This is a genomic window from Streptomyces synnematoformans, assembly GCF_039531005.1.
In the GTDB taxonomy this organism is placed as follows: Bacteria; Actinomycetota; Actinomycetes; order Streptomycetales; family Streptomycetaceae; genus Streptomyces; species Streptomyces synnematoformans.
Genome location: NZ_BAAAPF010000009.1, coordinates 1 through 55646, shown reverse-complemented (window position 1 = coordinate 55646; position 55646 = coordinate 1). Strand labels below are relative to the sequence as shown.

51 protein-coding genes and 2 pseudogenes are annotated in these 55646 nt (G+C 72.2%); 24 read left to right on the top strand and 29 right to left on the bottom strand.

Annotated elements, in window-relative coordinates:
• The first annotated feature begins 394 nt into the window (after positions 1-394).
• From ABD317_RS04010 to ABD317_RS03980, 7 genes are all read left to right on the top strand, one after another.
• Positions 395-778 carry a hypothetical protein gene (locus tag ABD317_RS04010; protein ID WP_344287882.1) on the top strand — a complete coding sequence of 128 codons (384 nt, stop codon included), beginning with the start codon at positions 395-397 and terminating at the stop codon, positions 776-778.
• 198 nt (positions 779-976) lie between these two features.
• Positions 977-2713, top strand: coding sequence for an ABC transporter ATP-binding protein (locus tag ABD317_RS04005; RefSeq protein WP_344287880.1), 1737 nt, complete (start codon positions 977-979; stop codon positions 2711-2713).
• A gap of 101 nt (positions 2714-2814) precedes the next feature.
• Entirely contained in the window at positions 2815-4536 is a 1722-nt protein-coding gene (locus ABD317_RS04000) for an ABC transporter ATP-binding protein (protein ID WP_344287878.1), read from the top strand.
• A 152-nt stretch (positions 4537-4688) separates the two neighbouring features.
• Positions 4689-5576, top strand: a complete 888-nt coding sequence (locus ABD317_RS03995; protein ID WP_344287876.1) for an ABC transporter substrate-binding protein — start codon at positions 4689-4691, stop codon at positions 5574-5576.
• Between the two features lie 103 nt (positions 5577-5679).
• On the top strand, positions 5680-6687 hold the full coding sequence (locus ABD317_RS03990; protein WP_344287874.1) for a FecCD family ABC transporter permease: 1008 nt from the start codon (positions 5680-5682) through the stop codon (positions 6685-6687).
• Positions 6687-7502, top strand: coding sequence for an ABC transporter ATP-binding protein (locus ABD317_RS03985; protein WP_344287872.1), 816 nt, complete (start codon positions 6687-6689; stop codon positions 7500-7502). The genes ABD317_RS03990 and ABD317_RS03985 overlap by 1 nt, the downstream gene beginning before the upstream one ends.
• A 336-nt stretch (positions 7503-7838) precedes the next feature.
• Positions 7839-8642, top strand: a complete 804-nt coding sequence (locus tag ABD317_RS03980; protein WP_344287869.1) for an alpha/beta hydrolase fold domain-containing protein — start codon at positions 7839-7841, stop codon at positions 8640-8642.
• 130 nt (positions 8643-8772) lie between these two features.
• Here ABD317_RS03980 and ABD317_RS03975 read toward each other — a convergent pair whose 3' ends face one another.
• The 3 genes and pseudogenes from ABD317_RS03975 to ABD317_RS03970 all read right to left on the bottom strand — a co-directional run bounded on the left by ABD317_RS03975 (position 8773) and on the right by ABD317_RS03970 (position 9798).
• Positions 8773-8979, bottom strand: coding sequence for a hypothetical protein (locus ABD317_RS03975; RefSeq protein WP_344287867.1), 207 nt, complete (start codon positions 8977-8979; stop codon positions 8773-8775).
• 180 nt (positions 8980-9159) lie between these two features.
• Positions 9160-9285 (bottom strand): annotated as a pseudogene (locus ABD317_RS37735) (helix-turn-helix domain-containing protein); the annotation flags it as partial.
• An 81-nt stretch (positions 9286-9366) separates the two neighbouring features.
• Entirely contained in the window at positions 9367-9798 is a 432-nt protein-coding gene (locus tag ABD317_RS03970) for a MerR family transcriptional regulator (RefSeq protein WP_344287865.1), read from the bottom strand.
• Between the two features lie 64 nt (positions 9799-9862).
• On the opposite strand from ABD317_RS03970, the gene ABD317_RS03965 reads away from it, so the two are divergent.
• From ABD317_RS03965 to ABD317_RS03940, 6 genes are all read left to right on the top strand, one after another.
• Positions 9863-11290, top strand: a complete 1428-nt coding sequence (locus ABD317_RS03965) for an MFS transporter (protein ID WP_344287863.1) — start codon at positions 9863-9865, stop codon at positions 11288-11290.
• A 217-nt stretch (positions 11291-11507) separates the two neighbouring features.
• Positions 11508-11900 (top strand): hypothetical protein, encoded by a 393-nt coding sequence (locus ABD317_RS03960; RefSeq protein ID WP_344287890.1) that lies wholly within the window; start codon positions 11508-11510, stop codon positions 11898-11900.
• 327 nt (positions 11901-12227) lie between these two features.
• Positions 12228-12524 carry a hypothetical protein gene (locus ABD317_RS03955; protein WP_344287861.1) on the top strand — a complete coding sequence of 99 codons (297 nt, stop codon included), beginning with the start codon at positions 12228-12230 and terminating at the stop codon, positions 12522-12524.
• A 134-nt stretch (positions 12525-12658) separates the two neighbouring features.
• Entirely contained in the window at positions 12659-14050 is a 1392-nt protein-coding gene (locus ABD317_RS03950; RefSeq protein ID WP_344287858.1) for an IS4 family transposase, read from the top strand.
• Between the two features lie 67 nt (positions 14051-14117).
• Entirely contained in the window at positions 14118-14417 is a 300-nt protein-coding gene (locus tag ABD317_RS03945) for a transposase (protein WP_344287856.1), read from the top strand.
• On the top strand, positions 14311-15288 hold the full coding sequence (locus ABD317_RS03940; protein ID WP_344287854.1) for an IS3 family transposase: 978 nt from the start codon (positions 14311-14313) through the stop codon (positions 15286-15288). The genes ABD317_RS03945 and ABD317_RS03940 overlap by 107 nt, the downstream gene beginning before the upstream one ends.
• A 59-nt stretch (positions 15289-15347) precedes the next feature.
• Here the strand turns inward: ABD317_RS03940 and ABD317_RS03935 are convergent, their stop codons facing one another.
• Positions 15348-15824 carry a nitroreductase/quinone reductase family protein gene (locus ABD317_RS03935; RefSeq protein ID WP_344287852.1) on the bottom strand — a complete coding sequence of 159 codons (477 nt, stop codon included), beginning with the start codon at positions 15822-15824 and terminating at the stop codon, positions 15348-15350.
• Complete coding sequence (locus tag ABD317_RS03930; protein WP_344287850.1) at positions 15821-16600, bottom strand: glucose 1-dehydrogenase; 780 nt, start codon at positions 16598-16600, stop codon at positions 15821-15823. Before ABD317_RS03930 ends, ABD317_RS03935 begins: the two co-directional genes overlap by 4 nt.
• Positions 16601-16745: 145 nt before the next feature.
• On the opposite strand from ABD317_RS03930, the gene ABD317_RS03925 reads away from it, so the two are divergent.
• On the top strand, positions 16746-17390 hold the full coding sequence (locus ABD317_RS03925; protein ID WP_344287848.1) for a TetR/AcrR family transcriptional regulator: 645 nt from the start codon (positions 16746-16748) through the stop codon (positions 17388-17390).
• A gap of 286 nt (positions 17391-17676) precedes the next feature.
• Positions 17677-17868 (top strand): annotated as a pseudogene (locus ABD317_RS03920) (nitroreductase family protein); the annotation flags it as partial.
• Between the two features lie 322 nt (positions 17869-18190).
• Here the strand turns inward: ABD317_RS03920 and ABD317_RS03915 are convergent.
• The 4 genes from ABD317_RS03915 to ABD317_RS03900 all read right to left on the bottom strand — a co-directional run bounded on the left by ABD317_RS03915 (position 18191) and on the right by ABD317_RS03900 (position 23055).
• A complete protein-coding gene (locus ABD317_RS03915) occupies positions 18191-19441 on the bottom strand; it encodes a tetratricopeptide repeat protein (protein WP_344287846.1) in 1251 nt (416 codons plus the stop codon).
• Between the two features lie 5 nt (positions 19442-19446).
• Positions 19447-19752 (bottom strand): trypco2 family protein, encoded by a 306-nt coding sequence (locus ABD317_RS03910; protein WP_344287844.1) that lies wholly within the window; start codon positions 19750-19752, stop codon positions 19447-19449.
• Positions 19753-20419: 667 nt separating this feature from the next.
• The gene (locus ABD317_RS03905) at positions 20420-21679 is read right to left on the bottom strand and encodes an MFS transporter (RefSeq protein ID WP_344287842.1); all 1260 of its coding nucleotides are present in this window, start codon (positions 21677-21679) and stop codon (positions 20420-20422) included.
• Entirely contained in the window at positions 21676-23055 is a 1380-nt protein-coding gene (locus ABD317_RS03900; RefSeq protein WP_344287840.1) for an MBL fold metallo-hydrolase, read from the bottom strand. The genes ABD317_RS03905 and ABD317_RS03900 overlap by 4 nt, the downstream gene beginning before the upstream one ends.
• A gap of 88 nt (positions 23056-23143) precedes the next feature.
• On the opposite strand from ABD317_RS03900, the gene ABD317_RS03895 reads away from it, so the two are divergent.
• On the top strand, positions 23144-23830 hold the full coding sequence (locus ABD317_RS03895; RefSeq protein WP_344287838.1) for an ArsR/SmtB family transcription factor: 687 nt from the start codon (positions 23144-23146) through the stop codon (positions 23828-23830).
• A gap of 283 nt (positions 23831-24113) precedes the next feature.
• On the opposite strand, the gene ABD317_RS03890 is transcribed toward ABD317_RS03895, so the two are convergent.
• Complete coding sequence (locus tag ABD317_RS03890) at positions 24114-24734, bottom strand: hypothetical protein (RefSeq protein WP_344287835.1); 621 nt, start codon at positions 24732-24734, stop codon at positions 24114-24116.
• A 350-nt stretch (positions 24735-25084) separates the two neighbouring features.
• On the opposite strand from ABD317_RS03890, the gene ABD317_RS03885 reads away from it, so the two are divergent.
• On the top strand, positions 25085-26230 hold the full coding sequence (locus ABD317_RS03885) for a substrate-binding domain-containing protein (protein ID WP_344287833.1): 1146 nt from the start codon (positions 25085-25087) through the stop codon (positions 26228-26230).
• Positions 26231-26456: 226 nt separating this feature from the next.
• Here the strand turns inward: ABD317_RS03885 and ABD317_RS03880 are convergent, their stop codons facing one another.
• From ABD317_RS03880 to ABD317_RS03855, 6 genes are all read right to left on the bottom strand, one after another.
• On the bottom strand, positions 26457-27191 hold the full coding sequence (locus ABD317_RS03880; protein WP_344287832.1) for a YesL family protein: 735 nt from the start codon (positions 27189-27191) through the stop codon (positions 26457-26459).
• Positions 27192-27196: 5 nt separating this feature from the next.
• Entirely contained in the window at positions 27197-28099 is a 903-nt protein-coding gene (locus ABD317_RS03875; RefSeq protein WP_344287830.1) for a carbohydrate ABC transporter permease, read from the bottom strand.
• The gene (locus tag ABD317_RS03870) at positions 28096-29037 is read right to left on the bottom strand and encodes a carbohydrate ABC transporter permease (RefSeq protein ID WP_344287829.1); all 942 of its coding nucleotides are present in this window, start codon (positions 29035-29037) and stop codon (positions 28096-28098) included. Before ABD317_RS03870 ends, ABD317_RS03875 begins: the two co-directional genes overlap by 4 nt.
• 64 nt (positions 29038-29101) lie before the next feature.
• Positions 29102-30403 (bottom strand): ABC transporter substrate-binding protein, encoded by a 1302-nt coding sequence (locus ABD317_RS03865; RefSeq protein WP_344287827.1) that lies wholly within the window; start codon positions 30401-30403, stop codon positions 29102-29104.
• On the bottom strand, positions 30400-32454 hold the full coding sequence (locus tag ABD317_RS03860) for a DUF2264 domain-containing protein (protein ID WP_344287825.1): 2055 nt from the start codon (positions 32452-32454) through the stop codon (positions 30400-30402). Before ABD317_RS03860 ends, ABD317_RS03865 begins: the two co-directional genes overlap by 4 nt.
• Positions 32451-33464 carry a hydroxyacid dehydrogenase gene (locus ABD317_RS03855; protein ID WP_234020250.1) on the bottom strand — a complete coding sequence of 338 codons (1014 nt, stop codon included), beginning with the start codon at positions 33462-33464 and terminating at the stop codon, positions 32451-32453. The genes ABD317_RS03860 and ABD317_RS03855 overlap by 4 nt, the downstream gene beginning before the upstream one ends.
• Before the next feature lie 182 nt (positions 33465-33646).
• On the opposite strand from ABD317_RS03855, the gene ABD317_RS03850 reads away from it, so the two are divergent.
• Positions 33647-34285 carry a LysE family transporter gene (locus ABD317_RS03850; RefSeq protein ID WP_027757057.1) on the top strand — a complete coding sequence of 213 codons (639 nt, stop codon included), beginning with the start codon at positions 33647-33649 and terminating at the stop codon, positions 34283-34285.
• Positions 34286-34343: 58 nt separating this feature from the next.
• Here the strand turns inward: ABD317_RS03850 and ABD317_RS03845 are convergent, their stop codons facing one another.
• Entirely contained in the window at positions 34344-34976 is a 633-nt protein-coding gene (locus ABD317_RS03845) for a GNAT family N-acetyltransferase (protein WP_344287821.1), read from the bottom strand.
• A 50-nt stretch (positions 34977-35026) separates the two neighbouring features.
• Positions 35027-35701, bottom strand: a complete 675-nt coding sequence (locus ABD317_RS03840; RefSeq protein WP_027757055.1) for a response regulator — start codon at positions 35699-35701, stop codon at positions 35027-35029.
• Between the two features lie 378 nt (positions 35702-36079).
• Between ABD317_RS03840 and ABD317_RS03835 the strand changes: the two genes are divergently transcribed.
• Together ABD317_RS03835 and ABD317_RS03830 are read left to right on the top strand one after the other, a co-directional pair.
• Entirely contained in the window at positions 36080-37552 is a 1473-nt protein-coding gene (locus tag ABD317_RS03835; RefSeq protein ID WP_344287819.1) for an MMPL family transporter, read from the top strand.
• On the top strand, positions 37477-38304 hold the full coding sequence (locus ABD317_RS03830; RefSeq protein WP_344287817.1) for an MMPL family transporter: 828 nt from the start codon (positions 37477-37479) through the stop codon (positions 38302-38304). Before ABD317_RS03835 ends, ABD317_RS03830 begins: the two co-directional genes overlap by 76 nt.
• An 89-nt stretch (positions 38305-38393) precedes the next feature.
• Here ABD317_RS03830 and ABD317_RS03825 read toward each other — a convergent pair whose 3' ends face one another.
• Positions 38394-39626, bottom strand: a complete 1233-nt coding sequence (locus ABD317_RS03825) for a sensor histidine kinase (RefSeq protein WP_344287815.1) — start codon at positions 39624-39626, stop codon at positions 38394-38396.
• Positions 39627-39825: 199 nt separating this feature from the next.
• Here ABD317_RS03825 and ABD317_RS03820 point away from each other — a divergent pair, with 199 nt between their 5' ends.
• Positions 39826-40407: a M23 family metallopeptidase gene (locus ABD317_RS03820; RefSeq protein WP_344287813.1), complete on the top strand. Its 582-nt coding sequence runs from the start codon at positions 39826-39828 to the stop codon at positions 40405-40407.
• 59 nt (positions 40408-40466) lie between these two features.
• Here ABD317_RS03820 and ABD317_RS03815 read toward each other — a convergent pair whose 3' ends face one another.
• The 6 genes from ABD317_RS03815 to ABD317_RS03790 all read right to left on the bottom strand — a co-directional run bounded on the left by ABD317_RS03815 (position 40467) and on the right by ABD317_RS03790 (position 47658).
• Positions 40467-43445: an AfsR/SARP family transcriptional regulator gene (locus ABD317_RS03815; protein ID WP_344287810.1), complete on the bottom strand. Its 2979-nt coding sequence runs from the start codon at positions 43443-43445 to the stop codon at positions 40467-40469.
• A gap of 169 nt (positions 43446-43614) precedes the next feature.
• The gene (locus ABD317_RS03810) at positions 43615-43977 is read right to left on the bottom strand and encodes a nuclear transport factor 2 family protein (RefSeq protein WP_344287808.1); all 363 of its coding nucleotides are present in this window, start codon (positions 43975-43977) and stop codon (positions 43615-43617) included.
• A gap of 30 nt (positions 43978-44007) precedes the next feature.
• Positions 44008-45138, bottom strand: a complete 1131-nt coding sequence (locus ABD317_RS03805; RefSeq protein ID WP_344287806.1) for a hypothetical protein — start codon at positions 45136-45138, stop codon at positions 44008-44010.
• A gap of 109 nt (positions 45139-45247) precedes the next feature.
• A complete protein-coding gene (locus ABD317_RS03800; RefSeq protein ID WP_344287804.1) occupies positions 45248-46117 on the bottom strand; it encodes an RNA polymerase sigma-70 factor in 870 nt (289 codons plus the stop codon).
• Positions 46114-46701: a carboxymuconolactone decarboxylase family protein gene (locus tag ABD317_RS03795; protein ID WP_344287802.1), complete on the bottom strand. Its 588-nt coding sequence runs from the start codon at positions 46699-46701 to the stop codon at positions 46114-46116. The genes ABD317_RS03800 and ABD317_RS03795 overlap by 4 nt, the downstream gene beginning before the upstream one ends.
• Positions 46702-46785: 84 nt before the next feature.
• On the bottom strand, positions 46786-47658 hold the full coding sequence (locus ABD317_RS03790) for a hypothetical protein (RefSeq protein ID WP_344287800.1): 873 nt from the start codon (positions 47656-47658) through the stop codon (positions 46786-46788).
• Positions 47659-47957: 299 nt separating this feature from the next.
• Between ABD317_RS03790 and ABD317_RS03785 the strand changes: the two genes are divergently transcribed.
• Positions 47958-48686, top strand: coding sequence for a class I SAM-dependent methyltransferase (locus ABD317_RS03785; protein WP_344287798.1), 729 nt, complete (start codon positions 47958-47960; stop codon positions 48684-48686).
• Positions 48687-48827: 141 nt separating this feature from the next.
• Complete coding sequence (locus ABD317_RS03780; protein WP_027757046.1) at positions 48828-49712, top strand: Scr1 family TA system antitoxin-like transcriptional regulator; 885 nt, start codon at positions 48828-48830, stop codon at positions 49710-49712.
• Positions 49713-49727: 15 nt separating this feature from the next.
• Here the strand turns inward: ABD317_RS03780 and ABD317_RS03775 are convergent.
• The 4 genes from ABD317_RS03775 to ABD317_RS03760 form a co-directional block, all read right to left on the bottom strand.
• A protein-coding gene (locus tag ABD317_RS03775; RefSeq protein WP_425582263.1) for an IS5 family transposase occupies positions 49728-50581 on the bottom strand; the annotation gives its coding sequence in 2 pieces (ribosomal slippage) (positions 49728-50242 and positions 50242-50581; 855 coding nt in all).
• Positions 50582-50607: 26 nt separating this feature from the next.
• Entirely contained in the window at positions 50608-52077 is a 1470-nt protein-coding gene (rox, locus tag ABD317_RS03770) for a rifampin monooxygenase (RefSeq protein ID WP_344287793.1), read from the bottom strand.
• 143 nt (positions 52078-52220) lie between these two features.
• On the bottom strand, positions 52221-53249 hold the full coding sequence (locus tag ABD317_RS03765; RefSeq protein ID WP_344287791.1) for an Acg family FMN-binding oxidoreductase: 1029 nt from the start codon (positions 53247-53249) through the stop codon (positions 52221-52223).
• A 69-nt stretch (positions 53250-53318) separates the two neighbouring features.
• Positions 53319-53957, bottom strand: coding sequence for a TetR family transcriptional regulator (locus tag ABD317_RS03760; protein WP_199789093.1), 639 nt, complete (start codon positions 53955-53957; stop codon positions 53319-53321).
• Positions 53958-54034: 77 nt separating this feature from the next.
• Between ABD317_RS03760 and ABD317_RS03755 the strand changes: the two genes are divergently transcribed.
• A complete protein-coding gene (locus ABD317_RS03755) occupies positions 54035-55543 on the top strand; it encodes a cytochrome P450 (RefSeq protein WP_344287789.1) in 1509 nt (502 codons plus the stop codon).
• Positions 55544-55646 lie beyond the last annotated feature (103 nt).

The following is a 55646-nucleotide window of genomic DNA, read 5'->3' as shown; positions in this document are numbered from 1 at the left end:
ATCTGCTCGATGGTCGACTCCAGATGCCCGGGGTCGAAGGCTCGGGTGAGCCATCCGTCGAGCGGGATGAGCACGGTAGCTTCGTTGAGGTATACGTTCGGCGGGTGGTCGACGGTGTTGGCCAGGGCGTATTCGCTGGGGAAGCGGCAGCGGCAGTAGAGCCGCTGGCTGCTTTGCTGGCCCTGCATCCGGCGCCCGCAGATGCCGCAGTGCAGCAACCCCCCGCAGGACGTAGCGATGCCGGGCAGCTCGCCGTTCCCGGTGACTGCGTGTCGCCCCTTCTGCTGACCTGCCTGGAAGGTGTCCATGTCGGTCAAGGGCTCATGTTTGATGTCGTGCGACCGCACCCAGTTGGATGCACCGCTGCGGGATGGCGAGGGGGGAAGGTGGCCGGGTGCTGCTGGTGTCGGCGTGGTCTGACGGGAACGCGCCAGATGTCACCGCCCAGGTCGGTGGTCGGCGAGATCGCCGTGCTCTCGGTGCGGGATCCGGCGGAGGTGCGCAGGGCGGCGTCTTCGCCGGTGGTCGAGCAGGGCGGATGGAATTCGAAGTAGTGGTGGGTCTGCTTGACCAGCAGGAACACGGTTTCGGGGTGGTCGCGAAGGACGCGCCAGAAGGTGATCACCGCTGGTCGAGCACGAGGCCGCCTTCGACGCAGTTGGACGGGAGTTACGCCGAGGACGTCCTGATCCGTCGTGCCGACTGTCACGGCGAGCTGAGTCAGCTCGACGTGGCCCGGCGCGACCTGGACGAGCACGCCAAGCTGAACACGGTCTGACCGCGCTCCGCTCGGCCGGTGGCGCCCCATGCCACCGCCCAAGCCGTACCGTCGATAATGACAACGGTTTTCATTGTATTGTAAGGTCGGCATGTCGAGATCGACTGATCGATCGAGTCGGATGGTCGGTGCCCTCCGACCCGTTCCGACGGGATCACCGATTCCGCGGGCGAGCGGTACTTTCGTGGAGGTGCGGCCGTGCGGTCGACGATCAAGCTGTTCCTGGCACTGCAACCGCGGGCCTGGGTGGAGATAGTCGGTCTCGTCGGCCTGATGCTGCTCGTCACGGCGACCTATGTCGGCCAAGGGCTGCTGATCGCGGACCTGTTGTCCAGGGTGTTCTCCTCGAACGAGATCGACGGGCTGCTGGCGCCTCTGGCCACGATCGGAGTGCTGCAGTTAGCTCGGATCGTGCTGATCGTCGCGAAGGACTCGTGGGCACCGCGGGTGTCCGCACGGGTCAAGGAGGCGGTGCGCGAACGCCTCACGCTCAAGCTCATGGAGATCGGGCCCGGCCAGGCGCAGCGGATGCGCACCGGCGATCTGCAGTCGACGCTGGTGGACTACGTTGAACCGCTCGACCCGCTGGTGGGCCGGTTCGTGCCCACAGTGGTGGCCTCCGTCATGGGGTCCTGTCTCGCTTCGGTGTACGTGGTAGCGGTCGACCCGGCGGTGGGCCTCGTCGTGCTCGCGTGCGCCCTCCTGGCGCCTCTGTCCAAGGCGGCCGGGGAAAGGTGGATCAAGGAACGCGGTAACCGCTGGATGGTGTCCTACCGGGGCATGTACGCGGAGAGCCTGGACGCCGTGCAGGGGATGGCGACACTCAAGGCGTTCAACGCCAGTGGCAGGCGCGGCCGGGAGCTGGCCGCGCGTGGTGAGGCGTTCTGCCGGGACTCCATCCGGCTGATGGTGGCGTGGTGCGGCACCTCAAGCATCGGCGCACTGATGGTGCCGATCGGCACGACGGCCGCGGTGGGCCTGGGCGCATGGCACGCGGCCACCGGCTCGGTGAGTGTCGCGGGGTTGTTCACGATCCTGATGCTGTCCCGCGAGACCTTCCGTCCCATGCACGAGCTGGAATCGGCCTACCACGCGGCGTACCAAGCCATCCCGGCAGGCCGCGCGGTCGCCGACGTCCTGCGCATCGAACCGCATGTGCAGGATACGGCGACAACGGCCCCGGCCTTGCGGCAGACCCCTCCCGGGCTGGAGTTCCGCGATCTCCGGTTCTGCTATCCGACCCGGCGTGCACCGGCACTGGACGGGTTCAGCCTGGTGGTCGCGCCGGGCGAGCGGGTGGCCATCGTGGGCCGCTCCGGAGCGGGCAAGAGCACCGTGCTCGGCCTGCTGATGCGCTACTTCGACGCCGACGCGGGCTCCATCCGCATCGACGGCCGCGACATCCGCGAGTTCCCGTTGGCCGGCCTGCGGTCACTGGTCGGTGTCGTGGCGCAGGATACCTACTTGTTCCACGGCACGGTTCGCGAGAACCTGCTGCTCGCCAGACCGGATGCCACCGACGAGGAGATCCGTCGTGCGGTGGCCGCGGCGCAGGCGGTCGATTTCATCTCTCGCCTGCCCCAGGGCTTCGAGACGGTCGTCGGCGAACGTGGTCTGAAACTGTCCGGTGGTGAGCGCCAGCGCATTGCGATCGCGCGTGCGCTGCTCAAGGACGCTCCCGTGCTCGTCCTCGACGAGCCGACGTCGAGCATCGACGCCGCGAACGAGGCGGAGATCACCCAGGCTCTCGGCGACCTGACCCGCGGTCGGACGACGGTCGTCATCGCACACCGGCTGTCCACGGTGCGCGACGCCGATCGGATCGTGGTGATGGACTCCGGCCGGGTGGTCGAGCTCGGCAGCCACCCGGACCTCCTGGCACGCAAGGGCTTCTACGCCGAACTCGTCGCGACCCAGACCGGAACGCCCGCATGACCTCGACCACCCACACCCACGAGCACGGCGCAGGACACGGACACGGTCACAGTGACGCGCCGGTGTCCGGCCGGACGCTGGCCACCAGGCTGAGGAGCCTGATGCCTCTGCTGGGCGAGCACCGCCGACTCATCGGGGTGGCCTACCTGGCCGGTGTGCTGCACCAACTGCTCCTGCTCGCCTCGTCCGGGACCGGCGCGCACGTGGTGGCCCGGGCGGCCGAGGGCGCCTCGGCGGACCAGCTCACCTGCTGGCTGATCGTACTCGGCTGCCTGATCCTGCCGCTGGTCGTCCTGAGCATCGCCGACAGCACCTACGCCCACGTCGCCGCCTTCCGTGCGCTGGCCGACACCCGGGCCAGGGTGTTCGCCGCCTTCGAGCGGCTCTCGCCTGGTTACATGCTCGAACGGCGCTCCGGCGACCTCGGCTCCGCCGCCGTTGCCGACGTGGAGCAGATCGAGCTGTTCTTCGCCCACACGCTCAGCCCGCTGGCCGTCGCGTTGACCGTTCCGGTGGCCACCACCGTCGCGCTGGGCTGGTTCCACTGGTCGCTGGCCTGCGTTCTGGTGCCGGTCCTGCTGCTGCTCGCCTCGGTCCCGGCGTGGTTGCGGCGCCAGGCCGAACTGCACGGACACGAGCTCCGCGACTCTCTCGGCCAGATGAGCGCCGACAGCACCGACACCTTCCAGGGGCTGCGCGAGCTGGTGAACTTCGGCGCCCACTCCCAGCGACTCGGGCTGCTGCGCAAGCAGGGCGCCCGGCTGGCCACGGCGAAGTCCGCGCACGGCCGCCGAAGCGGCATCGAGTACGCCGCCACGGACACCATCGCCCTCCTGGGAATACTCGCGGTGCTCGTCCTGGGCGCGCAGCTCGTCGTCGCGGGCGACCTCGACCGCTCCCTCTTCCCGGTCGCTGTCGTGCTTGCCGCGATGGCGATGCTGCCGGTGCTGAAGGTCACCGAGGTCGCACGCGAGTTGTCCACGGTCGCGTCATCAGCTGACCGCATCAACACGCTGCTCGACGCGCCGGCCCCGGTCTCGGACCTGGTCAGCCGGGCGCCGGCGGGCCAGGTCGTGCCGCATGTCCGCTTCGACACCGTCACCTTCACCTACCGCAGCGACCTGCGGCCCGCCGTGCGGGACGTCAGCTTCGACATCCGTCCCGGCGAGACCGTCGCGCTGGTGGGGCACTCCGGCGCGGGCAAGTCGACCTGCGCCAACCTGCTGCTGAGGTTCTGGGACGTCACCGCCGGGTCGGTTTCCGTAGGTGGGCACGACGTCCGCGACTTCCCGCAGGAAGACCTGCGCCGCCTCATGACACTGGTGCCGCAGGACACCTTCCTGTTCAACACCAGCCTGCGCGACAACATCCGACTTGGCCGCGCCGACGCCTCCGACGACGAGGTCGAGGCCGCCGCGCGGGCCGCCCAGGCCCACGAGTTCATCACGACGCTGCCGCACGGATACGACACTGTCGCGGGCGAGCTCGGCGCGCTCATGTCCGGCGGGCAGCGGCAACGGATCGCGATCGCCCGGGCTCTCCTGAAGGACGCACCGATCCTCGTCATGGACGAGGCGGTGTCAAACCTCGACGCCGCGAGCGAGCAGGCCGTCACCCGGGCGATGGACGAGGCCCGGCACGGCCGCACCACCCTGGTCATCGCCCACCGCCTGTCCACCATCAGGACCGCCGACCGGGTCGTCGTTCTCTCAGACGGACGCGTGGCCGAGACCGGAACCCACGAGGAGCTTCTCGCCGCCGGCGGCGCGTACGTCGCCCTGCTCGCCTCACAGCTCGACGGATTCACGGAACAGGACTCCTGAAGGGTCGGCTCATGAAATCGAAAACGATCATTGCGATGCTTCTCTCCGTCACAATGTTCGTGCTCGCGGGTTGCGCTGACGGCGGGCCTTCCACCGACGCGGACAGGCAGGAAACAGCGGCGGGTGAGGGCACGACGGCCTACCCGTTGACCATGAAGAACTGCGGCACCGACGTGACCTTCGAGGCGGCGCCGCAGCGAGTCGTCGCGGCGAGCCAGCCCGCCGCCGAGATCCTCATCCGTCTGGGAGTGGGCGACCGGATCGTCGGATCGGGATACGAGATCGACAAGGTGCCGGCGGACATCGCCGAGCAGTACGAGAAGATCCCGATCCTCTCCGCGCCCCGCGCGGAGATCAAACAGGAGAAGCTGCTGGAAGCACAGCCGGACTTCGTCTACACCACCTTCGGGGACTTCCTGACCGCGGGGCGGACCGGTGACCGGGAGCACCTGTACGAGCTGGGCGTGCCGTCCTACGTGAGCGAGTTCGACTGCGTGATGCACCAGAGCGTGGCGGGCGCGAACTTCGAGATGATGTACGAGGAGTTCCGCGCTCTGGCCAAGATCCTCGACGTACCGGCCGCGGGCGAGAGACTGGTGGCCGAGCAGAAGGCCGTGGTGGACAAGGCGCTGAGCGCCATCGAGAACAAGGACACCCCGCTGAAGGTGATGTGGTTCTACTCCACCTACGGCGGCACCCCGTGGGTAGCGGGCCCCGGCGGTCTCCCGCAGCACATCTCCGACCTCGTCGGGGTCGAGAACATCTTCGACGACGCGTCGGCCAGGTGGGCAGAGGTGAGCTGGGACGAGGTTGCCGCCCGGAATCCCGACGTCATCATCCTGGCCGACCTGACCCGCGGCGAGCCCAACGACACCGAGCGGGAGAAGATCGACCTGCTCAAGAAGGACCCCCTCACCAGCAAGCTCGACGCGGTGGCCAACGACAGGTTCATCACCGTCCCCGGCCGCTACATGGATCACAGCTGCTGCACCGCGAACGCGGTTCCCGCGCTCGTCGAAGACCTGAACAAGTTCCGGTGAGCAGCCGACCACTATGACAACGAGTTCACATAAGACCGCCGGGCGCGCCAAGAACCCGATCACAAGCCGTGAGACGGTTCCGGCGCGCCCGCGGCGCGCCTCGATGGTGGCGCTCTTCTTCCTGGCCGCGGCCGGGCTGCTGGTGTCGCTCGTCGCGGCGACCCTGTTCGGGAGCGCGAACATCGGCCCCCTCGATGTCGTCTCCACGATCCTGCGGCATGTCGGCTTGGGCGGGATCGCGCCCACCCCGCCACTGCCGGGGCTGCTGGACGCCCTGATCTGGGAGTCACGCTTCCCGCGGGTGTTGCTGGCCGCCGCCGTCGGCGCGGCCCTGGCGGTCTCGGGCGCGGTCCTGCAAGCGGTCACCAGGAACCCCCTGGCCGACCCCTACCTGCTGGGAGTCTCCTCCGGCGCCTCCACGGGCGCGGTGGCCGTTCTCCTGCTGGGCATCGCCGGCGGCGTCTCCCTCTCGACCGGAGCCTTCGTCGGCGGCCTGGTCGCCTTCGGCCTGCTGCTGGTCCTGCTCGGCGGGGGACGCGTCGCCAGCCCTTCCCGCGTGGTGCTCACCGGCATGCTCGTGTACTGGTTCTTCTCCGCCGTCACCTCGCTTATCCTCATGATCAGCGGGGACGCGAACTCCACCCGCGGCTTCACCTACTGGCTGCTCGGCACCCTCGCGGGAGCCCGGTGGGAGGGGGTGACCGTCACCGTCCTGATCATCCTGGTCGGGGTGCTCGCCATCCAGTTCTTCGCGCCGGCCCTCGACGCCTTCACGTTCGGCTGGGACGCCGCCGCCGCCCTGGGCATCAACGTCACCGCCGCCCGCATCTGGCTGATGGTGCTGACCTCTCTCATCACGGCGGCCTCCGTGGCGGCTTCCGGCGCGATCGGCTTCATCGGGCTGCTCATCCCACACGCCGTCCGCATCCTGACAGGCCCGATGCACCGCTCCCTGCTTCCCCTGTCCGCGATCGTCGGCGCCATCTTCCTCATCTGGGTGGACACGTTCGCACGCACCGCGTTCATGCCCCACGAACTGCCCGCCGGCGTCGTCACCGCATTGCTCGGCGCGCCCGCCTTCGCGCTGATCCTGAAGCGTCTGGAGTACTGATGGGCCGCATCACCGCCACCGAACTCTCCTGGTCGGTCAAGGGCCACCGGTTGCTCGACAACATCGAGATGACGGCCCACGACGGGAAGATCGTCGGGCTCCTCGGCCCCAACGGCTCGGGCAAGACGACACTGCTGCGCCTGCTCGCCGGACTACGCCGCCCCGACACCGGAACCGTCCGCTACGACGACACCAGCCTGCACGACCTCAAACGCCGGATGCTCGCCCGGCGGCTCGCCGTCGTCGAACAGGACGTGACCGCCCACAACCACGTCAGCGTCCGCCAGGTCGTGGAACTCGGCCGCACCCCGTTTCGGGGTCACTTCGACGCCCTGACCGAGCACGATCAGCGGATCATCGACGCGGCACTGGAACGGGTCGACGTCACCGACAAACAGCACCGGAGTTGGCACACCCTCTCCGGAGGGGAGAAACAGCGCACCCAACTCGCCCGTGCCCTCGCCCAGGAGCCCCGGGAGATCCTCCTCGACGAACCCACCAACCACCTCGACATCCGGCACCAGCTCGAACTCCTCGACCTGCTGAGCAAACTGGATGTCACCTGCATCGTCGCCCTGCACGACCTCAACCTCGCCGCCCGCTACTGCGACCACATCGTCATCCTCGATCACGGGCGGGTGGTCGACGCAGGCACCCCTGAGACCGTACTGACCTCCGACCTGATCGAGTCGGTCTACGGCGTCAACGTGCTCATCGACCGCGAACCCACCACGGGCGTTCTCCGAGTCACCTACCTGGCTGCCACCCCGTCGGGAACGACCGCCAGGCAAGCGATGCAACTCGATGCTCAGTAGGCGACGACCGTTCGGCGACCCGGAGATGCGCCCCTGACCGTGCTGACCGCGGCAATGGCCATCGGCGCCGCGGCCGCAGCAGGAGCCGGCACGCTGGGCCGGCCCACCCGCGCGTACCTCGACTGCGCAGTTCCTGTCCCGCGACTAAGCGAAGGGCCCGGTGCCGGGCTTGTGATGGACGAATGATTGTCCCGGCTGGGTTCGGGGAGCCGCTCGCCACCGGTTCGGCGTCCATCTCGTCGCCAAGGTGTGGAAGGACGGACATCGATGGGACCAGACCAAGGACCGCCGCCCCGCATTATTGGAATCGATAATCATTTTCGATATGGTGAGGTTATGACCAGCTCTGACGTGATGAAGGTGCACCCCGATCTTGAGTACGCGGTCGCTGCCGGCCAGCCGCTGTTGCTCGACTTGTACGTGCCCGGTGATTCCGACGCCGCACCAGTGTGCATATGGCTGCATGGTGGCGCCTGGTTGGTCGGTGATCGCGTTACCGAGGTCGAACGACTTGCCCAGGGGATGGTCGAGCGTGGGATCGCCTTCGCCAGCTTGGACTACCGACTGGGCCCAGCCGGGGCGTTTCCCGCGTCCATCAATGACGTCCGAGCCGCAGTCCGGTGGTTGCGTCAACATGGCGACGAGTACTCCCTGGCGACCGATCGAATGGCGGCATGGGGAGCGTCGGCGGGCGGGCATCTCGCGCTCATGGCCGCGCTGGCCACCGAAGAGAAGGCTGAGGATTGGCTGAGTGCAGTGATCGCGTGCTTCGCGCCGACCGACTTGCCTGCCAGGCTCTCGCGTACTCCGCTGGAACGCCAGATACTGCGTGACCCACCGGATATTGCATATCTGGCGACCGATCCGGCCGCTCCCGATCTGACCAAGGCGCGTCAAGCCAGTCCGCTGTACCAGCGCCTCGACCATGCACCGCCGGTGTTGCTCGTGCACGGTGACCGCGACCAACAGATGGCTCTCGACCAGAGTGAGCGCATGCACCAGGCGTTGGTGGCGGCGGGACGGGACAGCACGCTGCTCGTCCTGGGTGGAGTTGGCCACGAGGATCCTCGGTTCCGGGATCCGTGGCTGCTCGACGTGGTCGCCGCGTTCGTCCACCGGCACCTCAGCGGCGAGCTCTAGAACTGACGGACGTTGTCGACAGGTGGGTCTCTCGTGTCCAGGAGACCTGCATGACTGAACGTGAGCGGGAACGACGCGCCCGGCACCGGCTGGCGGTGCTGCGGCGCGCGGAGGACTGACCCGGGGGGCCTTACTCGTCTCCGCCGCCGTCTCCGCCGCCGTCGCCGCCGCGCTCGGCCTGGCCGCGGTCCCGGCGCTCGCCGAGCCGGTCACCCTGTCCGAAGGACACGTCGACGTCGTCGACATCGGATACGAGGCTTGCGCGCTCGAACTCGGCCTGCACGGCGAGACCACGGGCACCCCCGTCGAGCGCGATCCGGCCGAGGTCACCCTGCACGTCAAGCCGGAGGCCGAGGCCGCGGTGCCGAGCAACTCCGCTTACGCCTTCCTCGGCGATCCCGGCGCCCCGGTGCGCCACGTCGTGGGAGCGCTGCAGGGTACATGGCGATCTTCGCGGGGCCGAAGTGGTACTGCCGCCGCAGCCAGAGGATCTTCTCCACCACCTCGGCTGGCGTGGCCGTGGCATGTGATGCGGTGCACTGGAACGGTCCTTGAGCCCCTCCAGGCCCTCGGCCTCGTAGCGCTGGAGCAACTTGCAACAGCAACTCCGGCTGATGCCGTAGGAGCGGCATGTGGCGGCCACGCTGCCACTGACCGGTGGTGGACATCGAACCTCCGGTCAGGAGAATAAACCGGGAATGTTCACCGCGCCCTCGGCGCGGCCTCAGCGCTCCGGCATGGCCTCCAGGTAGGCGTGGATCTCCTCTGCCAGGTAGGTGCACTCGTCCACCGGGTGGTCGCTCGGGCAGGTGAGCATGTGAGCCAGGTGGGCGCGGGCGGAGGTGAGCCGGGCCAGCTGCTCGTCGCACGTGGCCAGCCGGTCGCCCACCGCGGTGCGCCAGTCGCGGTCGGCCGTGCTGCTCGCGAGCAGCACGGCGATCTCGGGCAGGCTCATCATCGCCGTGCCCTGCATGAGCTGGATCAGCGCGATGCGCCGGAGGTCGGCGTCGCCGTACACCCGCCGCCCCGCCCGGCGCGCGGGCGCGAGAAGCCCCTGCTTCTCCCACCAGTGGAGCGTGGAGACGGCGACCCCGAAGCGGGCCGCGACCTCACCCACGCGGTACGACGGTGCTTCGCCGCTGCTGTCGTTTGACATCAAGCCGACTTTAGGGCGCACCGTGGTCCCGCCGCAATGAAAACCATTGTCGAGAGGACCGTCCATGCCCGCACGCCCCGGTTGGCGGCTGCCCGTCGGACTCATGCTCGGCGCGTTCATCGCGCTGCTCGACGTCTCGATCGTCACCGTCGCCCTGCCCGACATCGGCGATGACCTGAACACCGGGACGTCGGGCATGCAGTGGATCGTCGACGCCTACACCCTGCTGCTGTCCGCGTTGCTGCTGTCCAGCGGCGCGCTCGGCGACCGCTGGGGCCGCAAGCGGGCCTACCTCGCGGGCGTGACCGTCTTCACCCTCGCCTCGCTCGCCTGCGCCGCGGCACCCACCGTCGGAGCGCTGATCGCCGCGCGGGCGGTGCAGGGAGCGGGTGCAGCCCTGGTGTTCACCGGAACGCTGTCGAACCTCGTCCAGGCGTACCCGGAGCCGCGCGAGCGGGCCCGGATGCTCGGGCTCAACGGCGCGGTCGCCGGGCTCGCGATCGTAGCGGGGCCGCTGCTCGGCGGCGTGCTGGTGGACACGCTGGGCTGGCGCGGCATCTTCGTCATCAACCTGCCGGTGGGCCTGGCCGCGCTGTGGCTCGGCGCGCGCGCCATCCCCGAGACCTCCGACCCGGAGCACGCCGCCTTTGATCCGGCGGGGCAGGTCCTGGGGCTGGTGATGCTGGGCACGCTCACCTACGGGCTGATCGAGAGCCATGAGTACGGCTGGTCCTCGGTGCAGACCCGCACCGCGCTGGCCGTGGCGGCGGCCGCTGCCGCCGGCTTCGTGCTGGCCGAACGGCGCGGCGCCCGGCCGATGCTGCCGCTGCACCTCTTCCGCGACTCCCGGTTCACGGTGCCCAACGTCGCCTCGTTCGTCCTGGGCTTCGGCACCAGCGCCGTGTTCTTCCTGCTCTCGCTCTACCTCCAGCAGGTCCAGGACCACTCCGCCCTGTCCACCGGGCTGCGCTTCCTGCCGCTGACCCTCAGCCTCAGCGCCGTCTCCCCGTTCGCCACCAGGCTGTGCGCCCGCTTCCGCACGTCGACCGTGATGACGGCCGGCTACGCGGTCTCCGGCGCTGCGCTCTTCGGCCTAGCCCTGCTCGCCACGGACACCGGCTTCTGGCCGTTCGCCGCCCTGTCCGTCCTGCTCGGCGTCGGCATGGGCGCGTCCATCGGCCCCACCCAGCTGGCCGGGGTGGCGGCGCTGCCGGTGCAGCGCTCCGGCCTCGCCGCGGCCTGCATCAGCACCACGCGTCAGGTCGGCACGGCGCTGGGCGTCGCCGTACTCGGCCTGATCGTCGCCTCCCACGCCGGCTCCGACCTGGGCAGTGAGCAGTACGCGCACGGCTTCGTCCGCGGTCTGCACATCGCCGGTCTGGCCACCGGAGTGGCGTCCCTCGCCGCCGCCGGGCTGATCGCCGCCTCGGCCCGCCACCACCGTCCGGCGGCGGACCGCGCCGCCACCTCCACCAGCGCGGCCAGCGTGTGACCAGCCTGCGGACCGCGTCCGACTGATCGCTCACCGGGCCGGGCGACGGCGGGCGAGCCGGGTTCGGTCGCGGTCGGCGCCCGGGCGCCGGGGTCGGCGGGCTGGCTGAGGCATCCGGTGTTCCGCGCTCGGCAGAGGGTCTGCGTGGCCGTCGCGGTGGAGGCGCCACCGTCCCTTGTCCTCGCCCTCTTTGGTCTCCGGTGCGGTCAACGCCTTCGTGCCGGCGCACGTCTTCACCCACGTGCTGCCGCGCAGACCAGCGCTCGCCTTGTCCGTGGCCAGCGCCGTGGGCGTGGTGCCGGCCGGGTGCCAGTGCGCGTCGGTGCCCGTTGCGGGGAGTCCGATCAGGCGTGGGGTGAACCCGGTGGTGTGCGTCAGCAGGCTCCGGACAGGGCGCCCGAGGTGCGGCGCCGCCCGCGTGTCCGACACCTCGTACAGCGACACCAGATCCGTGCCCGGGCCAAGCGACCGGCTTATCCAGCGCCCCCGAAGCTGGCTTCAGCGCACTGCCGCGACTCACGTGCGATGCTGCCGCTGCGCGGGAATGGGAAGATGCACAGGTTCGAACCGCGGAACGAGGTCGCCCGTGAAGCACAGCCCGCAATCCTGAGGTGGCCGCGGTCGCGCGCACTTGGGAGGGCCGGGCCACGCGCTACGACCACCACACCGAGCCGCTCGGAGACCAGCTGAGCTTGAACCTTTGGCGGAGTCTCGGTGACACCGGTAGGTTCTCCGCGGTGACCTCGATGGAGATGCAGGGCCTCGCGTTGATGACCGACGCGGCGCAGTTGCGCTGGGTGGTACTGGGGAACTCGACGCGGCAGCCGCCTGTGGTCATGCTCCATGGCGGTCCGGGCCTGCCGGACTATCTGGGCGCTGTCGCCCTCATGCGTTGGTGGATTGGCGTACCCGGGAACGAGCCGAGCGAGGCCGCCGCATGTCCGCACCGCAACAGGAGCGGCTCCGCGAACTGGAGGAGTTGCCGCACCGCACAGAGGAGCAGGAAGTCGAGCTGCTCACGCTGGCCTGGTTCACCGACCACGCCGATCCCGAACGTGGGTGGCACTGGGCAGCCCAGGGTGCCCGGCAGCGTCGCCCGATCAACTGGGCTATGAATGGCGAACTTGGCAAGGAAGGACACGCGGACCCGCTCGATGAGCACCTTGCCGAGCTGCGCGCGTGCCTGCCCGCGCGAGCGGAACTCCTCGGTGGGTGCGATGACCCCTGGGCTTGATCCGCTTTGACGGACATCCGCAACGCCGCTGCGTTAGCACTGTGGGGCTGTTCGTCAAGAGGGGTTGAACGGCGCAACGGGATCCCGATAGATCAACGATCGGTGAAGAAAGTCGATCAAGGGACGGGATCCCGTTGCAGGAGAAGTCTGTCATCAGCCGGGTAGCCACAGCAGCATCCGGGGTGTTCGCGCCCGGCCACCTGGGCGAGTTAACCCAGGTCGTGGACTGCACGCTTGTGGATGCGGTACTGGCGGAGACCGGCGCGGTCGAGCGGCGGGTGCGGTTGCTCCCGGCACGAGTGGTGGTGTACTTCGTCCTTGCATTGGCGCTGTTCGAAGACTGCGGTTATCGAGCGGTGTGGGGCAAGCTGACCGCCGGCCTGGTCGGACGGGGGTCCTCGTATCCGCACTCCTCGTCGCTGTCGCGGGCCCGCCGTCGGCTGGGAGCTGGTCCGCTGCGCGCCCTGTTTGAGTCGCTGGCCGGTGCCGTGGCTTGGCGATCCACCCCGGGGGCTCACTGGCGGGGCATGCGCACGGTGGCGGTGGACGGCACGACCTTGCAGGTCCCGGACCGTGCCCGGGTGACCCAGTGCTTCCCGAAGCATCGCAGCCGCCTGCGCGAGACCGGCTATCCCCTGTTGCGTCTGGTGACCTTGGTGGAGACCGGCACCCGGGCGATCCTCGCCGCCGCGTTCGGTCCGGACACCACCAGCGAGATCTCCTATGCGCGGCAAATGCTGGACAACCTCGGGCCACGGATGTTGGTGCTACTGGACGCCGGCTTCGATACCTGGGAGTTCTTGCGGGATGTCCACGACTACGGCGCCCAGTTCCTGGCCCGTTCTTCCGCCCGCCGGTGTCCGACCATCCAGCGCCGCCTGCCGGACGGCTCCTACCTGGCCCGGCTTGGCCACGGCAAGCTGCCCGTGCGCATCATCGAGGCACGGATCACCATCATCCTCCAGGACGGCACCGAACAGCACGAGCAGTGGCGCCTTACCACCAGCCTGCTCGACCATGCCGGCTTCCCCGCCCAGGAACTCGTAACGCTCTACCACGAGAGGTGGCAGGCGGAGACGACGTACGCCAGCTTGAAGGCCACGCTCCTCGATGGCCGCGTACTGCGTTCACAGCACCCGCACGATCTCGAGCAGGAGGTCTGGGGCATCCTTGCCGTCTACCAGGCGCTCATCCGCGTGGCCTCCGACGCCGCCGCCAGCCGTCCGGACCTGGACATGGACCGCCTCAGCTTCACCGTGGCCCTGCACACCGCGCGTGACCAGGTCACCTGCGCCGCCAGCGCGCTCTTCACAAAACCAGCCTGCCTGATCGGCCCTATCGGCCAGGCGCTACTGGCGAACCTCCTGCCCGCCCACCGTCGCCGCCGCATCAAGGCCCGCAGCCTGAAGACCACCAGCAAGTACGCCAAGAACTTCGGGAAACACCCACGCGTGACCCAAAAGTACTCGTTCCATGCTCACGTCATGGTGATGGAACGGGGCTTGCCAGCTCGACCTCGGCCTTAACGCAGCGGCGTTGCGGACATCCGAGATCAGGGGTTACGGCCCCGGAAGGATGTCCACCATGGAGAGCATGGGGAAGAAGAAGCCGCGTCCCAGGCGCTCGTTCACGCCGGAGTTCAAGGCGGAGATCGTTGAGCTGTGCCGCCGCGGCGATCGCTCGGTCGGCCAGGTGGCCAAGGACTTTGACCTGACCGAGACCGCGGTGCGGCTGTGGGTCAGCCAGGCCGAGGCCGATGCCGGTGAGGAGCCGGGGCTGACCACCGGTGAGCGGGCCGAGCTGGTCCGGCTTCGGCAGGAGAACCACCGGCTGCGGCAGGACGTGGACGTTCTCAAGCGGGCCACGGCTTTCTTCGCGAACGAGACCCGATGACGGTGGATCTGTTCACGAGGCGGAGAAGCAGGCAGGCCACAGCGTCAAACGGGCGTGTGAACTGCTGAAGGTCTCGCGTGCCGCCTTCTATGCCCGCCGCGCCGGTGTCCCTTCGCCGCGCCGGCAGCAGGACGCCGAGCTGACCAAGCGGATCCAAGCGGTGCATGCCCGCTCGCACGGCGCCTACGGTGCCCCACGCGTCCATGCCGTGCTGCGGCGCGAGGGGAGAGGGTGCGGGCGACGCCGTATCGCACGGCTGATGCGCCAGGCGAAGCTCTCCGGCCGGTGTCACCGACGCCGCACTCGTACCACCATCGCCGATCCGCACGCGGGAAGGCGGCCGGACCTGCTGCAGCGCACCTTCACCCCGTCGGCCGGGCTGAATGCCCGCTGGTGCGGCGACATCACCTACATCGCGACCGGGGAGGGCTGGCTCTATCTGGCCACGGTGATCGACATCGCCTCCCGCAAGGTGGTGGGCTGGGCCACCGCCGATCACCTACGCACCTCGCTGGTGGTCGACGCACTGACAACGGCCTGCCGCAGCCGCCGCCCAGGCCGAGGGCTGATCTTTCACGCGGACCGCGGCTGCCAGTACACCAGCCGCGAGTTCGCCCAGGTGGCCGCCTCATTCGGTGTCCGGTTGTCCACCGGACGAACCGGGGTGTGCTGGGACAATGCCCTCGCGGAGTCGTTCTTCGCTACCCTCAAGCGCGAGCTGGGCGCCGGCCGCCAGCACGTGTGGCCCAGCCGGGCCGTCGCTCACTCGGCGATCTTCGAGTTCATCGAGGGCTGGTTCAACGTCCACCGGCTGCACAGCAGCCTGGGCTACCGCAGTCCCACCGAGTACGAGGCCGCCCTCACGGCCTGACCGACACAACAACCGTGTCCGTCAAACCGGAGCAAGCTCACCTGTCGAGGGATCCGCGATCACGGCTGATGGCGGAAGCTGATGCGCATCAGCCGGCTGTCAGCCCAGTCTTCGAGCAGAGTCGGCCGGATGGTGCCGGGGTCATGGGGCTGATTGAGATCCGCGACGATCTCCGCCAGCACGGCCTGACGTTCAGCTGGGTCGGTGACAGGCGTGGCCCGTGCAGCCAGATCTGCGCGGATCCCGTTCTTGAGGTGGAAGGTGAAGTCGGGATTGGCGAGAAGGTTCGCATGCCAGTCGGTCGCGGCACCGCCGGCGCCGCTACACAGGTAGGTGGTGCCCGCAGCCCGGTAGAAGAAGATCTCGATGCGGCGTGGCCGGCCGGTGCGGCGCCCCAGCGTCGTGATGTCGATGATCCGTTCTCTGGTGCCTGCGGCGGGGGTGATCTCGATGGCTCGCCGGATGTGGTTCGGCAGGTGCGACAAAGACGCGTCCCGTGCGGAGTCGTTCCATCCGGTCGCGTCCGGAGTGCTCATGCGGTCTCGGCTTGAAGGGCGGGGCCGAGGAGGAGTCCACCGTCGATGACGTACTCCGACCCCGTGATGAACGATGCGTCGGATGACGTGAGGAACAGGAGAAGCCGGGTGACGTCGGTCGGCTCCCCGAGCCGGGGTATGGCGAACGGCTCGGGTGAGTAGAAGTCGGCGATTGCCGCGGTGGCTCCTGCTGCTGGTTCGTGGATGAAAGGGGTCGCGATCACGCCGGGGTGGATGGTGTTCACGCGGATGTGGTCCCGGCCGAGCTCGAGCGCTGCCGTTTGGGTGAGGCCTCGCACGGCCCACTTGCTGGCGACGTACGGCCCGTAGTGAGCCGTGCCGCCCAGGCCCATGGTCGAGGCGATGTTGACGATGGCTCCCCCTGCTGCGCGGCGCAGAGCGGGGGCTGCGGCCTTGATGCCGAGGAAGGTCCCGGTGAGGTTGATGTCGAGGATGCGCGACCACGTAGCCTGGTCTGTGTTCTCCATCGGTGCCGGCGGGTTCTGGACGCCCGCGTTGTTGACGAGCACGTTCAGGGCGCCGAAGGCGCTCTCGGCGGCCAGCACGGCGGCGGACCACGAACTCTCGTCGGTGACGTCGAGGCGGGTGAAGTGAGCGCGGGTCCCCAGCTCGGCGGCGAGAGCGGTGCCGCGTTCGGTGTCGATGTCGCCGATCACTACGTTCGCTCCCTCCGCGTGAAAGGCGCGCACGTGGCTTGAGCCCTGGCCGCCGGTCCCACCGGTTACGAGCACGGTCTGGTCGTCGAAGCGGTTCATCGGATGTTCCTTCGGTACGTGGGCGACCGGCCGGGATCATCGGCGATGAACGGCCGGCCGATGGTGAGCCGAGTGACTCACCGCTGCTTTGAGCCTAAGACGGCGTCGATGGCGAGTCAAGCCACTCACCTCGTATACTCGGTCCATGAGCAGGGACGTACCGACGTACCACCAGCGCGTCGCCCAGGAAAAGCGCGCGCTGATCGTGGCGGCCGCGACCGCACTGTTCCTCGAGTTGGGCTACGACCGGACGTCGCTGGCGCGGATCGCGGAGCGCTCGGGTGTCTCGCGGGCCACCTTGTTCAAGCAATTTCCGAGCAAGGCCGCCCTGTTCAACGCCATCGTCACCGAGTCCTGGTCAACCGCCGACGAGGCGGATCCTCCACCGGCAGGCAACATCGTTGACGGGCTCAGCGCCATCGGTCGCCGTTACGCCGAGCTGTTGAGCCGGCCCCAGATGACCGACCTGTTCCGGATCGTCATCGCCGAGCTGCCGCGGTTCCCGGAGCTGGCCCATGCGCAGTTCTCACACGGGAAGATGCCCTACTTCGAGTCCGTACGCAGCTACCTCCTGGCTGAGCACGAGGCGGGAACGGTGCGGGTCGAGGACGTGGACCTCGCAGCCACCCAGTTCCTGGGCATGATCTCCAACTACGTCTTCTGGCCAACACTCCTGGTGCCGGGCTGGGAGATGAGCACCGAACGCGTCGCTCAGGTAGTCGACGAGGCCGTCCGCACCACCGCCGCCCGGTACGCCACAACGGGAACAGGGGCGTCCACCAACGACTGAGTCCAGGGACCGCGACAGGGTCCCGCCGCCACCCAGGGGAGCCGATGCCTCAAGCAATCGAGGCCGTCGGCGCCATGGGCGTTCGCGGGGCATCCGGAGCGGACGCCGCAGGAGGAAATGTCGATGTGTTGACCCCAGCCCGATCAACCTGGCATCAGTGCGGCCCGGCAAGAGGTCTCAGCAAGCCCAGCGCCGCAACTCCTACACCCTCAACTGTGAAGAGCCTCTAAAACCGGACTGCCCGCGGCTGACCTGGGGATTTGCTATTTCGACAGAGCCACGGTAGGCGGAGGGGCTGCACAGCTGCCCCCAGGTGATGTGGACGATGTATCGCAGGACTGTCGGCCACGTGGTCGGAGCCGGTAACGAACTCGCGCTGTTCTGCGGTGTCTCGCTGGGATACGAGAAGGAGGACGTGCCACGGCTGCGTACCGTGCGCGCGGACATGGCAGAGACGGTGAGCTTCGTCGGGGTGTGACCGTCGGATCCTCCCCGCGGCCGGGCCGCCGCCTTCGGACCGTGGAGCTGGTCCGTCACCCTGCCGCCGGGCACCGATGGTGGGTCAGCCGTCCCCGCCCGGCAGCCGTCGCATCTTCTCCCGGCAGTCGGCGGCGGATGTCGTGGCGTCGACTGCCTCGTAGCGCGCCAGGGCCTGGGCGTACAGCTCCCGTGCGCCGGCGGTGTCGCCGGTGGCGAGGGCCAGTTCGGCGGTGCCGACCAGGACACTGGCCGCTCCGGAGGTGTTTCTGTTGCGTTCGAACTGTTCCCCGGGCGGCCGCGTAGGCGATCCGGGCCTCCTCCTAGCGGCCGTCGAGGCGTTCGGTGTCGCCGTGGCCGAGCAGCGCGTAGGCACGGCCGCGGGTGATGCCCCGGCTGTCGTACATGGCGAGGGCCTCGGTGAACGCTTTCCGGGCGGCCTGGAAGCGGCCGTCGAGGCATTCGATGTCGCCGAGGCCGCGCAGCAGGTCGGCCTGGCTGCGGGGATCGGCGATCTCCTGGCAGATTCGGTGGCCGCGGCTGAGCGCTTCGCGGGCCTGGGGGTAGTCTCCGGCGAGACGGTGCAGGTGTCCGAGGCCCCGCAGGCACTGGGCCTGGCCCTGGCGGTCCCCGATCTCCTCGTAGAGTGCCAGAGCCTGCTGGTAGTGGTCGCGGGCGTCGGAGGCGGGCCGTTCCGCCATGCGTTCCACGTCGGCCAGGCCGCGGAGGGCCTGGGCCCGGCCCAGCGGTCGTCCAGGTCGGTGGAGAGCCGGGCGGCGCGTTCGAAGGTGTCGTACGCCTGGGGGTAACGGGCCGTGGCCAGCTGGACGTTGCCCTCGCCCCGCAGGGCCCGGGAGATCCCCTCGGGGCTGCCCGCCTGCTCGTACAGTGCGCGGGCTCTGGCGAACGTGTCGCCTGCCTCCGCCGTGGTCGGCGAGCAGGGCCCGTACGGGTACGGCGGTGAGCCGGCCCTCGTAGAGCAGGTCGCTCCAGGCCACCACGCCGATGAGGGTGCCCGCGTCGTCAAGGAGGGCCGCGCCGGACATGCCGGACCAGTCGTGTGCATCGGCGGGCCGGCCGCTGTGCACGTCGACGGCGTAGCGGTCGCTGCCCGTGTAGGTGAGGGGGTCGAGGCTGCCGCGGACCGTGTCGGTCTCGGTGGTGAGACCGGTGCCGCGGGCGGCCGCGGCGGACATGCCGGTCGCCTGCACGGGCACGGGGCGGTTCCCTGCGGGTTCGGCCCAGTCCGGGTCGACGGGCGGCAGGAAACCGGGCGGCCAGGGGGCGCCCGCGGTGTCGTGCACGTCGAGCAGGGCGGCGTCCAGGTCTCCGGCGCCCTGCCAAAGCACGTCGGCGGCGACGGGTTCGCCCGGCCGTACGGCGCCCCGGGGGCCCAGCAGCGGCTTGACCTCGATCTGCGGGCGAGGTGTGCCGTCGGGCCGGGTGACGCCGTGGCGTGAGGTGAGGACGAGGCCGGATACGAGCAGCCGTCCGGTGCCGAACTCGCTCCGGCCCCGGTCGTCCCGCGGTCCTGCCGTGACGGCGACCAGGCCCGGGTGGAGGTGGGCGGTCACGCGGGTCAGCGCCGGTCGGACACGGTGGCCGACTCCCCGGTGCGGACGTCCTGGACGTCCAGCACGACCCGCAGGCGGTGGCTCGCGCCCTGAGTGGCCCGGCCGTCGCCGCCCAGGCGCACCACGCCGAGCTTGAGCCCGCCCGAGGCACCCGCCTCGGTGCGGGCCTCGACGAGGAACTCCATCTCCACCTCGGTGATCCGGAACCGGAGCCGGGAGCCCTCGCTGCCCTCCTGCGCAGCGGCGAGCTGTGTTCTCAACTGCTCCAGTGCTTCCGTGATCTCCCCGTGGCCCTGCTGTCCGTCACCCACTGTTTCCCCCTCGCGCCGGAGCGATACGCGTTGCATCGGGCCGCATGGTGTGGGGCGGGGCCAAGCCGCCTTCTGGGCAACGGACTTGACCGGACCCCGGATTCGCCGGTACGCAGGGAGGCTGCCTGCTCCGGAAAAGGGGGACGATGACCCGCCCGGGTGCACTCGCCGTTCCGCGGGTGGCGGTGGCTGGTGGCCGCCGAAGAACTGCCATGTGTTGCTGCAGACGTTCGCGCCCCGGGCGCCCGGGGTCGTGGTGTCCCCCTCCGTCTCGCACACACGCCCTTCCTCCGGCCGAAAGAGAGGCATCCGGCTCTTTGCCCACGTGTCAACCATCAGAAACGGTTCCCTGCGGCGTGTGCGGCGAGTGCGGCGGACCCGCCGTGTCCCGACCCGGGGCGGTTCAGTCGTGCACCGTTGGCACCTGCCCTCCGGGGCGGCGTACGGAGGTTCGAATGCACGTATCAGTCAAGCCCCCGGCAGCTTGAGGGTCGTCCGCGCCAGCGGCGTGTACGTATGGGTCGCGTCGCCCCCTGGACACAGGTCTTGTCCCCGACTGGTGCGGGTCGAGCCTGGCCTCGCCAGCCTGCTCGTCGGGTGTTCTCCGGAAGTCCGGCTGCTCTGCGCCACCGCCTCCGCATCCCGGGTCGGCTCGTCAGCGTAGCGATCAGGGCCGGGGCCGTTCGGTGATCCAGTGGGCGGCGAGCAGGCCGGAGCCGGCGGTCAGGACGGCCGCGGCGATGACCGTGGCGTTCAGGCCGAGGGTGTCGGCGAGGATGCCGGCGACGAGGGCGCCGGCGGCGTAGCCGACGTCGCGCCAGAAGCGGTACGTGCCCAGTGCGCCGACGCGCCAGGCGGGGTGGGCGTGGTCGGAGACCGAGGCGATGAGGGCGGGGTAGACCATCGCGGTGCCGATGCCGAGGGCGACGGCGGAGAGGACCCCCGCCAGCAGCGGCCGGTCGAGCAGGGCGAGGGCGAGTACGAATCCGCCGGCCTGGGTGAGCATGCCGTAGACGATGAGGGGTTTGCGGCCGATGCGGTCGGCGAGGTGCCCGGTGGGGATCTGGCCGACGCCCCAGAGCAGCGGGTAGAGGCCCTTGATCAGGCCGACGGCGGCCAGGCCGAGACCGTGGTCGGTGAACAGCAGGGGGAAGACGCCCCAGGTGAGGCCGTCGTTGAGGTTGTTGACCAGGCCGGCTTGGCTGGCGCCGCGCAGCGAGCGGTCGCGCCAGGAGGTGCGGGCGAAGATGTGCGCCAGCCCGTTGGACTCGCCGGTGGGGGCGGGGCCGGAGTGCTGGGCGAGTTCGAGGGCGACGTGGGCGGCGGTGTCCCGGACGATGAGGGAGAGGGCGAGCCCGGCGGCGACGAAGACGACGCCGATCAGCTCGGGCGCGGGGCGCAGGCCGTATGCGGTGGCAAGGTAGCCGGTGAGCAGGGCGGTGCCGCCGACGGCGACGTACCCGGCGGCCTCGTTCAGCCCGGTGGCCAGGCCCCGGCGGGCCGGGCCGACCAGGTCGATCTTCATGTTGACGGTCATCGACCAGGTCAGGCCCTGGTTGACACCCAGCAGCACGTTGGCCGCCACGATCCATCCCCAGGAGGGCGCCCAGGCCAGGGCGAACGGGACGGGGATGCCGATCAGCCACCCGGTCACCAGGATGTGCTTGCGGCGGAAGCGGGTGGTCAGCGGCCCGACGGCCAGGTTGGTCAGGGCCTTGGTGACGCCGAAGGCGATGATGAAGGAGAAGACGGCCAGGTCGCTGGTCAGGCCGAACACGTCGGTGCCGATCAGCGGGACGGTGGTGCGCTCCAGGCCGACCAGGGCGCCGACGCAGACGTTGACGACGATCAGGAGGGTGAACTGCGGCCAGTTCTCCCGCAGGCCCAGCCGCACCGGCCGGCCGGAGTCGGCGGGGGCGGTGTTCACGAGCCGGTGTCCTCCGTGCCCTCGGCGAGGCGGAGGCCGTGGGCGGCGGCGTAGTCGGCCGGGCCGCCGTCCAGGACGGCGACGTCGGTGTGGCCGGCGCGTTCCAGGATGCTGGCGGCGGTCATGGCGCGCTCGCCGTGGCCGCAGGCCACGACCGCGCCGGTGGGGGCGTCGGCGACATGGGAGGAGAGGCTGCCGAGTTCGACGTGGACGGCGCCGGGGACGTGACCGGCCGCGTACTCGGCGCGCTGGCGCACGTCGACGTACGGACGCCGGCCGATGCGGTCGGCCCTCACGAAGTCGGTGGTGGCCTGCGCGTATCTGGCGGCGCGCCAGGCGTCCATGCCGCCGGCGAGGCGTCCGGCCAGTCGCTCGTAGCCGATCTTGTACGCCTGCCAGACGACCTCGCCCGGGTCCTGGCCGTCGTCGGCGACGAAGGCGAGCGGGGCGTCGTCGGGCAGCAGCCAGCCGAGCCAGGTGGCGAACTGATCGCGCAGCGGGATGGAGATCGCGCCGGGGACGTGTCCGGCCGCGTAGGCGGCTGCCGGGCGGATGTCGACGACGTGACCGCCGTCGGCGAGCAGGTCCTTCACCTGCGCCGCGGCGAGTGCGGGCAAGGCGGGGGCGGCGGTCAGGACGGCCGGGCCGCGGCGGTTGCGCTCGGTGAGGCGGTCGAAGTAGGCGGGGTAGCTGCCCAGGCTGCCGGTCAGCTGTCGTACGAAGGCGTCCTCGTCCGGCGCGGCCAGCAGCGGGTTCGCCCGCTTCTGGGCGCCGATGGTGGTGGTGCGCTCGGCGCCGGGCGGGGCGGAGCAGAACGAGCCGGCGCCGTGGGTGGGCCACACCGCGGTGCCGTCGTCCAGAGCGGTCAGCCGCTTCAGCGAGCGGTGCTGGGCGCGGGCCAGTTGCTCGGTGCGGTCGGTGCCGAGCAGGTCGGTGCGGGCGGCCGAGTTCACGATCAGCGAGCCGCCGGTGAACACCCCCAGCTCGCGGTCGCCGTCGAGGAGGAGGTACGCCAGGTGCTCGTCGGTGTGGCCGGGCGTGGCCAGCGCCCGCAGGGTGAGCCCGCCCAGGTCCACCTCGTCGCCGTCGGCGAGCGCCGTGTGCGGGAAGGCCCGCCGCCCGCCGGCGGAGGCGAGCACGGTGGCGCCGGTGTCGTGGCCGAGCTGGACGGCGCCGGAGAGGAAGTCGGCGTGCAGGTGCGTGTCGGCCGCGTACGCCACGGCCAGGCCGCGCCGCCCGGCGGCGGCGTGCAGCACGCGCAGGTCGCGGGCGGCGTCCACGGCCAGGGCCCGGCCGTCGCCCAGGTCGACGAGGTAGGCACTGTTGCCCAGCCCGTCGTCGACCAGCGGGATGAGGTGCTCCTCGGCGAAGCCCATGGTGTTCCTCCAACGGTCCGGTGCATGAGGCGTCTGGTCGCGGCCTTCCTTACCGTCTACAATATTCCATGGATTAATGGAGGATGCCATGCCGGAAACCACGAGGGCCCGCTCCAAGGCGGAGCTGTACGAGGCGTTCGCGGCCAGTGGAAAGGCGCTGGCCAGCGGAAAGCGCCTGGAGCTGGTCGATCTGCTGGCCCAGGGCGAGCGCACCGTCGAGGCCCTGGCCAAGACCGCGGGGCTGAACCTGACGACCGCCTCGGCGCATCTGCAGACGCTCAAGCAGGCCGGGCTGGTCGCCACCCGTCGCGAGGGCGTACGCATCCACTACCGGCTCGCCGGAGACGACGTCGCCCGGCTGCTCGCCCTGCTGCGCAAGGTCGCCGAGCACCGCCAGGCCGCGGTGCCGCCGGCCCTGGACGCCTACCTCGGCGATCTGCCTCCGAACGCCGGGCAGGAGGTCACCCGCGAGGAGCTGCGCGCCCGCGTCGCCGCCGGGGACGTGGTGGTCCTGGATGTCCGCCCGGTGGCGGAGTACCGGGCCGGGCACATCCCCGGCGCCCTCTCCATACCGGTCGAGGAGCTGGCCGACCGCATCGGTGAGCTGCCCGGGGACGCCGACGTCGTCGTGTACTGCCGCGGTGAGTACTGCGTGCTCGCCTACGACGCGGTCCGGCTGCTCGTCGACCGCGGCCGGCGGGCCATCCGCCTCCACGACGGCATGCTCGAATGGCGCCTGGCCGAGCTGCCCGTCGACACCGAGGAGCTGCTCTGACCGGCGGCGTTCCACCGCCCGTACCCGGGCCGCCCCCACCATGCTGGTCGCCCCCCCTCGGCGGCGTGATCGGCCGGCCCCAACCTCGCCTCCCCCACCGGCCACCTCGGCCCCGATCCCAGACACGAGCCGCCCAGCGCCGGCTGCCGTGCCGCGCTTTCGCCGCGTGCACTTCCTCGTCCCCGACACCGCTGCCGCGTTCACCCCTGCGGATGCCGGGGCTGCCGGCCCCCGGGGCGGCACCCCGGCCACGTGGCGGAGGCCGGGGTGCCGGTGGGGAGGTTCAGCCGCCGAGGCCCCAGGCGTGGTGGAGGCGGTCGACCATGCTCTCGTTGCGCAGGGTAAGGGACAGGTCGGTGCCGCTACCTTCCAGCGCGAAGAGGGAGTACCAGTCGTAGTCGGGGCGCTGGGTGTGCTTGCCGCCCAGTGCCGGCCAGTAGACCGAGCCCATGCCGTGCTCGCGTGCGGTGTCGGTGCCGGCCTGGATGTGGCGGACGAAGTCGTCGTCGCTGTCCGCCTCGTTGTAGTCCCTGCCGTCGTCCATGGGGGCGCCGAACTCGTCCAGCACGGTGCGGGCGCCGCAGTCACCGATCTTCGATGCGAACTCGGCCTTCCACTCCTCGTTGCTCTTCTCGCCGGGGTAGAAGAACGCGTACAGGTGCAGCGAGAGGTACGTGCCGTCGAAGCGGTCGCCTTCGCGTAGACGGTGTCGCAGTCGTCGGACCGGCTCAGCCCTTCGGGGACGACGGGGCCGTCGGTGAAGTTGTCGCCGGGCATGGCCGAGTTCACGCCCTTGAAGTCGGCGGCGGCCAGCGCGGTGGCGCCCGTGGTCCGGCGGCGGGGGCCGGGCCGCGTGCGGGGCCGGGGCGGGCACGACCGGCCGGTCGGCCCTGCCGACGACCACCCTGCCGCGCCCGAGACACGGCCGATCAATTACGATCAGACCTATCACGTCAGAATTTGCTCGACTCATATACGATCGTAACTGATCGGCCCGACGACACCGAGCGGCAAGGAGAACCGTGATCGACTCTGCGGCCCAGGCCTCCTCCGTACGACGGTGGCGGCCCGGCCGACCGCCGGCTGCGCGCTAGGCTCCCGTGTGGAACCCGGGCGGTGCGTCGGCCTGTTCACCCTGCTCACGTCGGATGATCCGCTGCTGACGGCGGTGTGGGGCAGCAGCTTGACCACGAGGGGGGTTCGCCTCCCCGGTACTGCCAGCGGCACTCTTGCGATCAGGACGGACATGCACGAATGACGACTTCCGGCACTTCGGCCCCGCTGCCAGACGAACGTCGTACCCGCGTACTCGATCTCCTGCAGCGGCGCGGCACGGTGCGCGTCAACGACCTGGCGGCCGAGTTGGACGTCTCGGTGATCACCATCCGTCGTGACATCTCCATGCTGGCCGAGCAGGGGCTCGTCCGCAGGGTGCGGGGCGGTGCCACGCTGCTCGGTGCCGCCCCGGCCACCGCCGGGCCGCCGGTCGACGGCGAGCGTGCCCGCGCGCCGGAGACTGCTGCGGCCCCGGTCGAGCGGCGGTCCGTGCAGCCGAGGACGATCGGCATGGTGGTCCCGTCGCTTGACTACTACTGGCCCGACATCATCCGCGGCGTCCGCGAGGCCGCCGCGGGCGAGGGCGCACGCATCGTCCTGCGGGGGGCCACCTACGAGGCCGCCGACGAGCGTCGGCAGCTGAACTGGCTGGTCGAGTCGGGGAACGTGGACGGGCTGCTGGTGGCACCGACGACGACGAGCGGCGAGGGCGCGGAACTGGTGCGGTGGCTGCAGGCCACCGAGGTGCCCGTGGTCCTGGTCGAGCGCACCGCGACCCTGGAGCCGTACCAGGAGGTCATGGAGTCCGTCGTCAGCGATCACGTGCTCGGTGCCGCGATGGCCGTCCGGCATCTGGCTTCACTCGGTCACCGCCGCGTCGGGCTCCTCACCACCGTGGACAGCCCCACCGGCCCGCATGTGCGGCGCGGCTGGCGGCAGGCCTGCGCGGAACTCGACCTGCGGCTCGACGGCACACCGGACATGGAGACGGTCGACCAGGCACAGCCCGGCTGGTTGCAGGCGCGCGAGGATCTGATCGACCGGTGCGTGGCCTCGCGGACGACCGCGTTGCTCGTGCACTCCGACCCCGAGGCGATCTCGCTGGTGGAACGGTGCCAGGAGCGCGGTATCGACATCCCCGGCGACCTCGCCTGCGTCAGTTACGACGACGAGGTCGCCGAGTTGTGCGACCCGCCGCTCACCGCGGTCCGCCCGCCGAAGGCGGCCGTCGGCCGGGCGGCGTTCAGGCTGCTGGCCGAGCGCCTCCGTGATCGCGACCCGGAGCGGCCCGCGCACCGCATCGCCATCGCGCCGCGGCTGATCGTGCGCGCGTCGTCCCGCTGAGTGCGCCTGCTCCCGCGGATCGCGCCGCATGCGGTTCGGCGGTTCCGGCTCCGTTCCGGCCCCGTTGCGGGCGCCGCCTGAAAGCCCTCGGAGGCGCTGTGCCTCCGAGGGCTTCCGGCGGATACGTGAAGGGGGCAGTCGGACCTCACGCATCCACGACCGGCGGCTGTTCCGCCGGCCGGGCCCGTCCTCCTCCGCGCGGCCCGTGCTCCGCGCGGAGGAGGGGTCAGACGTGCGAGTCCTCCGGCTGGTCGGCGTCGTGGAGGGGCGAAACGGCGTACCGCGTGTTGGCCCACACCACGTAGAGCAGCGGGGCGCACGCGACAAGCAGGCCGACGAGCGGTTGCAGCAGCACGACGGTGGCCGCGAGGCCCAGCAGTGCCACGTTGGCGACGGCGAGGAACCAGCGCCGCGTCGTGAGGACGAGGCAGGGCCACAGCAGCCGGCGCAGCCGGGTGTCTCCCGCCGCCCGGGGGGCCGCGAGCACCGTGATGACGGAGATCACGGTGGCGCTCACCAGCACCGCGAGAGTCAGGAAGAGCGGTACCAGCGCCGGTCCCCAGGCGGTTCGGGCGAGGGCCACGGCGTCCGCGACGAGCACCCCGACCAGCCCGGCGCCGAGGGCCCAGACGGCGAGCGCGCGCCCGGCGGCGCGGCGGTACGCGCCCCAGAACGGGCGCAGCACCACCGGGGATCCGTCCTCGTCCAGGGCGGTGAAGCAGCCGAAGACACCGGCCAGCGCCGGCGCGCACAGGCAGGAGAGCACGGCGAAGAACGGCCAGGACGCCAACGGGTCCCGTACGACCGCGAGCGCGCCCAGCAGCGGCGCGGTCGCCAGCGCGAACTGGACGTTGGCCATCAGGCCGACGTAGACGACGCCGAAGATCCGGTCGTACGTGGCCTGTGCGGCCGGGCGGAAGATGTTGAGGCGCGTGCCGGAACGTGCGGTGGACTCGCTCATCGTGCTCACCCCTTCAGTCCGGTGGTGGCGATGCCGCGGATGAAGTACCGCTGGCCGAGCAGGAAGATGACGACGACGGGCAGCACGGAGAGCACGGCGCCGGTCATGATCATCGCGTATCGGGCGTCGTACAGGCCGATGAAGGAGCGCAGGCCGAGCTGGACCGTCCACAGGTCGTTGCTGGAGAGGTAGATGAACGGGCCCATGTAGTCGTTCCAGGTGTTCACGAACGTGAGCAGGGCCAGGCTCGCCAGCGCGGGCTTCGACAGCGGCAGCATGATCCGCCAGTAGATGCGGTATTCGCTGAGCCCGTCGATGCGGGCCGCCTCCACCAGTTCGTCCGGGATCGACATGTAGTACTGCCGCATCAGGAACACTCCGAAGGCGCTGAACGCCTGGATCAGGATGATCGCCCAGAACGTGTTCGTCAGCCCGGCGTCGTCCATCATGATGTATTGCGGCACCATGTACGCCTGCCAGGGCACCGCGATGGTGCCGATGTAGCCGAGGAAGAGCGCGTCGCGCCCCGGGAACCTGATCTTGGCGAAGCCGTACGCGGCGAAGCTGCCGGTGAGCACCTGCAGAAAGGTGACCACGACGGCCAGGTACGCGGAGTTCTTCAGGTACTGCAGCATCGGGATCTCGTCCCAGATCTCCGAGTAGTTCGACCAGCGGAACTCCTCGGGTATCCATTGGATGGGGACCGTGAGGACCTGGTTGTCGCGCTTGAGCGACGAGGAGATCATCCAGATGAACGGGATCAGCACCACCGCGGCCACGGCGAGCAGGCCGGCGTAGGCGGCGGCCGTGCGGAGCACCCGGCCCGCGAAGCGGCCGCGGCGCGGTGGTGCGGCGGGGGCGGGAGGAGCGGCACCGGGCGACGCCGTGGTGCCCAGCAGAGCGGTCATCGGGCGTCCCTCCGTTCGTTGAGCCGGAACTGGACGACGGTGATGGTCAGGACGATGGCGAACAGCACCAGCGCGATGGCCGAGGAGTAGCCGTAGTCGCCGTCCCTGATGCCCTCGCGGTAGATGAGCTGCGCGAGGACCAGGGTGCTGCGCCCCGGTCCGCCGTCGGTCATCACCACGATGAGGTCGAGGATCTTGAAGCTCTGGACCGTCAGCATGACGAGGACGAAGAAGGTGGTCGGGCGCAGGCCGGGCAGCGTGACGTGCCAGAAGCGCTGCCAGGCGTTGGCGCCGTCCACCCGGGCGGCTTCGTAGTACTCGGCGGGGATGGTCTGCAGGCCGGCGAGGTAGAGCACCATGTAGTAGCCCATGTCGCGCCAGACGCTGGTGATGATGACGGCCGGCATCGCCCAGTCGGTGTCGGTCGTCCAGCCCGGGGTGCTGGAGACGCCCAGCGCTTCCAGCCCTTGGTTGACGGGTCCGCTGGTGGGGTTGAAGAGCATGTTCCACACCACCGCGACGGCCACCAGCGAGGTGATGTAGGGGAAGAACGCCACGGTGCGGAAGAACTTCACGCCGCGGATCTTCCGGTTGAGCACGAGAGCGAGCGCCAGCGAGGCGACGAGCGTCAGCGGGATGTGGCCGCCGGCGTAGAACAGGGTGTTGGTGAGCGCGACCTGGAAGTTCTCGTCGTCGAGCATGCGCTCGAAGTTGTCCAGGCCGACCCACTCCGGTGAGCTGGCGGCGTCCCACTCCAGGAACGCCAGCGCGAAGGCCGCACCCACCGGCACCAGCGTGAACAGCGCGAACCCGATGAAGTTGGGCAGGATGAAGCTCCACCCGATCAGCGTGTTCCGCCGTACGCGGCGCCGCTGCACACTGCGGCTGGACCGGCCCGGCGGGGCCGGTGTCGTCTTCTGCGGGGAAGCAAGAGCCATGTTCGTGGTCCTCGTCTGGGAGCCGCGGGCCCGGACCGGCCGGGCCCCGCGTGTCTCGTACCGTCTAGTCGAGGACCTCGTCGTGGACGCGGTCGCTCATCGAGCTGATCCCGTCCTCGATCGACTTCTCGCCCACCATGATCAGTTCGTGTTCCTCCTCAAGGATCGTGTCGACGTCGGAGGTGTTCTCGCTGACCGGCATCTCCAGGGCGATCTCGTCGGGCTCGAACGCCTTGGCCGACAGCTTGTCGGTGGGCATGCCGTCGAGGCTCAGGTACTTCTGGATCAGCTCGCTGGACTGCAGCGCCGGCACCACACCGATCTCGGTGATCGCCTCGGCGCCCTGCTCGCCGGCGGCGAACTCGACGAACTCCTTGGCCAGGTCGGGGTTCGCCGCCTTCTTGTTGACGCCGAACGAGGTCGGTGAGCCGAACGTCGTCGTCGAGGTGGCGTCCGCGCGCTGCGGCAGCGGGGCCATGCCCCACTCGACGTCGGTGTCGCCGTTCTGCGTGGCCTCGATGAGGCGCGCGGCGTACCAGGTTCCCATGGGGACCATGGCGGCCTTGCCGGACTCGAACAGCGTGCCGTAGTCGGCCTGCTGGGCGGTGGCCGTGCCGAAGTCGAGGGTGGATCCGGAGTCCTGCAGCTCCAGGGCGGTCTCGTACTGCTCGGCGAAGAAGTCGTAGTCGCCGCTGAGTTGGTCCCCGCCGTTCTGGGCGGCGGCCACGGCGTGGACCACGGAGCGCCAGACGTGCTGGTAGGCGCCGTAGACCTGGTCGCCGCCGTCCTCGGTGAGCTGCTCGGCCACGTCGACGTACTCGTCCCAGGTGAGGTCCTCCGGGTAGTCCACCCCGGCCTGGTCGAAGAGCGTCTTGTTGTAGAACAGCAGCCAGAAGTCCTGCCGGTAGGGCAGCGCGTAGTACGAGCCGTCGCTGTCGAACGCCTCCAGGCCGGCGAGGTCCTTCTCGCCGCCGGCCGGCATGGCGTCGGTGACGTCCGCCAGCTGGCCGCGGCTGGACCAGCGGGAGTAGTCGGTCACGTTCTTGACGGTGATCACGTCGGTGTCGTCACCGCCCGCGAGCATGGTGGTCACCTTGTCGGGATAGTCGTCCGCCAGGATGTCCACCGGTTCGATCGTGACCTTGGGGTGGCTCTTCTCGAAGGCGTCGAACAGCGCCTGGAACTCCGGGGTCTCCGCCATGCTCCACACCGACACGCGCAGCCTGGTCTTGCCGTCCCCGTCGCCGGAGTCGCCGCCGGAGCCGCAGCCGGTCAGGGCCAGGGACAGCGCGGTCAGCACGCCCAGGCCCCTGATCAGGTGTCGCGGCCCGCCGGCCGCCTTCCCCCGCGTCCTTGGAATCCTCATCGATCCGTTTCCTCTCCACAGGTCCCGTCCCCGAGGCCCGCCCCCGAGGTTCCGAGTCTTGGTGCGGTGTCCTGCCGCGACGGCCCTTCGGGGGCCGGCAGGTCGACGGTGGTCCGGCTGCCGTCGGGCCAGCCGATGTGCACGGCGCCGGCGGTCAGCCGGACGTGCGGCGCCGCGGCCTCGCCGGTGCCGGTGCCGGTCGCCCCGTACAGCCCGATCGCCGCGGCGTACCAGCGCCCCGGCGCCACCGGGCCGGAGAGCCAGGGCGTCAGGCTGTGGCCGCCCAGGGGGCTCGCGCCGTCGTCGGAGCGGGTGCCCGCGTCGTCGAAGCCCTCGACCGCCACGGCCACGGACGCCAGCCGTGCGGTACGCGCCAGGGCCCAGCCGCCCGGCTGCACGCGCCCGTCGACCGCCTCGCCGGCCAGCGGCCAGCCGCCGACGCGCAGCCGGGCGGCGGCGCCCAGCGCGTCCGGGGCGCCGGGCAGCGGATCGACACGTACGCAGCGCACCTCCCAGGCGCCGCGCAGCGCCGAGACCGTCGTGACGGCCGCCGCGTCGGTCGCCTTCCCGGGCCGGCCGGAGCCGTGGTCGCGGCCGCCGGGCTCGGGGTCGAGCCAGTGCGCCCGGGCCACCGAGGCGCCGGTCACGACGTCGCCGGCCCGGCCGGTGTGCAGCTTCCGCATGCCCGTTCTGTGCGTGGCCCGGCCGTCGGCGTCCAGCAGGACGGCCGACTGGTCGACGGGCGACGTCCACGCCTCCGCGGACAGCAGCGGCGCCGTCGCCGTCGAGTAGCCGAGCCGGGCGTAGAGCGGTGAGTCGCCGTCCGGGGAGCCGGGGAGTGCGTGGTCCGTGCCGTGGTTGACCACGCGCACGAGACCGTCCCGCCACGTGCTGCTGACCAGCCAGCCCGGGGCACGTACGACGCGCGCGTGGTCGTCCCGCTCCGCCGGCAGCGGCTCCTCGGCGGCGCACCACACCGGGTGGTCGGGGCCGAGGGCGATGCCGAGCATGCCTTTGGCGGCCCAGTACGGCGAGGACGGGCCGGAGTAGCTCTGCGCCAGCTGCCGCCACTCGTGGTGCCAGCCGAGGGTGAGCAGCCCGCGTTCGCCGGGGACGTGGTGGGCGTCGAAGTACGCCATGATTCCGGAGGCGGCGCGGCGCAACTGACCGGGGCGTACCGTCTTCACCCCGGCGAGCGCCCCCGCCCAGAGCGGGGCGGCTGCGGCGAACCGGTAGATGAGGCTGCGGCCCTGGACGAGCGGGGCGCCGTCGCCGCCGATGAGGTGCAGACAGTCCTGGAGGTACCGCTCCAGCCGCAGCCGGTCGGTCTCCCCCCGCGCGGCGGCCGGTTCGGCGGCGCCCGCCATGCGCGCCCAGAGCACCGGGTAGAGGTGCAGCGCCCAGCCGCCGTAGTGGTCGAAACTGCGCTCGTCGCCGTCGGCGAACCAGCCGTTGCCGCGGTAGAAGGAGTCGTGCGCGGCGAGGTCGGCCTCGATGTCGGCGGCGGACCAGGGGCCGCCGACGGAGCGCAGGAAGGTCTCGACCACGATGCGGAACCAGACCCAGTTGCAGCGCGGGTAGCTGTCGTCCCCGACGACGGGCGCGAGGTAGTCCACGATCCGCTCCTGGACGCCGGCCGCGAGCCGGTCCCAGAGCCACGGCCGGGTCATGTCGAGGATCAGGGCGAGGGAGGCGGCCTCGACCTTGGCCTGCGGGTGCTCGTCCGGCCGGGGCCAGCGCTCCGCGGCGCCGGGGTCGGTCCCGGTGTCGAGGCCGCGGGCGTACCACGCCGCCAGCCCGTCCGGGTCGCGGCCCTGCTCCCCCGCCAGCCGGAAGCCGGCCAGCAGGAAGGTGCGGGCGAAGCCCTCCAGCCCGTCGACGGCGGTGCCGTAGCCGCCCGGGGGTCCGGGCAGCGTGACGCGGGCGTGCCCCGGTGAGGCATAGGGGCGTACGGCGCGCAGCATGCCGTCGGCGAGCGACGTCCACCGCTCGCGGGTCCAGCCCGTGATCGGGGCGAGCGGTGCGGCGTGGGCCCGGTCCGGGGTGCTCATGCGCTGGCCGCGAACTCGTCGGGGGTGACGGCCGCGTGCGGCGGCTGTCCGGACAGGAAGCGCTCCAACTCGTCGAGCGCGCTCTCGCTCATCCGCCGGGTCTCCGCGCCGAGCGAGCCGGCGATATGCGGCGTGATCATGACATTGGGCAGCTCGTACAGGACCGAGTCGGCCGGCAGCGGCTCCGGGTCGGTGACGTCGAGGATGGCGTCCAGCCGGCCGGCGGCGCACTCGCGCTCCAGCGCGGCGGTGTCGAGCACGGCCCCGCGAGCGGTGTTGATGACGGTCGCCCCGTCGCGCAGCAGGGCGAGTTCGGCGGCCCCGATCAGGTGCCGGGTGGCGGGCAGCGACGGCACGTGCAGGGTGAGGACGTCGCAGCTGCGCAGCAGGTGCGGCAGGGCCACCAGGGTGGCGCCGGCCGCGGCGACCTCGGCGGCGTCGGCGTACGGGTCCGCGACCAGGACGTCGACGTCGAGGTCGCGCAGCCGCTCCAGCACGCGGCGGCCGACGCGGGAGAGGCCGACGACGCCGATCGTGCGGCCGCGGTTCGACAGTTCGCCGCGACGCACGCTGTACGACCAGTCGTCCCGGTGCGTACGGGCGTCCTGGGCCAGGAACGGCGCCTTCTTCCCGGCGAAGACGACGGCCGCCAGGGTGAACTCCGCCACCGGTATGGCGTTGTAGTCGGCGGCGTTCGTCACGAGCAGCCCGCGCCGCCAGACCTCGTCGGTCACGATCTCCCGCACGCTGCCCGCGCAGTGGAAGACGGCCCGCAGCGACGGCGCCGCGGCCAGTCGCTCGGCCGTCAGCCCCGGGGCGCCCCAGGAGGTCAGCAGGACCTCGACGTCGCCGAGCCGCTGCCGCGTCGGCCGGGCGTCGAGATCGTCGGTGCAGACCGGTTCGCCGAGTTGCACGAGGGAGCGAAGGCGCCGCAGTTGCGGCTCCTGGAACTGCACGGCGAACGTCGCAGGATCCATGAGCAGCAGGGCGGGTGGTCGGTTGATCGTCACGGCGGTCCTTACTCGCAGGCGTAGAAAGCGCTTCACAAGTGCCGACGATCATGTCCGATCAAAGTTTTCACGTCAAGAGCCGCGCACACTCACGTACGATCATCTTTGATCGATGCGTTCCCCCTACACGGGGTCAGGAAAAAGGCTGGAGGGCGCGCGCTGCCCGTGCTTGCATGAGCTTCATGGTGCCCACCGATCGTTTGCTCGCCTTCGCGGCCATGTCGTTCCTGCTGATCGTGATTCCCGGTCCCAGCGTGCTGTTCGTGATCGGGCGTGCGCTCGCGCAGGGGCGCCGTGCCGCACTGACCACGGTCCTGGGGAACACGACCGGCGCCTATGTGCTCATCGTGGCCGTGGCGTTGGGGGTCGGGTCGGTGGTGGAGCGCTCGGTGCTCGTCTTCACGGTGCTCAAGCTGGTCGGTGCCGCCTACCTGGTGTATCTCGGCGTCAAGGCATGGCGCGAGCGTGGTTCGCTGCAGGCCGCGGTCACGGGTGTGGAGGCGGGGCAGGGCGCTCGGCGCACGTTCTGGGAGGGGTTCGCGGTCGGCGTGACCAACCCCAAGACCATCGTGTTCTTCGCCGCCGTGCTGCCGCAGTTCGTCGACCGCGGGCAGGGGCACGTCGCGGTGCAGATGCTGGTGCTCGGCCTGGTCTTCACCCTCATTGCCGTTGCTTGCGACACGGTGTGGGGGCTCGTCGCGTCCGCCGCCCGGAACTGGTTCGCCCGTTCTTCGCAGCGGCTGTCCCTGGTCGGCGGGATCGGCGGGCTCACGATGATCGGCCTCGGTGTCACCGTCGCCGCGACCGGCCGCAAGGAATGACCGGCGCAACCCGTCGCGGACGACCCGGCCCCGTTGACGTATGCCGTACGCCGCGCCCTCAGGCGGTACGCGCTTCACCCGTTGCCGGGCCGAGGTACGTGACCGGGCCCGGGGCGGGAACGTCGATCTCGTGGAAGCCCAGCCGGTCGTAGAAGGCGCGCGCCGCGGTGTTGGCCGTGACCATCGTCAGGTGGACGGCGGGGACGCCGCGCCCGGACAGCGCGCGCAGGAAGGTGTCCATCAACGTGCGGCCGTGACCGCGGCGCTGCCAGTCGGGCAGCAGGTCGATGTGCAGGTGGGCCGGGTAGGCGGCGAGTTCGGGAACGATCATGCGCTCCGGCGTGTGCAGCAGCCCCGCGATCCCCTCATCCGGTGTGCGCGGCTCGCCGTCGGGCCGCGGGTAGCGGTCGGCGACCAGCGGTAGCCATATCGAGCGGAAACGCTCCACGAAGGCGGGTGTGTCGGCGGTGCCGAGGACATATCCGACAGCCTGCCCCCGGCCGTCGTCCAGCACGAAGGCGAGGTCCGGTTCGAGGTGGACGTACGGGCCGGCGAAGGTGGCGGGGAAGATTCCGGGGTCGGCGTAGTGGGGGCGGGTGTCGCCGCCCTCGTGGCCGGTGCGGATGCAGATGTCCGCAAGGGCGTCCTGATCACCGGGACGGTAGGGGCGCACGGCGGGAGTCGTGGTCATCCCGCCATGATCCTTGTTTGGGAGCGTTCCCACCACTCCCGGCGGCCGGCCTATCGCCGCCGGGCCCGCTCGACGAGGCCGGTCTCGTAGGCGATCACGACGAGCTGGGCGCGGTCGTGTGCCTGCAGCTTGCTGAACAGGCGGCTGACGTGGGTCTTGACGGTGGCGACGCTGATGTGGAGCTGTGCGCTGATCTCGGTGTTCGAGTGTCCTGCGGCCACGTGGACGAGGACCTCCCTCTCGCGCTCCGTGAGCGGGGCGAGCAGGGCGGGCGAGACGCCGGAGTCGAGGGCGGGGCGGTTGACGAAGTCACGGATGAGACGCCGGGTCACGCTCGGGGCGAGGAGAGCGTCGCCGGCGGCGACGGTGCGGATTCCGGCGAGCAGTTGCTCGGGCGGGGTGTCCTTGAGGAGGAAGCCGCTGGCGCCGGCCTTGAGAGCGGCGAACACGTACTCGTCGAGGTCGAAGGTGGTGAGGATGACGATCCGGATGGCCGCGGTGGCCGGGTCGCCGAGCAGCTGCCGGGTGGCCTCGATGCCGTCCATGTCGGGCATCCGCACGTCCATCAGGATGACGTCGGGCAGGTGCCGGCGGCCGGCGGCCACGGTGTCGCGGCCGGTGCTGGTCTCGGCGACGACCTCCATCTCCGCCGCGGCGTTCACGAGCACGCTGAAGCCGGCCCGTACGAGGATGTGGTCGTCGGCCACGACCACCCGAATCGTCATTCGCCGGCCTCCGGATGCGGACGTCGGTAGGGCACCGCAGGCAGCCACCGTACAAGGCCGTACGCCCGGGCCCGTGCGCGCCGACCCGTCCGGCGGCCGCACGACGGCGCATGGCCCTCGGGTCGCGGTCGCACCGGCGCGTACATCCGGGACTGTATGCCGACGGCCGCTACCCCTGTGGCCGGACGTCCGCGCCAGACCGCAGCCTGACGACACCGGGGTGTCCGCGGCGGCAGGCTTGTGAGCTGCGGGAAGGCCCGCGTGACAGGGATGGGCGGGCCATGCGGCGCGGAGTGGCGCCGAGCCCGACCTACGTCACGAAAGCAGAGTCGTGCTTTGTTTCGACAACCGTCAGCTCCGGCTCCCGGGCGGAAACCTGTGAGCGGGATCGCGCGGTGGTGCTTCCGGCACCGGTTCATCGTCATCGGCGGGTGGCTGCTGCTCCTCGCGGTCCTGGTGGGCGGCGTGCGCGCCGCGGGCGGCGCCGCCTTCTCGGAGGAGTACAGCCTGCCCGGCACCGAATCCACCAGGGCCGCGGAGCTGATGGCGGCACAGTCCGAGCGCGCCTCCGGCGACACGGGCACCATCGTGCTGCACGCGACCGGCGGCCAGGTGACCGACCCGGCCGTCCGGGCCGACGTGCAGGCCATGCTGGCCGATGTGGCCGAGGTGCCCCAGGTCGGCGCGGTGGCCGGCCCGTTCGGCCCGGAAGGGGCGGCGCAGGTCAGCGACGGCGGCGAGACCGCCTACGCGACGGTCACCTTCACCGAGCCGAGGCAGAGCCTGGACACCGGGAACATCCGGCGGGTCGTGGACCTGGGCTCGGAGCTGCGCGGCGACGGCCTGCGGGTGGAGTTCGGCGGGGCGGTGATCGGGGAGCTGGAGAGCCCTTCGACGTCGAGCAGCGAACTGATCGGCCTCCTGGCCGCGGCGATCGTCATGCTGTACGCGTTCGGGTCCCTGGTGGCGATGGCCGTCCCGATCATCGCCGCGATCCTCGCGCTCGGCGGCGCGATTCTCTCGATCGACCTCCTCACCCAGGTGATGAGCGTCCCCGGCACCGCCCCGATCATCGCCGCGTTCATCGGTCTCGGCGTCGGCATCGACTATGCGCTGTTCATCGTCGCCCGCTACCGCAACGGCCTCCGGTCCGGGCTCAGTCCGCAGGAAGCGACCGTGGCGGCCATGAACACCTCCGGCCGGGCGGTCGTCTTCGCCGGCGGCACGGTCGCGGTCGCGATGCTCGGCCTGCTCATGCTCGGGTTCAGCATCCTGTCCGGGATCGGACTGGCGGCGGCGATCATGGTGGCGTTCGCCGTCGCGGTCGCCGTGACCCTGCTGCCGGCCCTGTTCGCGGTGCTCGGAACGCGGGTGCTCAGCCGCCGCCAACGCGCCCGGCTCAAGCGTGCGGGGCCGACGGAGGCCCAGGTCTCCCACGGGTGGGCCCGATGGGCCGGATTCGTACAGAAGCGGCCGGTGCCGCTGACGATCATGGCGACCGTGCTCATGGTGGCGCTGGTGATCCCGTTCTTCTCGATGCGGCTGGGGTCCTCCGACGCCGGCAACAACCCTGCCGACACCACCACACGTCAGGCCTACGACCTGCTCGCCGACGGCTTCGGCCCCGGGCACAACGGCCCGCTGCTGCTCGTGGCGGAGGTCCGTCCCCGCAGGCCGCGACCTCCTTCACCCGGCTGGGACAGGAGATCGGGACCGTTCCGGGGGTGGCGTCCGTGCAGATCACCCCGGCCGCACCCGACGCGCCGGCGCGGACCATGCGGGTCATCCCCACGACATCCCCGCAGTCGGAACAGACGTCGGACCTCATCGACACGCTGCGCGACCGCGTGATCCCCGATCACGAGGAGGACGGACTCACCGTCCACGTCGGCGGGCAGACCGCGGTGCACAAGGACTTCGCGTCCGTGCTGAGCGGCAAGATGCCGCTCTTCGTCACCATCGTCGTCGCCCTGGGATGCCTGCTGCTGATGCTCGCGTTCCGCAGCGTGGTCATCCCGCTCACCGCGGCGGTGATGAACCTGCTCTCGGCCGGCGCCGGGTTCGGCGTCGTGGTCGCGGTCTTCCAGTGGGGCTGGGGCTCGTCCGCCCTGGGCGCGGGCCCGGCCGGGCCGGTGGAGTCGTTCCTGCCGCCGATGATGCTGGCCGTCCTGTTCGGGCTGTCGATGGACTACGAGGTGTTCCTGGTCAGCCGTATCCACGAGGAATGGCTCCACACGGGCGACAACAACCTCGCCGTGCGGCGCGGCCAGGCCGCCACGGGGCAGATCATCACGGCTGTCGCGATCATCATGATCTGCGTGTTCGTGGCCTTCGTGTTCGTCGGCATGCGCATCATCGCCGAGTTCGGGCTCGGCCTGGCCGTGGCCATCCTGCTCGACGCCCTGGTGGTGCGCACGATCCTCGTACCGGCGGCCATGCAGTTGTTCGGGAAGTGGAACTGGTATCTGCCCACGTCGATCGACCGCATCCTCCCACACGTCTCCGTCGAGGGACCCGCGGAGGCGCCGGCCGGCGGCGCACGGGCCGCCTCTCCCCCGGCCGACGACCCGGGCCCGGTCCTCACCGACGGGCGCGGTGCGTGACGCCGTTGCCCTCTCCGATGCGCCCCGGGGCTTCGGGCCCGTGTCCGAGCGCGCGGGTGGCGCGGGCTCAGGTGGTCTCGTGGCGGCGGTCATGGGGGGCCGGTTTCGCCCGTACGCAGCAGCGCCCGGACTCGGAAGCCGTCGCCGTGCGGGCCGGCGCGCAGGTGGCCGTCGAACAGGGCCGCGCGCTCGCGCATGCCGATCAGCCCGTGACCGGCCGCGGTGGCGGGCGCGGCGGCGGACGGGGGTACGGGGCCCTTCCGGCGGTGCGGCTCGGAGGGGCCGCTGTCGGTGACCTCGACGACCACCTCCCCGGTGCGGTACTCGATGCGGAGGGTGGCCCGGGTCGGCGCGGCGTGGCGTACGACGTTGGTGAGGGCCTCCTGGGCGATGCGGTACGCCGACAGGTCCACCGCGGCGGGGAGCGGGCGAGCCGTACCGCGGACATCGAGGCGCAGGTCGACGTCGGCGCTGCGGATCTGCTCGGCCAGCGCCGCCGTGTCGGCGAGCCCGGGGGTGGGCGTGAGCGCGGGGTCGGCGGCGTGCTCGTGGCGCAGCACCTCGACGAGCAGCCGCATCTCGTGGAGGGCCTGGCGGGTGGTGGTCTCGACGATGCCGAAGGTCTCCTCCACCTGGGCCGGATCGCTGTCCATGACCATGCGCGCGACACCGGCGCGTACCGCGATGAGGCTCATCGAGTGCGCGACGATGTCGTGCAGTTCGCGGGCGATGACCAGGCGCTCGTCAATGGCGGCCTGGCGGATGCGGGCGGCGTGCTCACGTTCGCGTTCGGCCTCGCGCTCGGCGGCGGCGGCGATCCTGTTCCGGCGCTCCCGGGCGGCGAGGCCGGCGAACCAGCCGACGCAGACGATCGCGACGTTGGCGACGAGCACGGCCAGCCAGCCCGAGGAGACCCGCCCGATGCCGATCCCGGCGGCCACGAGCAGGCCGGCGAAACCGGGGGGAACCCACCAGAACACGTAGTCCGCCGTCCCCGCGATGGTGTAGGCGGTGACGGCGACGCAGAGCGACACCTGCGGTGCGCCGCCGGGCGCGGCAACCGTGAAGGCGCAGACCGACGCCACGGCGAACGACACGCGCGGCCAGAGCCGGCGGGCGGCGACAGCGAGGGCGGCGAGGACGATGCCCGCCGTCCGCAGCGCGGCCTCGCCGCCGCCGGCGTGGTGGGTGCCGCTGCGGGCGTCGGCCCACAGCAGACCGACGCACAGCAGGACGGCGAGCGCGGAGTCGAGGAGGACCAGGGGGCGCGGTCGCCTGGTGAGAAACTGCCGAACCTGCCGTGCGGGAGCCTTGCCGGACACGCCGTCAGGCTACTCAGGGCAGGGCGGCCGGTTCGTCAGGTCACGGTCGTGTTCACCGCGTGCATCGCCGACTGTACGCGGGCGTGCCGTACATCTCTGGTCGCACCCGGTCCCCTGCCGACGCGGGTGCGGGCGCGTGTATCCGCTTTGTATGGGCGGCTCCTTCAATCGCCGGGTCACCGACGACAAGGGGAGAACCATGCGCAGACGTTTCCGCCGACTGCTCGCCGCGGTGAGTGCGGCCGCCGCCGTGGCCGTCGCGACCCCGGTCGCCGTCGCGGCCCCCCAGGCCGGCACGTCGTCAGAGACGGCGGCGCCGCTGGCCCGGCCCGGCTTCCGGATGCCGTTCATCTGCGGCCAGGTCTGGCGCGGCAACAACTGGCGCGGGCACAGCCCGGCGCACTCCATCGACTGGAACCACTACAACGCCCAGGGCAGCCCCGACGACTTCGGCCGCCGCGTGCTCGCCAGCGCAGGCGGCAAGGTCGTCAGGTCGTACTACTCCACCGGCGACGGCTACGGCCACACCGTCGTCATCGCCCACGGCGACGGCTGGCGGACCCGGTACGCGCATCTGAAGGAACGCACCGTCACGCGCGGCGACCGGGTGCGGCGGGGCCGGGTGATCGGGCGGGTCGGCGCCTCGTCCGCGATCCACAACTTCTCCCCGCACCTGCACTACGAGCAGATCCACAACGGCTCCGTCGTCGTCGCGGTCGTCCAGGGCGTCCGCTGGTACGACTACCTCGACCGGCGGCTGAAGAGCACGAACCGCTGCTGACGCGCGGCCGCGTGGAGCGAATGCGGCCGTCTCCTTCCGCCGCGTTCGCTCCACGCGCGTCATCCCGGGCCGGAGCGCAGCGCCCGCAGCTTCGCGTGCACCGACTCCGCCCGGTCGTGCGCCTCCAGCCGCCGCCAGGTGGACAGCGAGCGGTGGAAGTAGTGCCGCGCGGTCTGCTCCCGGCCCGTCGTGCGGTGCAGCTCGCCGAGCAGGCAGGCGAGGCTCGCCTCCGCACGCCGGTCGCCCAGCTGCCGCTGGACGGCGAGCGCGCCGGCGAGCAGCGCCGCCGCCTGGCCCGCGTTGCCGCGGCGCAGGCACAGCTCGCCGATGCTCTCCTGCACGTAGGCGGCGCAGTGCGTGTCGGCGAGGTCGCCGAAGATGTCCAGGGCCCGCTCCAGCTCCGCCTGCGCCAGGTCCGGTTCGCCGCGCAGGTCGTGCAGCACGGCGACGCGGCGGCGCACCTGCGCCTCGCGGTGGCGGTCGCCGAGGTCCCGGGCCAGCCCCAGCGCCCCGTCCAGCCACGACGCCGCGGCCCGCGGGTTCCTGCGCTCCAGCCATACGGAGCCGATGGCGCTGCGCGCGACCGCCTCGCCGTGCCGGTCGCCGACCTCCCGGAAGCCGCGCAGCGCGTCGGTGAACGTCGCCAGCGCGGCGTCGAGGTCGCCGAGGATCCGGTGGACGGAGCCCTCTCCGGCCGCCGCCACCGCCTCGCCCGCGGGGTGGCCGGCCGCCTTGAAGATCGCGCGGGCCCAGGCGAAGGAGGTGCGTGCGTCGGCGTAGCGGTCGCGGTAGAGGTGCAGTTGCCCGATGTTGCGGAGCAGCGCCGCGGCCCGCGCGTCCGAGGGGGCCGGGATCGCGTCGAGCACCAGTTGGTGCGTGCGCAGCCAGTCGCCGTAGTAGCCGCGCAGGTCGAAGAAGCTCGCCAGCTCCAGCGCGAGGTCGGCGGCCTGCGTGACGCGGCCGAGCCGCAGCGCGGACTCCACGGTGGCGACGAGGATCCGGCGCTCGGTCTCGAACCACTCGACGGGCCGGGCCCGCACGGCCCGTACGACCTCCGCGCCCGGACCGGCCGGACCGGCCGAGTCGTCCCGGTCCGCCGGAGGGCCGAAGACGCCGAGGAACCGCGTGGGCGTCGCCGCGTTCGCGGCGCGCACGAGTGCGGTCAGCGCGTCGACGATACGGAGTTGCTGCCGCCGGCGAACGGTGAACGTGTCCGCGTCGGCCAGCTCGCGCGCGTAGCAGCGCAGCAGGTCGTGCATGCGGTAGCGCGGCAGCCCGAGCGCATCGGTCCCCACGGCCTCGACGAGGTGCCGGTCGGCGAGCGTGGCCAGCGCCTCGGCGGCCTCGGCGGCGGCGGTCCCGCCGCCGGAGGCGCCGCCCATGGCGACGGCGACGAGCCAGCCGCCCACCGGCTCGGCCGGCAGCCGGCCGAAGGCGCGGAAGGCCGTGGCCGCGGCCGCCGGCAGGTGCCGGTAGCTCAGCTCCGCGCTCGCCCGCACCTCCAGCCCGCCGGCCTGCAGCTGGTCGAGCCGCCCGCGCTCGTCCTGCAGGAGGTCGGCCAGCGTGGCCGCGGTCCAGGTCCGCCGGCCGGCGAGCCGCGACCCGGCGATCCGTACCGCGAGCGGCAGCGAGCCGGAGCCGGCGAGCGACCAGTCCGCGCCGGCCGCGTCCGCGTCCAGCAGGTCCGGTCCGGCGACCGCGCCGAGCAGGGCGCGGGCCTCGCCGCGCGGCAGCTCCCCGAGCGAGAAGTGGTGCGCCGGCAGGTCGGGCATGCGGTGGCGGGAGCTGACGAGCACCGCCGAGCCTCCGGTGCCGGGCAGCAGCGGGCGTACCTGCGCGCCGCCGGCCGCGTCGTCGAGCACGACGAGGAAGCGCCGCTGTGCCAGGCGGGTGCGGAGCAGCGCGGCCCGTTCGCTCCGCTCGGCGGGGACGGTGCTGTCGACGACGCCGAGGCCGCGGAGCATCTCGGCCAGGACGTCGGCGGGGTCGCGCGGCCGGTCGCTCAGCCCGCCGAGGTCGACGAAGAGCTGGCCGTCGGGGAACGCCGCGCGGGCCCGGTGCGCCACGTGCACCGTCAGCGCGGACTTCCCCGACCCCGGCGGGCCCGACATCGCCACGACCACCGGCCGCCGGTCGGCCGCCGCCAGCAGCCGCTCCAGCGCGGCGATCTCCGCGGTGCGGCCGGTGAAGTCCGGTACGTCCATGGGTAACTGGCACACGGAAATGGGGGTCCCCCCGCCAGTAAGGGCGTAGCCGGTGGGGGAGACCGCCGCCGCACGGCGCCGGGCGCGGTAGCCGCCCACCTCCTCGCCGACGTCCCGCAGCGGCCTGCTCGGCCCGGTGCCGAGTTCGGCGGCCAGGACGCGCTCGGCCTCGGCGTACGCGGAGCGGGCCTCGGTGGTACGGCCCGAGTCGTGCAGCGCGCGCACCAGCATCCGCCACAGGTCCTCCCGCAGCGGGTCCTCGGTGAGCCGGGAGCGCAGCTCGGCGAGGAGCAGCGCGTAGTCCCGCAGCCGCAGCCGGACCCCGAGGCATTCGTCGACCGCGGTCGCCCGCAGCTCCTCCAGCCTGGTGACGCCGGGGTCCCAGACCACGCTGGCCGGCACGTCCTGCAGGACGCCGCCGCGCCAGAGGCCGAGGGCCGACTCGTAGCCGTGCAGCGCGGCGACGTCGTCGCCGCGGTCGCGGGCCGCCCGGGCCCGGTCCAGGTGCCGCTCGAAGAGCAGCATGTCGACGTCGTCGGGCGCGACGTCGAACGCGTAGCCGGACGGCTCCGTCCGCAGCCCCGCGGCGGAGATCCCCGCGGCGGACAGCGCCCGGCGCAGGGTGCGCACGTACGTACGGACGTTGGCGACGGCCGACGGCGGTGCCCCGCCCGGCCACAGCACCTCCGTCAGCACGTCCACGGAGACGAAGCGGCCGGGCTGCAGCAGCAGCGTGGCGAGCGCCGCCCTCGGCTTCGGCCCGCCGATCCGGACCGGGACACCTCCCGCCCACACGCGCAGCGGCCCCAGGAGTCCGAACGTCGGCTCCCCCATCCACGTACCTCCGTGTCGGCGGCGTGTCGGCGGCGGCGCCGCGCCCCGGCCCGGGACGCGCACCACCGACGGCCTCGACAGTCATGGACATGACCCTGCGTGTCAACCCCGCCCCGCCCCGCCGGACCGGCCGCGAGCAGGGCGGGACCGACGGCGGGCGGCGCCGGCGTCAGCCCGGGACGCGGTCGAGGAAGCCCAGCACGGTGCGGATCCGGCCGTCCTCGGCCAACGTCACGACGTCGAACCCCTGCACCGGCGCCGAGCCGTCCGGCGCGATCAGCTCCCAGGTGAAGCGCGCGGTGTCGTGGTGGCCGTCGACCGGGCCGAGGAGCCGGAACTCGAAGCCCGGGAACTGCTCCTGCGCCCCGGCGATCGCGCCGGCGAGCCCGGCGTGCCCGCTGACCTCGGCCAGCGGGTCGGTGTAGGTGGCGTCCTCGGTCCAGGCCGCGGCGACCGCCCGCTCCCGGCCGGCGGGCTCCGTGGCGTTCCAGGCGGCGAAGTAGCGGGCGACGGCGGACTCGTAGGCGGACATACGGGCGACCTCCTCGAAGGCGACTGCTGATCACTGCCTCCACCATGCGGGTCGCCCGGGCGGGCGTCGATTACCGCGGAGGTAAGGCCGGGCGGCGCGCGGGACGGCGGGGACGCGCGCCGGCTCACCGTCCGGCACCGGAGGGTCGGCGGCGGAGGAGACGAGAACCACGGCCGCCCGGCCGGCCAGTGCCTGCAGGCACAGCGACTCCACCACGGGCCGCACCAGCCCGCCGGTCTTGCCCGAGCCGCTGGGCCCGACGGCGAGCGCGGAGGTGGCCAGCACGGCCGGGTCGAGGGCGATTCCGGCGGTGCGGAAGGCGTAGGGGTTGGCCGGGTGGTCGGCGGCGGTGCCGATGCGCACCTGGCGCAGCAGCAGGTCGTGCGCGGCGGTGCGGTGGGGCAGGTCCCGGGCGCCGGAGCGGTGGGGGTAGGCGGCGGCGCCGCGGGCCGTGATCTCCTGAACGAACGCGTCGATCCAGTCCGGGCGGTGCCGGGCGCCCACCCGCCAGGCGTGGGTGATGCGGGCGTGGTCGACGTCGGACATGGCTCCGGACTCCAGCTCCGCGGTGAGCAGCCGGGCCGCCTCCGCCGCCCCGGCAGCCCGCAGTTCCGGCCAGTCGGCCGGATCCTCCCGCGGGGGCGCGGGGAACTGCGGCGCGGGTCGCCGCCCCGCTCCGCGCAGGTGGCGTACGTACTCCCGCCACCGGCCGACGTGCGCGCAGACGGTCACGACGATCGCCAGGACCAGCGCGTAGTAGCCGTAGGCCAGTACGTGCGGTTTCCAGCGGCCCTCCCGCCCGTCCGGAAGCCACCCCAGCGGCCGCGCCCACAAGGAGCCGAGCCGGCCGGTCCACAGCAGCACGCACAGCAGCACGCAGGCCGCCGCCGTGGACAGCGCGAGGGCGGTGAGCCACATGCCGCGACCGTCCCGGGGCCGGTGGCCGCAGCGCCAGATGCCCGGGGCGGCCGCCGGCCGCGGCAGCCGCAGCCAGGCGGCCAGCGTGATCGGGGTGGGCGGGCGCGGCGGCGCGTACGGGTGCGGCGGGGCGGCCGGCACCGGCGGCGTCGGTGCGGGCGGGGCGGGCGGGGCGGGCGGCGGCGGGGGCCAGGCGGCCCCTTCGGCGCCGTCGCCCCGCCGACCGGGTTCCCCGGAGTCCATACAGCGCCCCCTGTCCACCGCAAGCGGCCGGCCCCGTATCAAGGTACCGGCGCCGCCACGGTCCGGCGGGCGCTGAATCCGGCCACCGTGGCCGGCGGCCCCGCCCGCGCTACCGGGTGAGTTCCGCGGGGTGGTGGATACGGGTGAGCTTGTGCGGGTTGCGCACGATGTAGATCCGGGTGATCTTCCCGTCGACCAGTTCCAGGCTCAGCGCGGCCGGCTCGCCGCCGAAGTCGATCCGGCCCGCGGGGGCGCCGTTCAGCCAGACCGCGGCGGTCTCCAGACCCACCCGGTTCGCGTTGGCGAGCAGTCCCGCCACCTGCCCGGACCCGTGGATCGGGGTCAGCACGGCGGCCACCACGCCGCCGCCGTCGGCGACCATGACCACGTCCGGCGCCATGACGTCCAGGAGTTCCTGCAGTTCCCCGGTGTGCAGCGCGGCCAGGAACCGCTCCAGCACCTGCTGCTGCTCGGATCTGCTCACCTGCACCCGCGGCCGGCGGGCCGCCACGTGCAGGCGGGCCCGCCGGGCGATCTGCCGCACGGTGGCCGCCGGCTTGCCGATGGCGTCGGCGATCTCGCCGAACGGCACGTCGAAGACCTCGCGGAGCACGAACACGGCCCGCTCGGTGGGACCGAGCGTCTCCAGCACCGTGAGCATCGCCATCGACACGCTCTCCGCGAGCACGACGTCCTCGGCGACGTCGTGCGTGGTCAGCAGCGGCTCCGGCAGCCACTCGCCGACGTAGTCCTCGCGCCGGCGCGCCAGCGTCCGCAGCCGGTTGAGCGCCTGCCGGGTGACGATCCGCACGAGGTACGCCCGCGGGTCCCGCACCTGCGACCGGTCCACGCCGTCCCACCGCAGCCAGGACTCCTGCAGCACGTCCTCCGCGTCGGCCGCCGAGCCGAGGATCTCGTAGGCGACGGTGAACAGCAGGCTGCGGTGGGTGACGTAGGGGTCGTCGGCCGGGTTCGTCATGCGGCGGCGGGGCTCTCCGGGCGGGCGGCGCCGCCGGGGCGGGCGGCGAGCGGGATCTCGCAGGCGTCGGAGTAGCCCTGCGAGGTGATCCCGTACGCCACGTTGGACCTGGTCGCCAGGTTGGCGTAGCCGATGAAGAGGGTCAGCTCGACCAGCGCCGCCGGGCCGAGCTGCGCGAGCAGGCTCGCCGACTGCTCGTCGGTGACGGTCGGCGGCGTGGCCGACACGGCCTCCGCGTACGCCAGCACCTCCCGCTCCAGCGGCGAGAACACGTCCGACTCCCGCCACCGCGGCACCTGGCTCGCCTTGGCCAGGTCCAGGTCCTCGTTCTGCGCCTGGAAGTAGCCGGCGTCGAGGCACCAGCCGCAGCCGATCTGCGCGGCCACCGCCATGTGCGCGAACGACTTCAGGCTCGCGTCGGCGGCGTGCCACCCGGCCACCCTCGCGGAGAACTCCAGGTTGGCCGTGGCCACGTCGGGGCTGTTGAACAGCACTTCGACGGGCTCGGGCAGGCTGGCGAACCGCTGCGCCATGGCCTCCTTCAGCTCGGCGGGCACGTCTGCCTTCGGGATGCGTACGGTCACGGTCTCTCCTTGGTCACACCATCCGGTCCCCATCCAGACACCGCCCGCGGCCCGGGCGTGACACCCAGGGTGCCGCGCCCCGGCTCAGTCCTGCTCGGCGGCCACCGCGTCGAGCCGCTCGGCGGCCTTCTCGGCGGCCCTGCGGGACTGCCGGGCGGTGCGGGTGGCGGCGGTCAGCGCGCGCCGGGCCCGGGCGAGGGCGTCGCGGGCCTCGGTCTCGGCCTCCTCGGCGGCCCGCAGCCGGTCGGCGAGGTCGGCGACCCGGGCGGTCGCCTCGGCCAGCCGGGCTTCCGCCGCGTCCCGCCGGGACGCGTCGCGGCGCAGGGCCTTGTCCTGTTCGCGGGCTTCCCGTTCGGCGTCCCGGGCCTCCCTGCGGGCCCGGGCCAGCTCCGCCGCGCGGGCCTCGCCGGGGTCCTCGACGACCTTCAGGTGGCGCTTGCGGGCGGGCCGGGCCGCGGGCCCGGCGGCGCTGGTGGCGGTGGTGGCGGGGAAGCCGGGCCGGGGGGTGAGCGGCTTGGCGAGGTGGCCGGTGGCCCACTCGCGGGCCGCGTCGGCGTCGGCGAGGACGGCGTGGAGCGTCGTCTCGACCTCGTTCCGGACGGCGTCGCCGACGGGATGGCCGGCCTCGGCGGCGAGGCGCTGGGCCTCGCGGGCGAGCTGGGCGACCAGGACGTTGCGCTTGCGGGTCAGCTCGCGCAGCTCCTCCCCCGCGAGTCCTTCCTGCGCCGCGCGCAGCCACTCGCCGAGCCGGCGCAGCGCGTCGACCTGCTCGGGCGCGGAGCGCACCAGCAGGTTGCCGGCCCACGCGGCGAGCGTCGGCCGGCGCAGCGCGGCGATCTCCCGGGCGAGCGCGGGGTCCTTGGCCGTACGGGCCGCGGCGACGTGCCGCCCGCGGGCGGCGGTGAACTCGCCCGGCGGCAGCGCGTACAGCTCGTCCGCGACGCTCTCCAGGTCCATCGGTCACCCATTGTGCCCCGCATCCGTTTCCCGCGGCTGCGCGCCTGCGCCCGCCCCACCCGGATGGAGCTGGTCGGCCTGCTGCGCCGCCGCGGGCCGCCACCCGGGCCGCGGAGCTGACCGGGGAGTCGGTCGCCGGTGCTCGTACCACCTGCGGATTACGCGCCGTGGCCCGCCACGGCTTCTCCCGCCCCCGGCCGCCGCCGGACTGCTCGGCGAACCCGTACTCGGCGACCCCGGTGCTCCGCACCCGGCGGCTGCCGGACCGTGCCGCGGCGGGGGGACTACGCTGATCACCGATGTTCCGTCCCGAGGGCCCGACCCTTCTTGAGCTGACCGTGCAGGCCATGTCCTCCACGGAGCGCGGCTACGACCTGCTGGCGCCGAAGTTCGACCACTCCCCGTTCCGCACCCCCGACCGCGTGCTGGACGCGTTCGCCGCCGTCGTCGCGCCGCTGGGGCCGTTCGCGAGCGGGCTCGACGTGTGCACCGGCACGGGCGCGGGCGCGGGGGTGCTGCGCGGGCTGTGCACGGAGCGGGTCGTCGGCGTGGACTTCAGCGCCGGGATGCTCGCCGAGGCGCGCGGCGCGTACGCGCAGGCGGCCGGCCCGCCGTCGGTGCGCTGGGTGCGGGCGGACACCCTGGCCCTGCCGTTCGCGCCGGCCTTCGACCTGGCGGTGAGCTTCGGCGCCTTCGGCCACTTCCTGCCCGCGGAGCGCCCCGCGCTCTTCGCCGAGGTGTTCCGGTCGCTGCGCCCCGGCGGGTACTTCGCCTTCCCCGTCCCCGCGCCGGCCCGCGTGGGGTCGCGGGGATACTGGGCGCTGTGGGGGTTCGACGCCGTGATGCGCGTACGCAACGCGCTGTGGCGCCCGCGGTTCGTCATGTACTACCGCACGTTCCGCCTGCCCGACGTGCGCGCGGATCTGGAACGGGCCGGCTTCGCGGTGGAGACGGTGGCGATGGCGGAGCTGGGGCGGCGGCCGGACGGCAGCCCGCGCGCCCGCGCGGTGCTCGCGCGGCGGCCGTGAGCGAATCGGGATGCGTAACCGCCCCGTACCAGAGGCATATTCATCGTGAACAATCGCTTTCCCTGTACACGTTGACTCCTTCGATGCGAGACTGAAGGGCGCGACCTGATCATCCCTGGGAGCCCGATGCACGCGCCAAGTATGTCGGAGACGAACTCGCTGCCGACCCCGTCGCGAGGCGGCCCCACGGTTCGCCGCATCATCCTCGGCAACCAGCTACGGCGGCTGCGCGAACAGCGCGGCATCACCTTCCAGGCCGCGGCGCGCACCATCGGCGCCTCGCAGCCCAAGCTGAGCCGGCTGGAGTTGGGCCGCGGCGGCTGCAAGGAACACGACATCGCCGCCCTGCTGACGCTGTACGGGGTGGAGGACGAGACCGAGCGCGAGCACTACCTCGCGCTCGCCCGCGGCGCCAACACCACCGGCTGGTGGCACCAGTACAGCGACGTCACCCCGGCCTGGATGGAGACGTTCCTCGGCCTGGAGGAGGCCGCCTCGCTGATCCGCTCCTACCAGGCCCAGCGCATCCCCGGCCTGCTGCAGACCGCCGACTACGCGCGGGCGTTCGCCCAGGTCGCCTTCCCGAACGCGGACGACGCGGCGATAGAACGCCACGTCGACCTGCGGCTGCGCCGGCAGCAGATCCTCGGCCACACCGACCGGCCCGCGCGCTACTGGGTGGTCCTCGACGAGGCGGCGCTGCGCCGCCCGCTCGGCGGGCGGCGGGTGATGCGCGCGCAGATCAAGCACCTGCTGGGGATCGTGGAGCTGTCGAACATCACGGTCCAGGTGGCTCGGCTGGCCACCGGCCGCTTCGCCGCCGTCGTCAGCCCGCTGACGATCCTGCGCTTCGCGGAGCCGGACCTGCCGGACGTGGCGTACATCGAGCAGCTGACCAGCGCCCTCTACCTCGACAAGCGCAACGACGTCGAGCGCTATCTGCTGACGATGGACGGGCTGTGCGCGGCGGCGGAGAAGCAGCAGGAGAGCCAGAAGCTGCTGGAGGAGCTGCTGGCGGAGTACTAGGCCGTTTCTTCTGGATCATGTTGCTGACCAGATGAAGATGGCGGCGAGGTGGAGTCCGGCGAGGTAGATGGTGGCGGTTTTGTCGTAGCGGGTGGCCAGGCCGCGCCATTGCTTGAGCTTGTAGATGCAGCGTTCGACGGTGTTGCGGTGTTTGTAGGTCTCGCGGTCGAACGCTGGTGGTCTGCCGCCGCGGCTGCCCAGACGCTTGCGGTTGGCGGCCTGGTCAGCGGGTTGCGGGATCACAGCCCGGATGCCGCGGCGGCGCAGATGCATGCGGATGGCGCGGGAGGAGTACGCCTTATCTGCCAGGACCATCTTCGGCCTCGTGCGTGGTCTGCCGATCGGCCGGGCCACTCGGATCCGGGCTATGACCTGCTCGAAAGCGGGTGCGTCACCGGCCTGACCGGGCGTGATGACGAAGGCCAGGGGCCGGCACCGGCCATCCGCGGCGAGGTGGATCTTCGTGGTCAGCCCGCCGCGGGAGCGTCCGAGCCCATGGTCGTGCGGCTCGCCGGCCGGGGCCCCTTTTGGCGGGCCCCGGCGGCGTGCTGATGGGCGCGCACGATGGTGGAATCGACTGCCAGGACCCAGTCCAGATCGCCATGGGCGTCGGCCTGGGCCAGCAGCGCGGCAAGCACCTTCTCCCAGGTGCCGTCGGCCGCCCAGTTCCGCAGCCGGTTATGGACGCCCTTCCACGAGCCGAAGCGCTCGGGAAGGTCCATCCACGGCGTCCCGGTGCGGTACTTGAACGCGATCGCGTCGATCACCTGCCGGTGATCCCGCCACCGCCCACCCCGCCGAGGCGTCCGATCCGGCAGCAACGGCTCAATCCGCGCCCACTGCGCATCAGTCAACGACACACAGACCAACGACCCAAAGATCCAAAAGAGACGGCCTAGCCCGCCAGGGCGCCGTCGCCCGCCGGGGCCGCGGGTGCGCCGAACCACCTCGGCAGGTGGTCGAGGAGGCCGGCCTGGTCCTCGCCCGCCCAGGCCACGTGGCCGTCCGGGCGGAGCAGCACGGCGGGCGCGTCCACTTCCCCGGCGGGGTCGACGACGTGGTCGACGCGGTCCGCCCAGCCCGCCGCCGAGAGCCGCCCGGTCCGGTCGAGCAGCAGCCCGCGGCCGGTGCGCATCAGCTCGTACAGGCGGCCCCGCTGCAGCGGCATGTCCCGCAGCCGGCGGCCGAGCAGCCGGTGGCCGCCGTCGCCGAAGTCGTAGCGGACGTCGACCGCCATGGTCCGCTCGACCAGGTAGCGGTGGACCTCCTCGAAGTCCATGAGATCCGCCAACAGCCCGCGCACGGCCCGCGGCCCCGGCTCCGTGGACAGCAGCTCCATCTGCGCGCGGGTGAACTCCAGCACGCCAGCGGCCACCGGGTGACGCTCGGCGTGGTACGTGTCCAGCAGTCCTGCGGGGGCCCAGCCGGCCAGCTGCGCGGCCAGCTTCCAGCCGAGGTTGAACGCGTCCTGGATCCCGAGGCCCAGCCCCTGCCCGCCCGCGGGCGAGTGGATGTGCGCCGCGTCCCCCGCCAGCAGCACCCGGCCCACCCGGTAGCGCTCGGCCAGCCGAGTGGCGTCGCCGAATCGGGAGAGCCAGCGCGGGGAGTGGGCGCCGAGGTCGGTGCCGGCGACGGCCCGCAGCTGCGCCGTGAACTCGTCGAAGGCGGGCGGCACCGAGCGGTCCGCGGCCACCTCCGCGGCCGGCACGCCGACGCGGTACGCCCCGTCCGCCAGCGGTATGGCGCCGAACCGGAGCTGGGTCCTGCGGACCTCGGCCGTCACCGCGGCCAGCGTCTCCGGCGACGCGGTCAGCTCCATCTCGCCGAGCAGCGTGTCGACGCGGCTGGGCTCGCCGGGGAAGCCGACGCCGAGCAGCTTGCGCACCGTGCTGCGGCCGCCGTCGCAGCCCACGAGGTAGCGGGCACGCAGCGGCGTCCCGGGGCCGCCGGGCCCGGCCACCTCGACGGTCACCCCGTCCCCGTCCTGGCGCAGCCCGGTCACCTCGTGCCCGCGGCGGATGTCGGCGCCGGCGCCGGCGGCGTGCTCCTCCAGCAGCCGGTCGACGGCGGTCTGATGGATGCCGAGGAGGTACGCGTGCGCGCTGTCCAGCCCCTCGGGCGACGGCTTGGCGATGCCGGCGAAGAAGCCGCCGACCGGGTACCGCGTGCCCAGCGCGAGGAGCTTCTCCAGCAGGCCGCGCTGGTCCATCACCTCGATGCTGCGGGCGTGCAGCCCCAGCGCGCGCACGACCTTCGTCGGCTCGGGCTCCTTGTCCAGCACCACCACGTGCACGCCGTGCAGCCGCAGCTCGGCCGCCAGCATGAGTCCGGTCGGGCCGCCGCCGGCGATGATCACGTCGATCATGAATCCCCCTTGTTTTCGCAGGTCCTGGCTTCGGCGGGAGATTCTGCACCGTGCCCCGGGTCTTGCCGCAAGCCCCGGGGTGCGCTATACGTTGAGAGTGGCAAGGAGTGTAGGGCTCCTTGCCGTTCGTCGTTTCCGGCGGCTCAGAGGCGCGGGCTGCCGACGATCTCCAGGACCTCCGACACCGGCCGGCGCGGCGTCGTCGGGCCGCGCGGGCCGTAGCCGATGCGCAGCACCATCTGGATCTGGCCGATGTCGGCGAGCGGGTCCCGGACGAGGGCGCGCAGGTCGGCCCACTCCAGCGCCTGGCTGGTCAGCGACGCCACCAGGCCGGCGCGGGTGGCCGTGAGCAGCACGCGCTCCAGCGCCTGGCCGGCGCGCAGCCAGTCGGCCGGGGTGTCGTGCGCGGTGCCCAGCAGGGCGATGTTCGGCGCGGCCTCGAAGCGCGCGCTGCCCCGTCCGGGCACCTCGGCACGGCCGGCGAAGTCGCGCACCGGGATGGTGCTGCCGCGGCGCCGGGGGCCGAAGGCGTAGCCGGGGACGCCTTCGTCCGCGGTGTCGGGGACCGGGTGGGTCCAGCGGGCCAGCTCCGCGGCGCGGTCCGGCTCCTCCGCGTCGCGCACCTCGGCGTCCTGCACCAGGTCCAGCAGGGACGCCGCGTGCCAGGCGTCGGGGAACGCGAGCGTCGCGCCCTCGGCCCGCGCCGCCTCGACGAGGTCGGCCAGGTCCCCGGGCGGAACGGGCTTGTCCGTGAACGGCCAGCGGCTGGAGTGCCGGCGGACGATCTGCGGCTCCAGGGCGGCCAGCGCCGCGTCGGGCCCCTCGCCCCGCCCCTCGTCACGCCCCGCGCCGGGCTCGGCCTCGGCGAGCCGGACGACGGCGAGCAGCAGCGGGTTCGCCGGGTCGGGCAGCAGCTCGGTCCCGGTCCGCCAGCCGGCGGCGGCAGCGGCGGCGCGCAGGTTGCACAGGGCGGCGCCGCAGCCGACGTGCAGGGCGCGCCGGTCGGGGTCGGAGGCCGGCATGGCGCGCTCCGGGTCGGCGCGGACCTCAACCGTCCGGTGGCCGAGGTGGCAGCGGAACCGCCACGGCTGCGCATTGTGCATGGACGGCGCGGCGGTCGCGGCGTGTACCAGGTCCGCGGCCCGGGTGGCGTCCAGTGGTCGCACGGCCATACTCCCAGCGTACGGCGGTCGCCCGCGGGCCACGAACCGGACGGGCGGCGGCCGGCGCGGCCCCCGGTCTCAGTCCCCCCGCGCCCCCGCCAGCGCGCCGAGCAGCGCCGCCGTGCACACCTCGCGCACCTCCGCCCGGGACGGCTCGCCCCGCTCCAGCCAGTCCAGCACCGCGGCGGTGACGAACGCCAGCCAGCCGTGCACGGCGAGCCGCAGCGCCGCGGGCGCCGGGCCGTCGAGCAGGCCGGCGGCGGCCTGGGCGTCGAGCACCGTGACGATGCGCCGCTCCTGCTCGGCGAGCAGCTGCTGGTGGATCTCGTGGATCTCCCGGTCCCCGGCGGCGGAGGCGCGGTGGAAGGCGCGCAGTCCGCGCGCGTGCTCCTCCGCGTACACCAGGTACGCGTCCAGGCCCTGCTGCACCTGCCGGCCGACGGGGGTGGCGGGGTCCGGCTCGGTCATCCGCAGCAGCCGCTCGCCCTCGTGCCTGATGACGGCGGCGTAGAACTGCCGCTTGGTCGGGAAGTAGTGGTAGAGCAGCCCGCGCGAGACCCCGGCGCGCTCGGCGACCTCCTCGATCCACACGTCGTCGAAGGGCCGCTCGGCGAACAGCTCGGCACCGATCCGCAGCAGCTGCCGGCGCCGCTCCTCGGTTCCCATGCGGGTGCGCGCCCGCCCCGTCCGCGTACCACGAGTGCCGGAACGAGCCATCGAGCCACCTTACTTGACACCGGTTCAGCGGTGCCGCACGCTGCTTACTGAATCCAGTTCAATAAGGGAGGCGCACGATGGCGAAGCCGTTCTTACGCACCCGCCCCGGGGCCTGGCCGGAGCTCTCCCGCATCCCCCACCCGCCCCGCCGGGTGCCGGTGCTGGGCGACGTGTTCGGCTTCAGCCCCGGCACGCCCGTGCAGGACTCGCTGCGGATGGCCCGGGAACTGGGGCCGATCTTCCGGCGGAAGATATTCGGGCTGGAGATCGTGGTGGTCTCCGGCACCGACCTGGTCGCCGAGCTGGCGGACGAGTCGCGCTTCACCAAGCGCGTCGTGCTCGCCGTGCACAACCTGCGCGACGTCGGCGGCGACGGCCTGTTCACCGCGCACAACCACGAGCCCAACTGGCAGCTCGGCCACGACATCCTCGCGCCCGCGTTCACCCGCGAGGCGATGGAGCGCTACCACCCGGTGATGCTCGCGATAGCGCGGCGGCTGACCGCGGGCTGGGACGCGCACGCCGCCGGCGGCACCGCGGCCGACGTGTCCGCCGACATGACGAAGCTGACCCTGGAGACCATCGCCCACACCGGCTTCGGCTACGACTTCGGCTCCTTCGAACGGACCGAGCAGCACCCCTTCATCGCCGCCATGGTCCGCGCGCTGCGCCACGCCCAGGGCGGCAACGTGCCCCGGCCGCTCAGCCCGGTGAAGAACCGCGGGCGCGGCCGCAGTGGCGCCGCCGACGCCGCGTATCTGGCCGCCGTCGTGGACGAGGTCGTACGGGAGCGCACCGAGCACCCGGACCCCGGCGCGCAGGACCTGCTCGGGCTGATGCTCCACACCCGGCACCCGCGGACCGGGGAGCGGCTGTCGCCGGAGAACATCCGCCACCAGATCATCACGTTCCTGGTCGCGGGGCACGAGACGACGTCGGGCGCGCTGTCCTTCGCGCTGTACTACCTCTCCCGCCACCCCGAGGTGACGGCCCGCGCCCGCGCCGAGGTGGACGAGGTGTGGGGGCCGACGGGAGAGCCGTCGTACCGGCAGGTGAGCAAGCTGCGCTACGTGCGCCGGGTGCTGGACGAGTCGCTGCGGATGTGGCCGACCGCGCCCGCGTTCACCCGCGCCGCCCGTACGGACACGGTGCTGGGCGGCGTGCACCCGATGCGCGCGGGCGCGTGGGCCGTGGTGCTGATCCCGGCGCTGCACCGCGACCCCGCGGCGTGGGGCCCGGACGCGGACCGCTTCGACCCGGACCGCTTCCTGCCGGAGCGGGTGCGGGCCCGCCCTGCGCACGTCTTCAAGCCGTTCGGCACCGGGGAGCGGGCGTGCATCGGGCGGCAGTTCGCGCTGCACGAGGCGACGCTGGTGCTGGGGCTGCTGCTGCGCCGGTACGAGCTGCGCGGCGACCCGGGGTACCGGCTGGAGATCGCCGAGCGGCTCACGCTGATGCCGCGCGGGTTCCGGCTGACGCCGGTGCGCCGCCGGCCCGCCGCGCCCGGGCCACCCTCGGGCGTGCCGGGGGCGGCGGGGGCAACAGGGGCGGCGGGGGCGGCCAGGGCGGCGGGGTCACCGGGCTGACGCCGCTCCCGCGGACTATCCGTCAGCCGCGCCCGATCCGCCGGCGTTGACGCGCTCGTGGTCGGGTTCGGCGGCCCCGCCCCGCGGGGGGGGGGGGGTGGGG

Coding starts and splice junctions, on each gene's coding strand:
- ABD317_RS03820 (WP_344287813.1), top strand. CDS start 39,826: ATGCGCAGACGTTTCCGCCGACTGCTCGCCGCGGTGAGTGCGGCCGCC.
- ABD317_RS03755 (WP_344287789.1), top strand. CDS start 54,035: ATGGCGAAGCCGTTCTTACGCACCCGCCCCGGGGCCTGGCCGGAGCTC.
- ABD317_RS03970 (WP_344287865.1), bottom strand. CDS start 9,798: ATGTCAAACGACAGCAGCGGCGAAGCACCGTCGTACCGCGTGGGTGAG.
- ABD317_RS03900 (WP_344287840.1), bottom strand. CDS start 23,055: ATGGGCTTCGCCGAGGAGCACCTCATCCCGCTGGTCGACGACGGGCTG.
- ABD317_RS03930 (WP_344287850.1), bottom strand. CDS start 16,600: ATGAACCGCTTCGACGACCAGACCGTGCTCGTAACCGGTGGGACCGGC.
- ABD317_RS03840 (WP_027757055.1), bottom strand. CDS start 35,701: ATGACGATTCGGGTGGTCGTGGCCGACGACCACATCCTCGTACGGGCC.
- ABD317_RS03875 (WP_344287830.1), bottom strand. CDS start 28,099: ATGACCGCTCTGCTGGGCACCACGGCGTCGCCCGGTGCCGCTCCTCCC.
- ABD317_RS03865 (WP_344287827.1), bottom strand. CDS start 30,403: ATGAGGATTCCAAGGACGCGGGGGAAGGCGGCCGGCGGGCCGCGACAC.
- ABD317_RS03885 (WP_344287833.1), top strand. CDS start 25,085: ATGACGACTTCCGGCACTTCGGCCCCGCTGCCAGACGAACGTCGTACC.
- ABD317_RS03845 (WP_344287821.1), bottom strand. CDS start 34,976: ATGACCACGACTCCCGCCGTGCGCCCCTACCGTCCCGGTGATCAGGAC.
- ABD317_RS03765 (WP_344287791.1), bottom strand. CDS start 53,249: ATGGCCGTGCGACCACTGGACGCCACCCGGGCCGCGGACCTGGTACAC.
- ABD317_RS03925 (WP_344287848.1), top strand. CDS start 16,746: ATGAGCAGGGACGTACCGACGTACCACCAGCGCGTCGCCCAGGAAAAG.
- ABD317_RS03945 (WP_344287856.1), top strand. CDS start 14,118: ATGGGGAAGAAGAAGCCGCGTCCCAGGCGCTCGTTCACGCCGGAGTTC.
- ABD317_RS03800 (WP_344287804.1), bottom strand. CDS start 46,117: ATGACGAACCCGGCCGACGACCCCTACGTCACCCACCGCAGCCTGCTG.
- ABD317_RS03785 (WP_344287798.1), top strand. CDS start 47,958: ATGTTCCGTCCCGAGGGCCCGACCCTTCTTGAGCTGACCGTGCAGGCC.
- ABD317_RS03895 (WP_344287838.1), top strand. CDS start 23,144: ATGCCGGAAACCACGAGGGCCCGCTCCAAGGCGGAGCTGTACGAGGCG.
- ABD317_RS03980 (WP_344287869.1), top strand. CDS start 7,839: ATGACCAGCTCTGACGTGATGAAGGTGCACCCCGATCTTGAGTACGCG.
- ABD317_RS04000 (WP_344287878.1), top strand. CDS start 2,815: ATGCCTCTGCTGGGCGAGCACCGCCGACTCATCGGGGTGGCCTACCTG.
- ABD317_RS03860 (WP_344287825.1), bottom strand. CDS start 32,454: ATGAGCACCCCGGACCGGGCCCACGCCGCACCGCTCGCCCCGATCACG.
- ABD317_RS03965 (WP_344287863.1), top strand. CDS start 9,863: ATGCCCGCACGCCCCGGTTGGCGGCTGCCCGTCGGACTCATGCTCGGC.
- ABD317_RS03955 (WP_344287861.1), top strand. CDS start 12,228: ATGTCCGCACCGCAACAGGAGCGGCTCCGCGAACTGGAGGAGTTGCCG.
- ABD317_RS03830 (WP_344287817.1), top strand. CDS start 37,477: ATGCGGGTCATCCCCACGACATCCCCGCAGTCGGAACAGACGTCGGAC.
- ABD317_RS03880 (WP_344287832.1), bottom strand. CDS start 27,191: ATGAGCGAGTCCACCGCACGTTCCGGCACGCGCCTCAACATCTTCCGC.
- ABD317_RS03990 (WP_344287874.1), top strand. CDS start 5,680: ATGGTGGCGCTCTTCTTCCTGGCCGCGGCCGGGCTGCTGGTGTCGCTC.
- ABD317_RS03935 (WP_344287852.1), bottom strand. CDS start 15,824: ATGAGCACTCCGGACGCGACCGGATGGAACGACTCCGCACGGGACGCG.
- ABD317_RS03995 (WP_344287876.1), top strand. CDS start 4,689: ATGAAGAACTGCGGCACCGACGTGACCTTCGAGGCGGCGCCGCAGCGA.
- ABD317_RS03985 (WP_344287872.1), top strand. CDS start 6,687: ATGGGCCGCATCACCGCCACCGAACTCTCCTGGTCGGTCAAGGGCCAC.
- ABD317_RS03815 (WP_344287810.1), bottom strand. CDS start 43,445: ATGGGGGAGCCGACGTTCGGACTCCTGGGGCCGCTGCGCGTGTGGGCG.
- ABD317_RS03850 (WP_027757057.1), top strand. CDS start 33,647: ATGGTGCCCACCGATCGTTTGCTCGCCTTCGCGGCCATGTCGTTCCTG.
- ABD317_RS03870 (WP_344287829.1), bottom strand. CDS start 29,037: ATGGCTCTTGCTTCCCCGCAGAAGACGACACCGGCCCCGCCGGGCCGG.
- ABD317_RS03760 (WP_199789093.1), bottom strand. CDS start 53,957: ATGGCTCGTTCCGGCACTCGTGGTACGCGGACGGGGCGGGCGCGCACC.
- ABD317_RS03790 (WP_344287800.1), bottom strand. CDS start 47,658: ATGGACCTGGAGAGCGTCGCGGACGAGCTGTACGCGCTGCCGCCGGGC.
- ABD317_RS03810 (WP_344287808.1), bottom strand. CDS start 43,977: ATGTCCGCCTACGAGTCCGCCGTCGCCCGCTACTTCGCCGCCTGGAAC.
- ABD317_RS03780 (WP_027757046.1), top strand. CDS start 48,828: ATGTCGGAGACGAACTCGCTGCCGACCCCGTCGCGAGGCGGCCCCACG.
- rox (WP_344287793.1), bottom strand. CDS start 52,077: ATGATCGACGTGATCATCGCCGGCGGCGGCCCGACCGGACTCATGCTG.
- ABD317_RS03805 (WP_344287806.1), bottom strand. CDS start 45,138: ATGGACTCCGGGGAACCCGGTCGGCGGGGCGACGGCGCCGAAGGGGCC.